The sequence below is a fragment of the Paenarthrobacter nitroguajacolicus genome (genome assembly GCF_029952445.1).
Lineage (GTDB): Bacteria > Actinomycetota > Actinomycetes > Actinomycetales > Micrococcaceae > Arthrobacter > Arthrobacter nitroguajacolicus_B.
Genome location: NZ_JAQPPK010000008.1, coordinates 110376 through 167651, shown reverse-complemented (window position 1 = coordinate 167651; position 57276 = coordinate 110376). Strand labels below are relative to the sequence as shown.

General features: G+C 63.5%; 52 protein-coding genes (2 of these 52 running past the window's edge). 20 read left to right on the top strand and 32 right to left on the bottom strand.

Features of this window, described 5'->3' with window-relative positions; all coding sequences use genetic code 11:
* From mmsA to PJL15_RS07850, 12 genes are all read right to left on the bottom strand, one after another.
* Positions 1 to 1148, bottom strand: the 5' portion of a protein-coding gene (gene mmsA / locus PJL15_RS07905; RefSeq protein ID WP_281450629.1) for a multiple monosaccharide ABC transporter ATP-binding protein. It extends 382 nt beyond the left edge of the window; 1148 of the gene's 1530 nt are visible here — the first part of the coding sequence; it begins with the start codon at positions 1146 to 1148; its stop codon lies beyond the left edge, outside the window.
* 156 nt (positions 1149 to 1304) lie between these two features.
* Positions 1305 to 2429, bottom strand: coding sequence for a multiple monosaccharide ABC transporter substrate-binding protein (gene chvE / locus PJL15_RS07900; RefSeq protein WP_281450628.1), 1125 nt, complete (start codon positions 2427 to 2429; stop codon positions 1305 to 1307).
* Positions 2430 to 2743: 314 nt separating this feature from the next.
* Positions 2744 to 3274, bottom strand: coding sequence for a gluconokinase (locus PJL15_RS07895; protein ID WP_281450627.1), 531 nt, complete (start codon positions 3272 to 3274; stop codon positions 2744 to 2746).
* Positions 3264 to 4493, bottom strand: coding sequence for a D-mannonate dehydratase ManD (gene manD, locus PJL15_RS07890; RefSeq protein ID WP_281450626.1), 1230 nt, complete (start codon positions 4491 to 4493; stop codon positions 3264 to 3266). The genes PJL15_RS07895 and manD overlap by 11 nt, the downstream gene beginning before the upstream one ends.
* Positions 4494 to 4529: 36 nt before the next feature.
* The gene (locus PJL15_RS07885) at positions 4530 to 5858 is read right to left on the bottom strand and encodes a mannitol dehydrogenase family protein (protein ID WP_432443805.1); all 1329 of its coding nucleotides are present in this window, start codon (positions 5856 to 5858) and stop codon (positions 4530 to 4532) included.
* On the bottom strand, positions 5855 to 7249 hold the full coding sequence (uxaC, locus tag PJL15_RS07880; RefSeq protein ID WP_281450625.1) for a glucuronate isomerase: 1395 nt from the start codon (positions 7247 to 7249) through the stop codon (positions 5855 to 5857). Before uxaC ends, PJL15_RS07885 begins: the two co-directional genes overlap by 4 nt.
* Before the next feature lie 4 nt (positions 7250 to 7253).
* Positions 7254 to 8186: a sugar phosphate isomerase/epimerase family protein gene (locus tag PJL15_RS07875; RefSeq protein WP_281450624.1), complete on the bottom strand. Its 933-nt coding sequence runs from the start codon at positions 8184 to 8186 to the stop codon at positions 7254 to 7256.
* Positions 8183 to 9379 (bottom strand): Gfo/Idh/MocA family protein, encoded by a 1197-nt coding sequence (locus PJL15_RS07870; protein WP_281450623.1) that lies wholly within the window; start codon positions 9377 to 9379, stop codon positions 8183 to 8185. Before PJL15_RS07870 ends, PJL15_RS07875 begins: the two co-directional genes overlap by 4 nt.
* A complete protein-coding gene (locus PJL15_RS07865) occupies positions 9376 to 10224 on the bottom strand; it encodes a sugar phosphate isomerase/epimerase family protein (RefSeq protein ID WP_281450622.1) in 849 nt (282 codons plus the stop codon). Before PJL15_RS07865 ends, PJL15_RS07870 begins: the two co-directional genes overlap by 4 nt.
* Positions 10225 to 10226: 2 nt before the next feature.
* A complete protein-coding gene (locus tag PJL15_RS07860; RefSeq protein ID WP_281450621.1) occupies positions 10227 to 11162 on the bottom strand; it encodes a carbohydrate ABC transporter permease in 936 nt (311 codons plus the stop codon).
* Positions 11159 to 12220: a carbohydrate ABC transporter permease gene (locus PJL15_RS07855; protein WP_281450620.1), complete on the bottom strand. Its 1062-nt coding sequence runs from the start codon at positions 12218 to 12220 to the stop codon at positions 11159 to 11161. Before PJL15_RS07855 ends, PJL15_RS07860 begins: the two co-directional genes overlap by 4 nt.
* A gap of 12 nt (positions 12221 to 12232) precedes the next feature.
* The gene (locus PJL15_RS07850) at positions 12233 to 13594 is read right to left on the bottom strand and encodes an ABC transporter substrate-binding protein (RefSeq protein WP_281450619.1); all 1362 of its coding nucleotides are present in this window, start codon (positions 13592 to 13594) and stop codon (positions 12233 to 12235) included.
* Positions 13595 to 13722: 128 nt separating this feature from the next.
* Between PJL15_RS07850 and PJL15_RS07845 the strand changes: the two genes are divergently transcribed.
* The 5 genes from PJL15_RS07845 to PJL15_RS07825 all read left to right on the top strand — a co-directional run bounded on the left by PJL15_RS07845 (position 13723) and on the right by PJL15_RS07825 (position 18063).
* A complete protein-coding gene (locus PJL15_RS07845) occupies positions 13723 to 14748 on the top strand; it encodes a LacI family DNA-binding transcriptional regulator (RefSeq protein ID WP_281450618.1) in 1026 nt (341 codons plus the stop codon).
* 58 nt (positions 14749 to 14806) lie between these two features.
* Positions 14807 to 15628: an ammonia-dependent NAD(+) synthetase gene (nadE, locus tag PJL15_RS07840; protein ID WP_281450617.1), complete on the top strand. Its 822-nt coding sequence runs from the start codon at positions 14807 to 14809 to the stop codon at positions 15626 to 15628.
* Between the two features lie 302 nt (positions 15629 to 15930).
* Positions 15931 to 16581 carry a PadR family transcriptional regulator gene (locus PJL15_RS07835; protein ID WP_281450616.1) on the top strand — a complete coding sequence of 217 codons (651 nt, stop codon included), beginning with the start codon at positions 15931 to 15933 and terminating at the stop codon, positions 16579 to 16581.
* 76 nt (positions 16582 to 16657) lie between these two features.
* Positions 16658 to 17416, top strand: a complete 759-nt coding sequence (locus tag PJL15_RS07830) for a MerR family transcriptional regulator (RefSeq protein ID WP_281450615.1) — start codon at positions 16658 to 16660, stop codon at positions 17414 to 17416.
* 44 nt (positions 17417 to 17460) lie between these two features.
* Positions 17461 to 18063: a TetR/AcrR family transcriptional regulator gene (locus PJL15_RS07825; protein ID WP_281450614.1), complete on the top strand. Its 603-nt coding sequence runs from the start codon at positions 17461 to 17463 to the stop codon at positions 18061 to 18063.
* A 31-nt stretch (positions 18064 to 18094) separates the two neighbouring features.
* Here PJL15_RS07825 and PJL15_RS07820 read toward each other — a convergent pair whose 3' ends face one another.
* The 4 genes from PJL15_RS07820 to PJL15_RS07805 form a co-directional block, all read right to left on the bottom strand.
* On the bottom strand, positions 18095 to 18322 hold the full coding sequence (locus PJL15_RS07820; protein WP_281450613.1) for a hypothetical protein: 228 nt from the start codon (positions 18320 to 18322) through the stop codon (positions 18095 to 18097).
* Complete coding sequence (locus PJL15_RS07815; protein WP_281450612.1) at positions 18319 to 18513, bottom strand: hypothetical protein; 195 nt, start codon at positions 18511 to 18513, stop codon at positions 18319 to 18321. Before PJL15_RS07815 ends, PJL15_RS07820 begins: the two co-directional genes overlap by 4 nt.
* Positions 18514 to 18639: 126 nt before the next feature.
* Positions 18640 to 19443, bottom strand: coding sequence for a hypothetical protein (locus PJL15_RS07810; RefSeq protein WP_281450611.1), 804 nt, complete (start codon positions 19441 to 19443; stop codon positions 18640 to 18642).
* Between the two features lie 116 nt (positions 19444 to 19559).
* Positions 19560 to 21161 (bottom strand): molybdopterin-dependent oxidoreductase, encoded by a 1602-nt coding sequence (locus tag PJL15_RS07805; protein WP_281450610.1) that lies wholly within the window; start codon positions 21159 to 21161, stop codon positions 19560 to 19562.
* A 125-nt stretch (positions 21162 to 21286) separates the two neighbouring features.
* Between PJL15_RS07805 and PJL15_RS07800 the strand changes: the two genes are divergently transcribed.
* The 3 genes from PJL15_RS07800 to PJL15_RS07790 all read left to right on the top strand — a co-directional run bounded on the left by PJL15_RS07800 (position 21287) and on the right by PJL15_RS07790 (position 26350).
* Positions 21287 to 22798, top strand: coding sequence for an aldehyde dehydrogenase family protein (locus PJL15_RS07800; protein WP_281450609.1), 1512 nt, complete (start codon positions 21287 to 21289; stop codon positions 22796 to 22798).
* Complete coding sequence (locus PJL15_RS07795) at positions 22799 to 24439, top strand: GMC family oxidoreductase (protein WP_281450608.1); 1641 nt, start codon at positions 22799 to 22801, stop codon at positions 24437 to 24439.
* 279 nt (positions 24440 to 24718) lie between these two features.
* Positions 24719 to 26350, top strand: a complete 1632-nt coding sequence (locus PJL15_RS07790) for an APC family permease (RefSeq protein WP_281450607.1) — start codon at positions 24719 to 24721, stop codon at positions 26348 to 26350.
* A gap of 78 nt (positions 26351 to 26428) precedes the next feature.
* Here the strand turns inward: PJL15_RS07790 and PJL15_RS07785 are convergent, their stop codons facing one another.
* A complete protein-coding gene (locus tag PJL15_RS07785; protein WP_281450606.1) occupies positions 26429 to 27646 on the bottom strand; it encodes an acyl-CoA dehydrogenase family protein in 1218 nt (405 codons plus the stop codon).
* 131 nt (positions 27647 to 27777) lie between these two features.
* Between PJL15_RS07785 and PJL15_RS07780 the strand changes: the two genes are divergently transcribed.
* Together PJL15_RS07780 and PJL15_RS07775 are read left to right on the top strand one after the other, a co-directional pair.
* A complete protein-coding gene (locus PJL15_RS07780; RefSeq protein WP_281450605.1) occupies positions 27778 to 29496 on the top strand; it encodes an AMP-binding protein in 1719 nt (572 codons plus the stop codon).
* Positions 29497 to 29533: 37 nt separating this feature from the next.
* Positions 29534 to 30043: a MarR family winged helix-turn-helix transcriptional regulator gene (locus tag PJL15_RS07775; RefSeq protein ID WP_281450604.1), complete on the top strand. Its 510-nt coding sequence runs from the start codon at positions 29534 to 29536 to the stop codon at positions 30041 to 30043.
* Between the two features lie 33 nt (positions 30044 to 30076).
* Here the strand turns inward: PJL15_RS07775 and PJL15_RS07770 are convergent, their stop codons facing one another.
* The gene (locus PJL15_RS07770) at positions 30077 to 31426 is read right to left on the bottom strand and encodes an HNH endonuclease (RefSeq protein ID WP_281450646.1); all 1350 of its coding nucleotides are present in this window, start codon (positions 31424 to 31426) and stop codon (positions 30077 to 30079) included.
* 116 nt (positions 31427 to 31542) lie between these two features.
* On the opposite strand from PJL15_RS07770, the gene PJL15_RS07765 reads away from it, so the two are divergent.
* Together PJL15_RS07765 and PJL15_RS07760 are read left to right on the top strand one after the other, a co-directional pair.
* Positions 31543 to 32208 (top strand): TenA family protein, encoded by a 666-nt coding sequence (locus PJL15_RS07765; RefSeq protein ID WP_281450603.1) that lies wholly within the window; start codon positions 31543 to 31545, stop codon positions 32206 to 32208.
* Positions 32209 to 32454: 246 nt separating this feature from the next.
* The gene (locus PJL15_RS07760) at positions 32455 to 33039 is read left to right on the top strand and encodes an RNA polymerase sigma factor (protein ID WP_281450602.1); all 585 of its coding nucleotides are present in this window, start codon (positions 32455 to 32457) and stop codon (positions 33037 to 33039) included.
* Between the two features lie 626 nt (positions 33040 to 33665).
* Here PJL15_RS07760 and PJL15_RS07755 read toward each other — a convergent pair.
* The 7 genes from PJL15_RS07755 to PJL15_RS07725 all read right to left on the bottom strand — a co-directional run bounded on the left by PJL15_RS07755 (position 33666) and on the right by PJL15_RS07725 (position 40552).
* A complete protein-coding gene (locus tag PJL15_RS07755) occupies positions 33666 to 34445 on the bottom strand; it encodes an enoyl-CoA hydratase (protein WP_281450601.1) in 780 nt (259 codons plus the stop codon).
* Positions 34446 to 34490: 45 nt separating this feature from the next.
* Positions 34491 to 35414 (bottom strand): 3-hydroxyisobutyrate dehydrogenase, encoded by a 924-nt coding sequence (gene mmsB / locus PJL15_RS07750; RefSeq protein ID WP_281450600.1) that lies wholly within the window; start codon positions 35412 to 35414, stop codon positions 34491 to 34493.
* Positions 35415 to 35425: 11 nt separating this feature from the next.
* A complete protein-coding gene (locus tag PJL15_RS07745; RefSeq protein WP_281450599.1) occupies positions 35426 to 36511 on the bottom strand; it encodes an enoyl-CoA hydratase/isomerase family protein in 1086 nt (361 codons plus the stop codon).
* Positions 36511 to 38010: a CoA-acylating methylmalonate-semialdehyde dehydrogenase gene (locus PJL15_RS07740; protein WP_281450598.1), complete on the bottom strand. Its 1500-nt coding sequence runs from the start codon at positions 38008 to 38010 to the stop codon at positions 36511 to 36513. The genes PJL15_RS07745 and PJL15_RS07740 overlap by 1 nt, the downstream gene beginning before the upstream one ends.
* A 121-nt stretch (positions 38011 to 38131) precedes the next feature.
* On the bottom strand, positions 38132 to 38704 hold the full coding sequence (locus PJL15_RS07735; RefSeq protein ID WP_281450597.1) for a hypothetical protein: 573 nt from the start codon (positions 38702 to 38704) through the stop codon (positions 38132 to 38134).
* A 14-nt stretch (positions 38705 to 38718) separates the two neighbouring features.
* Positions 38719 to 40110, bottom strand: a complete 1392-nt coding sequence (locus PJL15_RS07730; protein ID WP_281450596.1) for a cryptochrome/photolyase family protein — start codon at positions 40108 to 40110, stop codon at positions 38719 to 38721.
* 103 nt (positions 40111 to 40213) lie between these two features.
* Positions 40214 to 40552: a hypothetical protein gene (locus tag PJL15_RS07725; RefSeq protein ID WP_281450595.1), complete on the bottom strand. Its 339-nt coding sequence runs from the start codon at positions 40550 to 40552 to the stop codon at positions 40214 to 40216.
* Between the two features lie 284 nt (positions 40553 to 40836).
* Here PJL15_RS07725 and PJL15_RS07720 point away from each other — a divergent pair, with 284 nt between their 5' ends.
* Entirely contained in the window at positions 40837 to 42993 is a 2157-nt protein-coding gene (locus PJL15_RS07720) for an amylo-alpha-1,6-glucosidase (RefSeq protein WP_281450594.1), read from the top strand.
* A gap of 27 nt (positions 42994 to 43020) precedes the next feature.
* Here the strand turns inward: PJL15_RS07720 and hxlA are convergent, their stop codons facing one another.
* Both hxlA and hxlB read right to left on the bottom strand, forming a co-directional pair.
* Positions 43021 to 43644: a 3-hexulose-6-phosphate synthase gene (gene hxlA, locus PJL15_RS07715; RefSeq protein WP_281450593.1), complete on the bottom strand. Its 624-nt coding sequence runs from the start codon at positions 43642 to 43644 to the stop codon at positions 43021 to 43023.
* A 58-nt stretch (positions 43645 to 43702) separates the two neighbouring features.
* Positions 43703 to 44293, bottom strand: coding sequence for a 6-phospho-3-hexuloisomerase (hxlB, locus tag PJL15_RS07710; protein WP_281450592.1), 591 nt, complete (start codon positions 44291 to 44293; stop codon positions 43703 to 43705).
* Positions 44294 to 44441: 148 nt separating this feature from the next.
* Between hxlB and PJL15_RS07705 the strand changes: the two genes are divergently transcribed.
* Positions 44442 to 45743, top strand: a complete 1302-nt coding sequence (locus PJL15_RS07705; RefSeq protein WP_281450591.1) for a helix-turn-helix transcriptional regulator — start codon at positions 44442 to 44444, stop codon at positions 45741 to 45743.
* Between the two features lie 3 nt (positions 45744 to 45746).
* Here the strand turns inward: PJL15_RS07705 and PJL15_RS07700 are convergent, their stop codons facing one another.
* Positions 45747 to 47162 (bottom strand): ferredoxin reductase, encoded by a 1416-nt coding sequence (locus tag PJL15_RS07700; RefSeq protein ID WP_281450590.1) that lies wholly within the window; start codon positions 47160 to 47162, stop codon positions 45747 to 45749.
* Positions 47159 to 48463: an aromatic ring-hydroxylating oxygenase subunit alpha gene (locus PJL15_RS07695; RefSeq protein ID WP_281450589.1), complete on the bottom strand. Its 1305-nt coding sequence runs from the start codon at positions 48461 to 48463 to the stop codon at positions 47159 to 47161. Before PJL15_RS07695 ends, PJL15_RS07700 begins: the two co-directional genes overlap by 4 nt.
* A 170-nt stretch (positions 48464 to 48633) precedes the next feature.
* Between PJL15_RS07695 and PJL15_RS07690 the strand changes: the two genes are divergently transcribed.
* Positions 48634 to 49566, top strand: coding sequence for a LysR family transcriptional regulator (locus PJL15_RS07690; RefSeq protein ID WP_281450588.1), 933 nt, complete (start codon positions 48634 to 48636; stop codon positions 49564 to 49566).
* 22 nt (positions 49567 to 49588) lie between these two features.
* Here the strand turns inward: PJL15_RS07690 and PJL15_RS07685 are convergent, their stop codons facing one another.
* The 3 genes from PJL15_RS07685 to PJL15_RS07675 form a co-directional block, all read right to left on the bottom strand.
* Positions 49589 to 49831: a hypothetical protein gene (locus PJL15_RS07685; RefSeq protein ID WP_281450587.1), complete on the bottom strand. Its 243-nt coding sequence runs from the start codon at positions 49829 to 49831 to the stop codon at positions 49589 to 49591.
* Between the two features lie 2 nt (positions 49832 to 49833).
* On the bottom strand, positions 49834 to 50748 hold the full coding sequence (gene pdxS, locus PJL15_RS07680; RefSeq protein ID WP_281450586.1) for a pyridoxal 5'-phosphate synthase lyase subunit PdxS: 915 nt from the start codon (positions 50746 to 50748) through the stop codon (positions 49834 to 49836).
* A 161-nt stretch (positions 50749 to 50909) separates the two neighbouring features.
* A complete protein-coding gene (locus PJL15_RS07675) occupies positions 50910 to 51590 on the bottom strand; it encodes a GntR family transcriptional regulator (protein WP_281450585.1) in 681 nt (226 codons plus the stop codon).
* A gap of 132 nt (positions 51591 to 51722) precedes the next feature.
* On the opposite strand from PJL15_RS07675, the gene purU reads away from it, so the two are divergent.
* The 5 genes in view from purU to PJL15_RS07650 are tightly spaced (at most 49 nt apart) and all read left to right on the top strand, a layout consistent with a single transcriptional unit that may run on beyond the window.
* Positions 51723 to 52640, top strand: a complete 918-nt coding sequence (gene purU, locus PJL15_RS07670; RefSeq protein WP_281450584.1) for a formyltetrahydrofolate deformylase — start codon at positions 51723 to 51725, stop codon at positions 52638 to 52640.
* A gap of 49 nt (positions 52641 to 52689) precedes the next feature.
* A complete protein-coding gene (locus PJL15_RS07665) occupies positions 52690 to 55182 on the top strand; it encodes a GcvT family protein (protein WP_281450583.1) in 2493 nt (830 codons plus the stop codon).
* 10 nt (positions 55183 to 55192) lie between these two features.
* The gene (locus PJL15_RS07660) at positions 55193 to 55819 is read left to right on the top strand and encodes a cyclodeaminase/cyclohydrolase family protein (RefSeq protein WP_281450582.1); all 627 of its coding nucleotides are present in this window, start codon (positions 55193 to 55195) and stop codon (positions 55817 to 55819) included.
* Positions 55816 to 56703, top strand: a complete 888-nt coding sequence (locus PJL15_RS07655) for a bifunctional 5,10-methylenetetrahydrofolate dehydrogenase/5,10-methenyltetrahydrofolate cyclohydrolase (protein ID WP_281450581.1) — start codon at positions 55816 to 55818, stop codon at positions 56701 to 56703. The genes PJL15_RS07660 and PJL15_RS07655 overlap by 4 nt, the downstream gene beginning before the upstream one ends.
* 11 nt (positions 56704 to 56714) lie before the next feature.
* Positions 56715 to 57276: the start of an FdhF/YdeP family oxidoreductase gene (locus PJL15_RS07650; protein WP_281450580.1), read on the top strand. It continues 1757 nt past the right edge of the window; the window shows 562 of its 2319 coding nt (coding positions 1-562); the start codon lies at positions 56715 to 56717; its stop codon lies beyond the right edge, outside the window.

Genomic DNA, 57276 nt, shown 5'->3' with positions numbered 1-57276 from the left:
TTGTTGCCGTCCACCCAGCCGCGTTTGGCCAGCTTGTTAAGGGCGGCCATTGAGATGTTCCGCTGAATGTCCTCGATCAGGTTCAGGCCGTAGTGTTTCCGGTCCTCGGTTGCGTAGGCAATGCCGTGATCGATCGCATCGGAAACAGTGGAGGTGTTGATCTCCTGGCCGTACTTGTAGACCTTGCCGGAAACGGCACGGCCATAGGTCCGGCCGAAAACGCTCATGGCGAGCTCGGTGCGGCCGGCGCCCATGAGTCCGGCAAGGCCCACAACCTCGCCCTTGTGCACCTTCAGGTTGGCGTTGCTGACCACGGTCCGGGAGTGGTCCTGCGGGTGCTGGACCGTCCAGTCCTCGATGCGGAGGACTTCTTCGCCAATATTGGGGTTCCGGTCCGGATAGAGGCTTTCAAGGTCGCGTCCCACCATGCCGCGGATGATGCGTTCCTGGGTGATCTGCCCTTGGTCCAGGCGCAGCGTCTCGATCGACTTGCCATCGCGGATGATCGTGACGGCGTCGGCGACTTTGCGGATCTCGTTGAGCTTGTGGCTGATGATGATGCTGGTGACGCCCTGGCCCTTCAAGTGCAGGATGAGGTCCAGGAGGTGGTCTGAGTCTTCGTCGTTCAGGGCTGCCGTGGGCTCATCCAGGATGAGCAGCTTCACTTCTTTGGAGAGTGCCTTGGCAATCTCCACGAGTTGCTGCTTGCCCACGCTGATGTGCTGGATGGGCGTTACGGGATTCTCGCTGAGGCCCACCCGGGCCAGCAGCTTGGCGGCTTCCAGGTTGGTCTTGCGCCAGTCCACCCACCCGTTCCTGGCTTGCTCGTTGCCCAGGTAGATGTTTTCGGCGATAGACAGGTACGGGCTCAGGGCGAGCTCCTGGTGGATGATCACGATGCCACGCTTTTCGCTGTCCGTGATGTCCGAAAATTCGCAGGGTTCGTTCTCGAAGAGGATGTCGCCGTCGAAGGTGTTGTGGGCGTAAACACCGGACAACACCTTCATGAGGGTGGACTTCCCGGCTCCGTTCTCACCGCAAATGGCGTGAACCTCACCTCGGTTGACGTCCAGGGTGACGTCCTGAAGGGCTTTTACGCCGGGGAAGGTCTTGGTGATTCCTCGCATTTGAAGAATGGGTACGTTCATCGTCAATTCCCGCTGACTGGTTGAAACTGTGCCGGGCCGAGGACTCGGCAGGCTCTGGGGATGCTGTGGCCCCGCCGCGCTGCGCACTGCAACGCTGCGCACTGCAACACTGTGCACTGCAAACACATTGCAGCGGGGCCACAGCCTGGGACGTGGCTACTTGACGTCGGATTCCTTGTAGTAGCCCGAGTCGATGAGTTCCTTCTTGTAGTTGTCCTTGGTGATGATGACGGACTTCAGGAGGTAGGCCGGGACAACCTTGACCTTGTTGTTGTAGGTCTTGGTGTCGTTGGTTTCAGGCTCGTTGCCCTTCAGCACGGCATCTACCATTTTCACGGCCTGGGCGCCCAGCTGGCGGGTGTCCTTGAAGATGGTGGAGTACTGCTCGCCGGCGATGATGGACTTTACGGAGCCCTTCTCTGCATCCTGGCCGGTTACTACGGGGAGCTTGCCGGTGGAGTAGCCGCCGGTGCTGGTCAGCGCGGAGATGATGCCGATGGACAGGCCGTCATAAGGGGACAGCACGCCGTCGAGCTTGGTGCCGGAGCTGTAAGCGGAGGTGAGGATGTCTTCCATGCGCTTCTGGGCTACGGGTGCCTGCCAGCGGAGGATGGCTGCCTGCTCGAACTTGGTCTGGCCGCTGGGGACCTTCAGGGTGCCTGCGTCAAGGTACGGCTTGAGGGTATCCATGGCGCCGGTCCAGAAGAAGTTGGCGTTGTTGTCGTCCGGGCTGCCGGCGAACAATTCGACGTTGAACGGACCCTTGCCATCTACCTTCTTGCCGCTCGCGTCAACGAGGCCAAGGCCGGTCAACAGCGAGGTGGCCTGCTGGACGCCCACGGTGTAGTTGTCGAATGTGGTGTAGTAGTCCACATTCGGCGTTCCGTTGATCAGGCGGTCGTAAGCGATGACCTTGACGTTCTGTTCCTTGGCCTTGGCCAGGACGTCGGTCAACGTGGTGCCGTCGATTGCGGCGATGATGAGTGCTTTGGCACCCTTGGTCAGCATGTTCTCAATCTGGGAAACCTGCGTGGGAATGTCGTCGTTGGCGAACTGCAGGTCCGTCTTGTAGCCCAGGTCCTTGAGGGATTTCTCAACGTTGGCACCGTCGGCGATCCAGCGCTCGGACGTCTGGGTCGGCATGGAAATGCCTACCAGCGAATCACTCGGGTTGGCGCTGCTGGAAGACTCCGCCGCGCCTCCACGGCTGCCGCAGCCTGTGGCCCCGACGGTCAAGGTAAGGACAACCGCTACGGCGCCCAGGAGTTTTTTCAATCTCACGATGCTCTCCTTCAGCGGCAACAATGCCGCGAACTCTGATGCAGCCGGAGCATCTGCGCGTCCGGCACGGTGAAGCTGGATCCGGCCTGCGTGCTGGGGGCTGCACAAGCCAGTGAAAACGTATTGCGAATGCCATTGTGAACGCTAACAACCTGAGCGGTCAAGTGCAGTGGATCACAAATTGGTTGCGACTGAACACCACTTCCCCGAGTCTTGCTTTACAACGTTGTTAGCGTTCACAATAACCCGGGCCTCTCCCCGGAACGCAGAAAAGCCCGGCACCGCCGTGGTGGCAGCGCCGGGCTATCGGGGCCTCAGGCTTGGAGCAGGGCTTCCCCGAGGGCAGTTTCAACCTGGTCCACGATGTCCTCCACTGACGTGCTGATGTCCACCGCAATCCCCGCCTCATCCTGCTGCAACGGTTCCAGTGTGGCCAGTTGGGAGTCCAGCAACGAAGCCGGCATGAAGTGTCCGGGCCGCGCCTTCATGCGGGCGTCCAGCAGTTCGCGCGTCCCCTGCAGGTGCACGAACACCACGGACGGGTCGCCGTTGCGGATGATGTCCCGGTAGGAGCGCTTGAGCGCGCTGCACGCGATCACCAAGGAAGCGTCCGACGCCGGAAATCGCCTGCCGATCTCGGCCAGCCAAGGTGCCCGGTCGTCGTCGTTCAGGGGAGTACCCGCAGCCATCTTGTCGATGTTCGACTGCGGGTGCAGCGAATCGCCGTCGAGAAATTCCGCGCCGAGCCGCCCGGCGAGGGCGGCGCCAACAGTGCTCTTGCCGCACCCCGCCACGCCCATCACCACAATGTGGCGGATAGCAGCCATGCCCGCTTTACCAGTCATGGACGGTACCATCCACGAGGCGGTTGTACGGCAAGTAGGCCTGCTGGTACGGGAACGCCGCTGCTGCTTCCTCGTTGAATTCGACGCCGATGCCCGGGTTGTCGCCCGGGTGCAGGTAGCCGTCCTTGAACGTCATGGACTGCTGGAAGACCTCGTTGGTCTTGTCCGAGTGCTGCATGTATTCCTGGATGCCGTAGTTATGGATGGCCAGGCCGACGTGCAGCTGGGCTGCGAAGCCCACCGGGGAAATATCCGTGGGTCCGTGGAAGCCGGATTTGATCTGGTACTGCGCGGCGAAGTCCATGACCTTCTTCAGCGGACTGATACCCCCAAAGTGCGTGGACGCTGCACGGACGTAGTCGATCAGTTGTTCCTTGATGAGGGTCTGGAAGTCGAACACCGTGTTGAAGATTTCGCCGATGGCCAGCGGCGTGGTGGTGTGCTGCCGGACCAGGCGCAGGCCCTCCTGGTTCTCGGCCGGGGTGCAGTCCTCCAACCAGAAGAGATCGTAGGGTTCCAGGGCCTTGCCGAGCTTGGCGGCCTGGATGGGGGTCATGCGGTGGTGGCCGTCGTGAAGCAGCGGGATTTCGGGGCCAAATTCATTGCGCACAGCCTCGAAAACGGTGGGCAGGTGCCGGAGGTAGGCGCGGGTGTCCCAGTCCTCTTCGAGGGGGAAGGTGCCGCGGCCGGCAGGCTCGTAGTCGTACCGCTCGCCCGAGGCCTGGGCCTGGGCGGCAACCCCGTACACGGCCTTGATGCCGGGAATCGCCGTCTGGATGCGGATGGACTTGTAGCCCAGTTCCAGGTGCTCACGAACGGAGTCAAAGAGGGACGGAATGTCAGCACCCGAAGCGTGGCCATAGGCACGCAGGCCGTTCCGCGAAGCGCCACCCAACAACTGGTAGACCGGCAGCCCGGCCACCTTGCCCTTGATGTCCCATAAAGCCATGTCGACGGCGGCAATGGCAGCCATGGTGACCGGGCCCCGACGCCAGTACGAGGAACGGTAGAGGAACTGCCAGGTGTCCTCGATCCGGTGCGGATCCTTGCCGATGAGCAGTTGGGCCACATGCTCCTTGAGATAGGCAGCCACAGCTAGTTCGCGGCCGTTGAGCGTCGCGTCGCCGATGCCCGTCACACCGTCCTCCGTGGTGATGCGCAGGGTGACGAAGTTGCGGGACGGGCTGGTCACGAAGACCTCAGCGGCAATGATTTTCATGGTGTGGCTTCCTTCCAAGGGTCTACTTCCAAGGTTTTAGGCGTGGGTGCGTGCAGCGGCAATAGCTTCTTGCTGCCGGTGAATAAGGGAGAGCAGGGCACTGTCCCCGGCAAGCCCCGGGCTGATGAGCGCCAACAGCGCAGCGGTGCGTTGTTCGCCGTCGTGCGTTTTTGCGGTCCGGATGTCGTCGGCCAGCGGGTCCTGGAACCCATCGGTGGCGCACACGTAGGCGAGCCAGGCTGCGATCATGCGGGCAGCGCCTTCTCCGGAACGGCCTTGGGCGCGTTCGGCGGCCAGTACGGGCAGCGCGCGCATGCGTAGCTTGGTGGTTCCGTCCATGGCTATCTGGGTCAAGTGATGGGCAATCCGCGAATTGCCGAACCGTTCCAGCAAGGCCTGCCGGTAGCCGGGAATGTCCAGGCCTTCGCCGGGCAGATGGCGGGAAGCCTCGTCCCAAAAGGCCTCCACGGCGGCCCGGCAGACGTCGTCGGACAGTGCTTCTGCCACAGTCGAGTGGCCGCGGACCAGACCGGCGTAGGCGAGGATGGAGTGGGCTCCGTTGAGGAGCCAGAGTTTGCGGTTCTCGTAGGGCTCGATGTCGTCCACGAAGATGGCGCCGGCATCCTCCCAACGGGGACGCCCGCCCGGAAAATCACCGCTCAGGATCCAGTTGCTGAACGGTTCGGCCACCACCGCGGACTCGTCCCGGTACCCGCACTGTTCGCTCACCTCCGCAAGGTCATCGGGCGTGGTCCGCGGCGTAATCCGGTCCACGGAGGTGCTCACGAAACTCACCTTGGCGCGGATCCACTCGCCGAGCGCCGGATCAGCTGCGTCCGCAATTGTCTCCACCGCCGTCCGGGCCACCGTTCCGTTCCCGGCAAGATTGTCGCAACTCACGACGGCGATGGGCCCGGCGTCGGCGTTCTTGCGGGCTGCGAGCGCGGTGACCAGACGGGCAAGAGGCGTTCCATCTCCGGTCGCTGCGTACGCGGCTTCCGTGATGGTCAGCGTGACCACCGCCGTCCCCGGGGCGGCCACGAGCTCAGCGAGCCGCTGAACGTCGGCCCCGTCCACGGCCTCCACAACGCTGCCGATGACCTCGAAGCTGTCTCCCGCGCCCGACCGCTCCACCACTGTGAACACGCCGTCCTGTTCCGCCAGGATCTCCGCGGCGCCGGGGCTGCGTCCCGTAAAGGCGGCGATTCCCCATTCGGCTGCGTCCCCGGCGTGGTGGGTGTACCAGGCCTGGTGCGAGCGGTGGAACGCCCCCAGGCCCAAGTGCACCATCCGGACCGGGGGCGCGGCCTGCCCCGGGAACGCGATGGCCCGGGTGAGCCGGGGGGGCAGCTGCTGGGCACTCACAGTTTGAAGACCCTTCGCGGGGAAGAATCGACGACGTCGACAATCAGCTCGTGCGCGCGGTCCTCGCTGATGCGGTGCTCGGCAACGAGCCGGGCCAGGAACGAGGCTTCTATCCGGCGCGAGGCATCATGGCGTGCCGGGATGGAGCAAAAGGCGCGGGTGTCGTCGATGAATCCGGAAGAGCGGGAGAAACCAGCCGTCTCTGTGACGGCCGAGCGGAATCGGAGCATGGCGTCCGGTGCGTCCAGGAACCACCACGGGGCCCCGATGTAGACCGAGGGGTAGAACCCGGCAAGTGGCGCGAGTTCCCGGGAGAAGACGGTCTCGTCCAGGGTGAAGAGCACCAGGTGGAAGTCCTTGGCCGTGCCGAAATCCTGCAGCAACGGCCGGACTGCCTCGGTGTAGTTCGTAGCCACCGGAATGTCGTGTCCGGTGTCCGCGCCGTAGGCTTCGAACGTTGGCTGGTGGTGGTTCCGGTACGAGCCCGGGTGGATGGTCATTACCAGCCCATCTTCCACGGACATCCTGGCCATCTGGTACATCATGTGGGCTTCGAATGCGTCGCGGTCCTGGGCGTTCGCTTGTCCGGAGCGGGCCTTGTTGAACAGTGCCTCGGCCTCTGCCTCGTCCAGTTTCAGGGTTGCAGGGGTCCTCACACCGTGGTCTGCCGATACTGCCCCGTGGTCCACGAAGTACCGGCGGCGATTCTCCAGGGCGGTGAGATAACCGCGGTAGCCGGTGCCGCCGTCGGACGCTTCTGCGATGAGCCGTTCCACGTTGGCTTGCCACGCCGGATGCGCAATGTTGATGTACGCGTCCGGGCGGAAGGTGGGCAGCACGCGGCCGTGGAACGACGGGTCAGCGGCCAAAACACGGTGGCTGTCCAGGCTGTCCAAAGGATCGTCCGTGGTGGCCAGGACCTCGATGTTGAAGTCCTTGAAGAGCTCGCGGGGGCGGAAACCAGGCTCCGCGAGCTTGGCTGAAATGGCATCGAAGCTGGCGTCCGCGTTCTCCGGGGACAGTTCCCCCTGCCACCCGAACACCGACTCGAACTGGGTCCGGAGCCAGTAACCGGACGCCGTGCCGTCGAACAAGGGCCACGCCTCGCAGAAGGATCGCCAGATGCTGCGCGCTCCCGCCTGGGGCTGGAGGTTCTCCAGCGGAACGCCGGACGCGTGGATCAGCCGGGTGACGTAATGGTCCGGTGTCACCAGCAACGCCGCGGGATCCGGGAACGGCGTGTTCTGTTCGATCACTGCCGCATCCACATGGCCGTGCGGAGAAATGATGGGCAGGTCCTGGACCCGCTCCAGCAGGGAGCGTGCGATGCTTCGCGTCCCCGGATCCGCAGGCAACAGGCGGTCCGGGTGGGTGGCGAGGGACTGGGACATGGAGTCAGCCTTTCGGGATGGAACCGGCGGAGAGGTCGGCACCGGCAGGAACTGACAGTCCCGCAAGCACTGCCACCCGCCGCAAGTACTGAAGGTTTCCGGCGGTGCGTCCGGCCAGGGGAACGTCCGTGGAGAAGTCCTCCACGGTGACCCAATCGTCGTAGCCCACCTGTGCCAGGGCTTTGAAGTACGCCAGGACGCTCCCCTGCCCTTCAGCCAGGGGCGCCCACTCGTTGACCCACACTGCGGCTCCGGACTCGTCGCGCTCCGTGGCCTGAACCCAGCGCGCGTTCTTCACATGGATGTGTGACAGGTACGGCCCCAGCAATTCAAGGGCCGGCAACGGAGATTCCCAGCCTTCGATCAGCAGGTTTCCCAGGTCATGGATGACCCCGACGTGCCGGGGATCAAGGCCTTCCAAAAGGCGGCGGGCCGATGAAGCAGACGCCGTCACCGTCCCGTGGTGCAGCTCCACAAGTGCTTTGACTCCGTGGTGGGCGGCGCGTGCGGCTACCCACTCGTAGTGTTCGCGGGTAGCGGCAAACAACTCCGGGTAGGACAGGCCGCTCGGCTCGCCGCCTCCCATGGTGGAGTTGCCCAGCGGCAGGACGTTGACCCTGACTTGGCGGGCACCCAAGGCGGCCGTGGCGGCGAGGACGCGCTCGACGTCGTCGTGGTTGTCGCAGCGGGCGTAACCGCCAAGGCCGGAGTATTCCAGGCCTGCCTCCGCGGTGATCCTGGCGATCTCCGGCAGTGAATCCTCAAGACCGGTCATGGGCCAAGTGGCCTTGTTTCCCGCCCAGAAACCGGGCTCCGGCGAATCGGCCTGGTCAGTGACCCGCCATTCGACGCCGTCCCAACCCTGTGCTGCAAGTTCGGTGGCGGCTTCCTGCGGCGTCCATTCCGGCGTCGAGGCCGTGAAGACCGAGAATTTCATGCGGAGACCTCCTCGAAGTGGCCGTTGCCGGTTCGCACCTCAACGTCGTTGTATTTGCCCGCAACCACGTCGGCAATGAGGACGGGGCGGCCGAGCGTGGCGGAAACGTACAGCGCCCGCACGGTGGCCAGCGCCCGCACGGCGTCCTCGATGGTGACCCCTGCACGCCGGCCGTTCCGGATGGCGTCCACGACGTCGCGGTACTGGCGGATGTGCCCGGCAGGATAGAGAGTGGGGTCCAGATTCGATTGCGGTGCCGGATCAGCGAACCTGGCCAGTTCCTCCTCGGCCGTGTTGCTGGCACCGGGCATCCCCATCGGCCCGCTTTGCGTCTCTTCCTCCGAGGCCGCAGCGTGGAAGAACTGGAGGTTGTCGCTGTCGATCACGGCTGATCCCTGGCTGCCCATGACCTGCAGCCTGACGCTGAGTCCCGGATAGGCGGCCGTGGTGGCGTGGAGTACGGCGAGGGCCCCGGATTCGAACGTGACAGTAGCTACTGCGGTGTCCTCCACTTCAACGCCCGTGTGCGCCAGAAGGGCCGTTTTGGCGCTGATTTCCACAGGTGTGCCCAGGAACCACAGCAGGAGATCCACGGTGTGGACGCCCTGGTTCATCACTGCACCGCCGCCGTCCATGGCCCACGTGCCACGCCAGGCCCCGGAGTCGTAATAGCCCTGGCTGCGGTACCAGCTCACGGACGCGATGGCGGATGTCAACCGGCCAAAGCGGCCGGCGCGGCGGGCTTCGTCCACCACAATGGACGCGGGATCGAAGCGGTGCTGGCTGATGACACTTGCCACCAGGCCCTTCTCTTCTGCTGCTTTGGCTGCGGAGAGGATCTCGTCGGTGCGGTTGAGGTTCACGTCCAGAGGCTTTTCGATCACCACGTGCTTGCCCGCGTTCAGTACCGCCAGCGCCTGCTCGATGTGCAGGCCGCTGGGGGTAGCAATGATGACAAGATCGACGTCGGCACCGGCGAACGCTTCTTCCAGGCTCCGGAAGGTGGCTGGCCGGGCGGCGCCTTGGTCTTCGATGTGCTGGGCCAGGGCATCTGCCGCTTCGGTGATCTCATCCACCAGTGCCGTCACCTGCAGGTCGGCGATCTCGGCAACGGATGCCGCGTGGGTGCGCCCAATGGTGCCGCAACCGGCAATGGCGACGTTGATGATGGGGTTGGAGGCTTCGGTGCTCACTTGGTTTCCACTCCTGCTTCGTTGACGACTTTGGCAAAGGCACGGGCTGCCATCCCGAAAGCGGTCGGCCCGGAAAAGCCGCCCAGGCCATGGGCTCCGGCCAGATGCGGTTCGAGGCTTGCGAATCCTTCGAAGCCGTCGGCTTTCAACGCCTCTACCGTGCGGAGCAGATCGCCGTCGCCTTCTCCGGCAGGAACCACGACGGCGTCGGCGAACCGTGCGTCCTTGACCTGCAGGTACTCGAGGTGGGGACGGAGTTTGGCGTAGCCTTCGTCGAAGGGCTTCACGCCCACCTGGACGAAGTTGGCCGGATCCCACGCGACTTTCAGGGCCGGTGAATTCACGGACTCGATGATGTCCAGCACGCGGTCCGGGGTGTCCCCGAAGATGTCTTTCTCGTTCTCGTGGAGGAGGACCACTCCGGACTCTTCTGCGACGTCGGCCAAGGCCCGCATCCGCTCGATGACATCGTCCCGGATGCTCTCCACAGCCACACCTTCGCCGTAGTAGAAGGAGAAGATGCGGATGTAGCGCGAGCCGAGGACCTGGGCTGCGTTGGCTGCCCGGCGGAGGCGCTCAACCTCGTGTTCCACCGGCAGTGTGACATCCACTTTGCCGATAGGCGAAGCGATGGCCGAAACCCCCATGCCGGCGGCGTCCAGGAGCTTCTTGAGTTCGGCCAACTGTTCGGACGTAAGGTCCACGATGTTGGTTCCCCATGCACTGCGGACTTCTATGTGGTTGGCGCCAAGGGCCTGGAGCACCGCGATCTGGAGAACAGGATCGTCGTCGATTTCGTCTCCGAAGCCCGAAAGCGTCCACTGTACTGTTGCTTGACCGGTCATTGCTACTTAACTCCTCCGGCGGTCAGGCCGCCCACTAGGTAACGTTGGAAAATCAGGTAGAGAATCACCACGGGTGCCGCACAAACAAGCGAGGCCGCCATCATTTGGCCGTACAGGGGAATGGCTCCACCCTCCTGGGAAGCTCCGAAGATCTGGAGTGCTACGGCTGCGGTCTGGCTTTCGGGCCGGGTCATCACCGAGGCAAACAGGACGTCGTTCCAGCCCAGCAGGAACGCGAAGATTCCCGAGACCACGATTCCGGGCCAGCTGAGCGGCAGGATGATCCGGACCAGGACGCCCAGGTTGCTGGCGCCGTCGATCCTTGCAGCCTCTTCCAATTCACGCGGAAGGCCGCGGAGATAGGTGACCATCACCCAGGTGGAGAAGGGCATTGCGAACGTCAGGTAGGTAATGAAGAGGCCCCACTGCGTGCCGATCACCTGGATGCCGAGGTAGCTGGCCGCCGAGGAGAAGAGCACGAACACCGGAAGGACCATCAGGGTACCCGGCACTGACTGCAGGGCAAGGAGGCCCCGGAGGATCGTGAGTCGGCCGCGGAATTGGTAGCGGACCAGGACGTAGGCAATGGAAATCGACATCGCGGCTGAAACCACCGCTGTTGCCCCTGCTACCAGGACGCTGTTGGTGAGGCCCTTCGCCAGGCCCACGCTGGACCAGATCTTGGTGTAGTTCTCCAAGGAGAAGCTGGATGGCCAGAATTCGCCGTTGGCAACCCCGATGTCGGAGTTCACTGAGGCCAGGAAGATGTACGCCACCGGGATCAGCACGATCGCGCTGAGCACGGTGAGGATGATCGCCAGCATCGGGCCCGGCAAGAGACGGGTTACTTCGTGCTGCCGCTTGGACCCTGGCCGGAACGTGGTTCCCGTCTTGTCCCCGCTGGACGTGCCGCGGACCGAGGTGGTTGATGCGCTCACTTCTTGCCTCCCGGCGTCTCGGCGTCGTCCAGCTTGACGGCGCGCAGGTAGATGAACAGTGGGATGGCGATCAACACCAGGGACACAAACGCCATGGCGGCGCTGAGGCCGAAGCGGAAGCTCTGGAAGCTGGTGACGTAGGTGAGGATCGGAAGCACTTCGACGTCGGACGGTGCCGGAACGCCGAAGAGCACGAACGGTAGCGTGAAGTTGTTGATGTGGTGCAGCATCCCGATCAGGAAAGCCAGCGACAGCGGACCCTTGAGGTACGGGAAGATGACGTACCGCAGCTTGTTCCACCACAGCGCGCCGTCCAAAGCCGAAGCTTCATGGACTTCGTGGTCCACGGATTGCAGACCGGAAAGTGCCAGCAGGTAGATGAACGGCCAGGAAGCCCAGATCTGGACCAAAATCAGCGTCCAGTATGTTTGCGGTCCGTTGAGCCACAACCCACCGTCCACGCCGAACACACCCAGGGCCGAGTTGACGACGCCGTCGGGCTGGAACATGGTCCGCCATACGGTCGCCACCACGAAGGATGGAAGAACGTACGGGATCAGGAAAATCGAGCGGACCAGCGCGCGGCCTTTGAAGGCATTCTGCGTAGCGACGGCAGCGGCGATGCCCAACGGCAGGGTGATCACCATGGCGATCAGCGAATAGCTGACGCTCAGCCACACCGAGTGGAGCAGCGGCGAATCGGTCAGGGCCTCCACAAAGTTTTCGACACCTATGAACGGTGCACTGACCCACTTGCGCAGCGAATACTGGTCGAGATTGAGCGCCGACATGTAGATCCCCAGGAACAGCGGGACCACGATGATGATGAACATCAGGATGCCGCCGGGGATCAGCATCCACAGTGGACGGTTCCGCTCACTCAGGCCCTTGCGGCGGACAGGTTTCCGGCCACCGCCCGTCGGCTGGAGGGTTCCTGTGCCCGCGGTCGGTGAGGCACCGGCGTCGAGCGCTGGTTCTGTCGGCCCGGACCGGGCCAGCTGCCCGTGGGCAGCCGGACCGGACACGGATTTCATTTCCCTGAAGGAATCAGTCGACATGGGAGACCCTGCCTAGGACTTCGCAGCCCGGTCGAGGGAAGCCTGGCCCTTGGACTGTGCGTCCTTCAGCCGGGATTCCAGGGCGCTCTCGTCAACGGTTCCCTTGGCCAGGTCCGGAATGGACTGGACGGTGACGTTCAGGAGGCCCAGCTGGATGTCGCCCCAGGCACCGGTGAACGGAGTTGCCTTCGACTTGCCGGCAGCATCGGCGATGGGTTGCAGCTTCGGGTCGGTCAGGGAGGCGAGCGCCTCGGCGTTTGCGGGAAGCTCGCCGAAGATCTTCTGGTAGTTCAGCTGCTCGTCCTTGGACGTAATCAGCTCGACGTAGGCGAACGCCAGGTCCTTCTGCTGGGAGTAGTCGGCAACCACTACGTTGTCGCCCGAAAGGATGCTCGCGGCCTTGTCGCCGTCGCCCTTGGGGGAAGATTCGCCTGGAGCCGTGGTGGGCATGAGGGAGTAGGCGTACTTACCGGCAATGGCTGACTTGTCCAAGGTGGGAATGGAGCTGGACGTGGTCATCATCAGGTATCCGGCCTTGCCGGACGCGAACGCTGCCACCGCGTTGCTGTTGCTCCAGCCGATCGCTGCCGGATCCACCACCTTGTCCTTGGTGAGCCAGCCGAAGTAGGTTTCGTAGGCCTTCTTGACAGTTGGGTCATCCATCTTCAGCTTGTCGCCGTCCACCAGCGGGTTGCCTGCCTGCACTGACATGGCCCAGATGAACTTCCAGGGATCGAAGTTGTCCTTATAGCCCGTTGCCAGGCCATAGGTTCCCGCGCCGGCGTTGGTCATCTTCTTGGCCTGCTCGGCGAGTTCGTCCCACGTAGTGGCCGGCTTCTCGATGCCTGCGGCGGCCAGGAGGTCCTTGTTGTACGCCATAACGAATGGGCGGCTGACAAACGGGATGCCGGCCTGGTGCTCGGAGTCAGGACCCGAGATGCCCAAGGCGGCCGGGTTGAAGCGGTCCTTCCCGCCTACCTTCTTCCAATCGTCGTCGGAAAGTGTCACGAAGGCTTTTGTGGCGTAGGCCGTGGGAGTGAAGGTGGTGCCCAGGGTATAGACGTCGGGGCCTTGGCCGGAAACAACGGAAGTTTGGATGCGGGTCAGTTCATCGTTGGCTGAGGCGAAGGTCTCGAACTTCACCTCCGCGCCGGTCTTTGCTTTGAACTTGGCGGCGATGTCGCTCTGCCACTTCTTCTGCTCCTCCGGATATTGGTTGTTGACGCCGGTCAGGACATTCAGTGTCTTGCCTGCTCCGTCGACGGCACCCCCGGAGCTGGCCGATGTGTTGCTGCTGCTCCCCCCACACGCTGTCAGTGCCAGGGCAGCAGTCAGAGCGACGGCGGCAAGCTTGGCTGATGGTGCAAACCTCATTGTTTCCTCCTTGGTTACACAGCCCGTTAGTGCTCTACGTCACAGGGGCTTCGGCATCGAGTCTATGAGGCTGGCAAGGGTGCGGCAAGCGGTTGCCAAAAGTTGCCATGAGATGGTGCAATCTTCTTATGGCTGAGACAAACGCACGGGGATCCGCACCCACCATCCGGGATGTCGCCGCGTTGGCGGGGGTGGCAACATCCACCGTCTCCAGGGCACTTTCCAACCCCGACCGCGTTAACAGGGCTACACGCGAACGCATCGAAAAGGTGGCGGCCGAGCTCAACTATGTGCCGAGCTCGCAAGCCCGCGGACTCAGCTCGGGCCGCACAAATGCCATCGCACTGCTCGTCCCCGACGTCACCAACCCGTTCTATTTCGACATCATCCGGGGCACCCAGAACCAGCTCAAAGCAGCCGGCTACACGCAGCTGCTGGTTGACACTGAAGAGTCCGCGGAAATGGAGGCCGATACCCTGCAAAAGATGCAGCGGACGGCCGACGGATTCATCCTTGCCGCATCCCGCCTCACCGACACCCAGATTCTCGAGGCCGCGGCGTCGCAGGCAATCGTCACCATCAACCGGTCCTCAGCCAACGCCCCCACCGTGGTCATCGATACCCCTGGCGCTGTGGTCCAGGCGCTCGAACATCTGGCGTCTTTGGGACACACCAGGATCTGTTACGTTGGCGGCCCGGCGTCGTCCTGGTCAAACGCCAAACGCTGGAAGACTTTTGAAGAGGAAAGCCGGGATCGCGGACTGACAACCTCCCGGGTGGGCCCCTTCACTCCCAAAACAACGTCCGGAGCAGCAGCCGCCGACGCCGCAGCCCGGACCGGAGCAACTGCCTGCATCGTCTTCAACGACCTCCTGGCCATTGGCATGCTGCAGCGCCTGCGCGAGCGAGGCATCCGGGTCCCGGAAGACATGAGCATCGTGGGTTGCGACGACATCTTCGGCGCCGACTTCTGCAACCCGCCCCTGACCACCATGGCCTCCCCGATCGAGCAGGCCGGACGGGTGGCGGTCTCGATGCTCCTGGCCCAGCTGGACCCACTAAACGCCGGATCCAGCCGCCGCCTCGCGGTCATGCCCACCCATCTGACCGTGCGCGGCTCAACAGGCCCGGCACCGGTTCAGCATCCCGAATAACTGAATCGCCACGCAATATGGTTGAGCCTTAATGTCCGGGCTGACTACTGTGGAACACATGCGCGAACTCCAAGCAAAGATCATTGAGGAAATGGGCGTACAGCCCCGGATCGATCCTGCGGAGGAGATCCGCAAGCGGGTCGCCTTCCTGAAGGATTACTTGAAGGCGACAGGGACCAAGGGCTTCGTGCTGGGAATTTCCGGCGGCCTCGACTCCACACTCGCGGGCCGTTTGGCCCAGTTGGCGGTTGAGGAACTGGAAGCCGACGGCGTGGACGCGAACTTTGTGGCGGTCCGGCTCCCCTACGGTGTCCAGCACGACGAAGAGGACGCCCAGGCAGCCCTGGACTTCATCCGGGCCAAAACCGAGTGGACCTTCAACATCTCCCGCGCCGTTGACGGCTTCGAGGACGAATTCCTCAAGACCACCGGTGCCGAAATTTCGGACTTCCACAAGGGCAACACCAAGGCCCGCGCCCGCATGATCGCGCAGTACGCCTTGGCCGGCGAACACAACTACCTGGTGATCGGCACGGACCACGGCGCCGAGTCCGTCACCGGCTTCTTCACGAAATACGGCGACGGCGGTGCGGACATCCTGCCGCTGTTCGGCTTGGACAAGCGCCAGAACCGGCAAGTCCTGGCAGAGCTGGGCGCGCCCGAGCGCCTGTGGAAGAAGGTTCCCACAGCAGATCTCCTGGACGACAAGCCCGGCCGCACCGATGAGGACGAGCTCGGCATCACCTACGACCAGATCGACGACTACCTTGAGGGCCGCGAGGTGCCCGAAGGAGTTGCCGAGACCATCGAACAGAAGTTCCTGCGCACACGCCACAAGCGCACGGTCCCGGTGACGATCTTCGATACGTGGTGGAAGTAGGCGCACCTCCTTCAACCAACGCGGGGTCACTTACGGCCCATGTTCAGGTGAAACATGGGCCACAAGTGACCCCGCGTTGTTTTAACGACGGCGGGTGCGGACTTAGCGATAAGTCCGCACCCGCCGTCGTTCTTTTAACCCTCACTCACGTCCCACCCCCTTCCCCCCCAACCCTCACTCACGTCCCACCCCCTTCCACCAAACGCTCGCTCACAAACCCTTGACGTTTAGATATTCACCGATATATCGTAAAGTATCGCCGATACTCCTTCGGTGATATCTATCGAAAGGACGATGCTGTTATGAAAAGCATCCACAATCACGAAGAACACCCCTTCCCGGAACCCGGCGAAGGACCCCACGCTCACGGCCGCTTCAACCGAGGCAAGAGCCGGCGTGGTCCCGGCGGGCACGGCGGCGGCTTTGGCCCTGGCCGCGGCCCAGGCTTTGGTCCCGGGTTCGGCCCCGGCGGTTTTGGCCCTGGCGGATTCGGTCCCCGAGGTTTTGGTCCGGGCGGTCCACGCCGCAACCGCGGCGACGTCCGCGCGGCCATCCTCTCGCTGCTCGCCGAAGCTCCGTCCAACGGCTATGGACTGATCAAGACCATCGCGGAGAAAACCTCCGGCGCATGGCGACCCAGCCCCGGCTCCGTCTACCCCACCCTGCAGCAGTTGGTCGATGAAGAACTCATCACCGCCGTGGGCGAGGGACGCCGGACTGAGTTCACCCTGACCGACGACGGCCGCGCTTACGTGGCCGAACACGAGGAAGAACTCACCAACGCCTGGAACACCGAGGCCGACGGCAACATGCAGGAATTCCACCAAAGCATCGGCAAACTGATGGGCGTAGTCCACCAGTTCCGCGGTGCGGCAACCGACGAACAACGCCGGGCCGCCATCGAGAAGCTCGACGAAACCCGTCGCGCCCTCTACCTGATCCTGGCCGACTAGTGGCTGGCTGGTTCCCCTTGACCTTGACGTAACGTCAACCTCTACTGTCGAAGAACAAGCAGGAAACGGAGGAGAGATGGACTGGTCAATCCAGGAAATCGCAAGGATCGCGGGAACTACCAGCCGCACGCTGCGTCACTACGACGACATCGGGCTGCTGAAGCCAAGCCGGACCGGTCATAACGGCTACCGCTACTATGACGGTCCGGCCTTGGTTCAGCTCCAGCGCATCCTCCTGCTCCGGGAGCTCGGGCTCGGCCTGCCGGCCATAGCCGAAGTTCTTTATCGCGAAACGGACACCGTCAAAGCACTGAACAGCCATTTGGAGTGGCTTGCACAGGAGCACGACCGGCTGGCCCGGCAAATGGCCTCCGTTCGCCAAACAATCGACACAATGCAAGGGGATGGAAAGTACATGGCACAGGACATGTTCGATGGCTTCGACCACACGCAGTACAAGGACGAGGTTGTGGAACGCTGGGGCAAGGACGCCTACGCCGCCGGCGATTCCTGGTGGCGCAACATGAGCGCCGACGAAAAGCAGCAGTGGAAGGACCGCGTCAGCAAGCTGGGTGCAGATTGGATGGCCGCCGCCGGATCCGGCGTCGCGCCGGACAGCGCCGAAGCGCAGGACCTCGCCAGACGTCACGTCGAGTGGCTGCGCGGCATTCCGGGAACCCCGACGGCGGTACCTGGCGGGGACGTGAAAGGTTACGTCACGGGTCTGGGCGAAATGTACGTGGCAGATCCACGGTTCGCCGCGAACTACGGCGGGGAATCAGGGGCCACTTTTGTGCGGGACGCCCTGAGGATCTACGCGGAAGGAAACCTCTAAGCGGCCAAGATGCGCTGGCCTTGGTTTGGCAATAGTCTGGCCGAATGGGTACAAGCACCGCTAAAACCGGCGAACAGGCTGATAGGCAGACACGCATCCTCGAAGCGGCCCTGGAACTGCTCTCCCGGCACGGTATCTCGGGTATCAACATGCGCGCGGTGGCCCGTGAAGCCGGTGTGGCCTTGGGGCTCGTGAATTACTACTACGAAGACAAACCCAGCCTTATCCGCGCGGTGCTGCACCGGATCGAGGAGCACGACCTTCTCTTGGTGGAGCCGTCCCCAAGCGGAGGCCCCGAGGAGCAACTGCGGGAGTCCCTCCGGCGCGTTGCCGACCCGGATCTCCTGACCACGCCGTATCTGTCGCTCCGCCTGCACTTATGGGCCCTCGCCCAGGCGGATGAGGAATTCGCACAAATCAACGCCGCAGCCTTTGACAGGTACCTGCAGGGGCTGGCGGCGCTGATCGGAAGTGCAGTTCCCGGGCTCTCCCCCGATGAATGCAAGCACCGGGCCGCGGACGTCGTGGTGGTGCAAAACGGCATGTGGCTCACCACCCTGCTTGGCATTGACAAGGCAGCCATCGCGAGGGGAATTGCCCGAACGGAACAGATCGCCTTTGCCCCGCCCCGGGACGATCACCGGTGACGGGGCAAAGCGGCAGCCCTGAATAAAGGGGTCAGGGACGAATGGGTCTCCGGGGCACTCGAACCCTTCCTCGCGTGCCAGCCTGCTTTTGCATCCGCGGCAACAGGACCTGCGTCCCCATCCCTTTGAATGCTTGCACGCCGAAAATGACGACGAACAACGCGGTCACGAGGACTGCAGCCGAGGCGGCGAGGATTACCACGCCGATGAGGTGAACGAACAGCACCGCGAAGATCACTGCGGAATGGGTGTCGATCATGGGGTGCCTGTGCTTGTTGGCGCCGCAGGTCCGGAACCAACAAGCTGTTCCCTCAGCCGGACGGGTATGCCGTAGGTGGCGAATTGATCGTCCATGGCCTCTTGCACCGTGGCGTATCTCCCGTCCCGGACGTAAAAAGCGAGGAATTCCCAGTTGTGGACGCTGGTCCACAACTGTGCAAAGTCGGTCAAGAAACGACCATCATTTTGGAGTCGGGCCAGGCTGTAGCTGACGTTGCCGCCATCCAGCCCGGCAGCTCTGACGCCTTCGTCTGAGATGGCGTACGCGAGCCAGCCTTCGGCGCAGCCGAGGACGGTTTAGTACTGCTGCTGCTCGGTGGGGATGGGCTTGATCGCCCGGACTGTGTCGTTGCGTTGGATATCGATGTTGGCCGGGGTGCATTCGCCCGCGGCGGGACCGCCGGGTGCTGGGACTGCCGGTCCGGCACCAACGAGTTGTTCCCGCAGCCGGACGGGTATGCCGTTGGCCGCGAACTCATGGTCCATGGCTTCCTGGGCGGTGGCGAATTCTCCATTTCGGACCGCAAACCCTTGGAATTCCCAGTTATAGACGCTGGTCCACCGCTGGGCGTAATCAGTGAGGTATCTGCCGTTGCTTTGGAGCGTGGCTATGTTGTACCAGGCGTTGCCACCGTCGAGTCCGATGGTTCTGACGCCTTCATCCGAGATGGAAAAGGCGAGCCAGCCCTCCGCACAGCCGAGGACGGTGTAATACTGCTGCTCGTTGACCGGGATGGGATTAATCGCCCGGACCTGGTCATGCCGCTGAATGTCGATATTGCCTGGAGTGCACTCGCCCGCTTCAGCGTCAGCGGACGCTGTGGGTTGCGGGGCAGGAGTTGCCGGGGCAGGAACCGCCGCGGGGCCATCTGCCGCGGGCACGGGGACGATGGCCAAGGCTGGCTCTTCGAACAACACCGGGCCGCCTGCCGGGTCAGCCGTGCCGGGCTCTGATGACGGCAGCAGCGGGTCAATTAATGCTGCCTTGGTAGTTGAAGTACTGGCCTGCGGAACTGCCGGTGTGCAGGCGATGAGTGTAAGCGCCAGCGCGAGCGATCCAAGCGTGGCAGTCTTGGCAAAGCAGGATCGGTGGTACTTCATGGTCTGGGTCCTTCCCCCGTGGAGCTACTGAGCAGAATGGGCTGCTCATACATGTTGTTTCCACGCGGGGACCAATAGTTACATCGACTGGAAAAATCTTCTACGCCGCTACTCCCCTACTCCACCGTCACCATCACCGACGGCCAACCCGAGGCTCCATCCGGCACGGGATCGGCACGCTTCTCGGTCTGGACTTCGCCGGTGCCGTCTGTGGCCCGGGCCTTGACGTAGTGGATGCCGGGCGTCGCGTCCCATTCATAGGACCACTGGCGCCAGGTGATCGTGGATGCTTCGTCGGAAAGCGTTGCTTCCGCCCATTCGCCGTCGTCGATTTGGACTTCAACTTTGGTGATGCCGCGCGTCTGGGCCCAGGCGGTGCCGCCAACGGCGACCTTCCCCGGGGGGAACTTAGCAAAGGACTTGGGTACGTCAACACGCGCCATGGTCTTGATGGGGCCACGCTCGGACCAGCCGCGTTCAGTCCAGTAGGCCTTGGCGTCCGCGAACCGGGTGACCTCCAGCTCCACAACCCATTTGGTGGCGGAGACAAAGCCGTAGAGCCCGGGAACAACCATCCGCACAGGGTAGCCGTGCTCCACCGGAAGCGGCTCGCCGTTCATGCCGATCGCCAGCATGGCATCGCGGTCGTCCTGGAGGACCTCCAGCGGGGTGGAGGCACTGAAGCCATCGATGGATTTTGAGAGCACCATGTCCGCACCCTCCTTCGGCTTTGCCTTGGCCAGGACTTCCCGGATGGGCAGGCCCAGCCACTTGGCGTTGCCGGCCAGCTTTCCGCCCACCGGGTTGGACACGCAGGTGAGGGTGACGTGTGATTCGATCAGATCCGCGTCCAGCAAGTCCTGGAAGTTCAGGGTGACCTCCTGTTCAACCATTCCATGCACTCGCAGTTCCCAATCGTTGACGTTGATTTCCGGGACGCTCAAAGCTGTGTCAATACGGTAGAAATCGCTGTTCGGCGTCAGCCAAGGGAACACTCCCTCCACCGGGGACTGGACACCCGCCGGCACAGGAGCCGCCGCCTTAGCCGGTGAGGGCAGGCGAAGGGCGTCGCGGGCTTGGGCTACGTTGCTCCGGGCGGCACTGAGCAACCGCCCGCCGGTCGCCGCGATGCCGGCGGCAACGGCGGTGATCCCGGCCGCGGCAAAGAAACGACGGCGGCTGGTACCGACGCTCGCGGCGACGGCGCTCCCAAGGTGGTCACCGGCGTCGGCCGCTCGATCGGCGGGCGCCTCAGGCCATGGCTTCAGCCCCCACAACGGAACCATCAGGCGGCGCAGGACCAGGAGGCCGGCAATGGTTCCCACGATGGAGGGGATGGCATTAAGGGGTCCAACGCCGGCGCGGGTCAGGACGCAAGCAACAATGACTGCACCCATGAACAGCACGCCCAGCACGCCCAGGGCCCATTTGCGGTAGGCCACGATTCCCAGGACGCAGGCAAGCACGGCGATCGTCAAGCCCATCCCGACAAACAAGGCCGCTTTGTCGTTGGTGCCGAATGTGGCGATCGCGAAGTCTTTCAGCGGCGGCGGGGTGAAGTCGATAAACGTGGAACCCAGGGCAAACAGTGGAGTTGCCCTTGCGGTGAAGAATGCGCCGATCAACTCCGCAATGGCGAGCACGACGCCTGCCGACACCACACCTGCCAGCGCTGCCATGGTGCGGGTACCTCTTGTCCGGGATCCAAGCTTTTCCATGCCACTGATTCGTAGCCGCCGGTGACGCGGATGGGTGGAGCCGCAACGCCGCACATAACCGAGACTTGAACATCTGTTCATAATTTTCCTTGAACAGATGTTCAAGATGAACTACTCTGCTTCGTATGACCCAAGCCACATTTTCCGACTCCGCTGCCACGCTTTTCATCAACGGCTCCTGGGAGCCGTCCGCGTCCGGCAAAGTCCGCCACATCCACAACCCCGCCGACGGCGAGCTGGTCGCCACGGTGTCCGAGGCCGGCCCTGACGACGCAGAACGCGCCATCGCCGCAGCCCGCGCAGCCTTCGATTCCGGCGTATGGTCCTCCGTGCCGGCGCCTGAGCGCGGCGCGTTCCTGCTCAAGGTTGCCGCCGAGTTGCGTGAACGCCGCGAGAAGTTCGCCCGCGCCGAATCCCTGGACACCGGCAAGCGCATTGTCGAAAGCCGGATCGACATCGACGACATCGCTGCCTGCTTCGAATACTTCGGCAGGCTCTCCGGCCAGCAACCGGGCCGCGTCGTCGACGCCGGAAACCCCGACGTCGTCAGCCGCATTGTCTACGAACCCGTAGGCGTCTGCGGCCTCATCACGCCATGGAACTACCCCCTGCTGCAGGCAGCCTGGAAGATCGCCCCCGCGCTGGCCGCAGGCTGCTCCTTCGTCCTCAAACCCGCCGAACTGACACCATCCACCGCCATCCTCGCCATGCAGCTGCTGAAGGATCTGGGCCTGCCCGACGGCGTCGCGAACCTTCTTACCGGACCCGGCCGCAAGGTGGGCGCACCGCTGACGGAACATCCCGACGTCGACCTCGTCTCTTTCACCGGCGGCCTGGAAACCGGCAAGAGCATCGCGGCAGCCGCCTCCGCCACCGTCAAGAAGGTGGCGCTGGAACTGGGCGGCAAGAACCCCAACGTCATCTTCGCGGATGCCGACTTCGATGCCGCCGTCGACAACGCCCTCAACGGCGCGTTCCTCCACTCCGGCCAGGTCTGCTCGGCGGGCGCCCGCCTTGTGGTGGAGGAGTCCATCGCGGAGCGCTTCGTTGACGAACTGGTCCGCCGCGCCGAGGCCATCCGCCTGGGCGGCCCCTTCGACGAGGACGCCGAGACCGGCCCGCTCATCTCCGCAGAGCACCGCGCCAAGGTCCACGAGTACGTCCAGCGCGGCATCGCCGAAGGCGCCCGGCTGCGGACCGGCGGTTCGGCACCTGAAGGCGAAAAGTACGACGCCGGCTTCTACTACCGACCGACCATCCTGGACCGCGTCAGCCGGGGAATGTCCGTGGTGACCGACGAGGCGTTTGGCCCCGTGGTGACCGTGGAAACGTTCAGCACCGAGGACGAGGCCGTGGCCATTGCCAACGACACCATCTACGGCTTGGCCGGAGCTGTCTGGACCCAGGACGCAGGCAAGGCACAGCGCGTAGCGGGCCGGCTCCGCCACGGCACCATCTGGATCAACGACTACCACCCCTACCTCCCGCAGGCTGAGTGGGGCGGATTCGGCGCATCGGGAGTAGGCCGGGAGCTAGGCCCCAGCGGACTGGCTGAGTACCAGGAGGCCAAGCACATCTACCAGAACACCAACCCCCAGGTCACTGGCTGGTTCGCTGACCACGGCAAGGAGAACTAGATGCACTTCGACAACATTGAGGACCTCGGCGAGCGCGCCTTCGACTACGTCGTCATTGGCGGCGGGTCAGCGGGCGCAGCCGTTGCCGCCCGGTTGAGCGAGGATCCGGATGTCACGGTCGCGCTCGTTGAAGCGGGCCCGGACGACCGCAACCTGCCCGAAATCCTGCAGTTGGACCGCTGGATGGAACTCCTGGAATCGGGCTATGACTGGGACTACCCGATCGAACCACAGGAAAACGGCAACTCCTTCATGCGCCACGCCCGCGCCAAGGTCATGGGCGGCTGCTCCAGCCACAACTCCTGCATCGCCTTTTGGGCTCCCCGCGAGGACCTGGACGAGTGGGAATCAAAGTATGGCGCAGCAGGATGGAACGCCGACGCCGCCTGGCCGCTGTACAAGCGGCTGGAGACCAACGAGGACGCCGGACCGGACGCTCCCCACCACGGAGACTCGGGTCCCGTGCACCTCATGAACGTGCCGCCGGCCGACCCCGCTGGCGTCGCACTGCTGGACGCCTGCGAACAGTCAGGCATTCCGCGGGCGAAGTTCAACACCGGCAAAACCGTGGTCAATGGCGCGAACTTCTTCCAGATCAACCGCCGCGCCGACGGAACCCGTTCCTCCAGCTCGGTGTCCTACATCCACCCCATCGTCGATCGCCCCAACTTCACGCTCCTGACCGGACTGAGGGCCCGCCAACTGGTGTTCGACGCCGACAAGCGTTGCACCGGCGTCGACGTCGTCGATTCGGCCTTCGGCCGCACCCACCGCCTGTCCGTCCGCCACGAGGTCATCCTCTCCACGGGCGCCATCGATTCGCCAAAGCTGCTCATGCTTTCGGGCATCGGCCCGGCAGCGCACCTCGCGGAGCATGGCATCGAGGCACTGGTGGACTCCCCCGGCGTCGGCGAGAACCTGCAGGACCACCCTGAGGGCGTCGTACAGTTCGAAGCCAAGCAGCCCATGGTGGACAGCTCAACACAGTGGTGGGAGATCGGCATCTTCTCGCCCACCGAGGACGGCCTGGACCGCCCGGACTTGATGATGCACTACGGCTCGGTCCCCTTCGACATGAACACGCTCCGGCACGGTTACCCCACCACCGAGAACGGTTTCAGCCTGACTCCCAACGTCACGCACGCACGCTCGCGCGGCACCGTACGCCTGCGCAGCCGGGACTTCCGCGATAAGCCCATGGTGGACCCGCGCTACTTCACGGATCCGGAGGGCCACGACATGCGCGTCATGGTGGCCGGTATCCGTAAGGCCCGCGAGATCGCCGCCCAACCTGCCATGGCGGAGTGGACGGGCCGGGAACTCTCCCCCGGAATCGAGGCCCAGACGGACGAAGAACTGCGGGATTACATCCGCAAAACGCACAACACCGTCTACCACCCGGTGGGCACAGTCCGGATGGGAGCTTGCGACGACGAGATGTCACCTCTGGACCCCGAACTGCGGGTCAAGGGCGTCACGGGGCTCCGGGTCGCAGACGCGTCCGTCATGCCGGAGCACGTCACTGTTAACCCGAACATCACTGTCATGATGATCGGTGAGCGTTGCGCCGACCTCATACGCGCCAGCCGTACGGAAGAAACCACGACGGCGGAGGCGGACTTCAGCTTGTCGCTTGCCTGAGCCGTAACACCGCAAACTTTTGAACATTTGTTCATGCAATCCCTTGAACGCCTGTTCAAACTAAACTAGCCTGCTTTATATGACCCACGCCACACCTACAGGGTGATGGCCTGGCGGACCTGGCCCGGGCGCCGACTACATCGAGCGCCTGGCCAGCCACGCAACATCAACGGGGGAAACAGCCGGAGGCACACAGTGGTGCCCGGCCTTTTGATTCGACTGCGTCCAATGGCGGCCGCAAGTCATCACCATTCGTGCATGTCTGAGTTAGGAGTTCGAATGTTAGAACCCAGCAAATCAGGACCCAGCAAGAGCGATGCAAGCGGCATGGACGAGTTTGGCTATGCCCAGACCCTCGACCGCAGCATCGGTAAGTTTGCCAGCTTCGCAGCCGGCGTCAGCTACATCTCCATCCTCACGGGTGTTTTCCAACTGTTCTATTTCGGTTTTTCCACGGCCGGCCCCGCCTATGCATGGTCCTGGCCCATCGTCTTCGTGGGCCAACTGATGGTCGCCCTGTGTTTCGCGGAATTGGCCGGACGCTATCCCGTTGCCGGTTCGGTCTACAACTGGGCCAAGAGGCTCTCGAGTGGAACGTGGGCCTGGCTGGCCGGATGGCTGCTGCTGCTCTCCTCCATCATGGCCCTGGGCTCCGTGGCCCTGGCACTGCAAATCACCTTGCCGCAGATCTGGAGCGGCTTCCAGCTTGTTGGCGACGGAACAGGTCCTTACGATTTCGCCGTCAACGGCGTCATCCTTGCCAGCATCATGATCGGCATCTCCACACTCATCAACGCTTTCGGCGTGAAGCTCATGACCATGATCAACAGTGTGGGCGTGTTCGTCGAATTGGTTGCGGCCGTCCTGCTGATCGTGGCACTCATCTGGCACGCAGTGCGCGGGCCTGAAGTCCTCCTGGACACCGCCGGCTTCGGCGAAGGGCAACCGCTGGGCTTCTTTGGTGTGTTCCTCATTGCCGCCATGGCTTCGGGTTACGTTATGTACGGATTCGACACCGCAAGCTCCCTCGGTGAAGAAACCAAGGATCCCAAGCGCACTGCCCCCAAGGCGATCCTTCGCGCCGTCACGGCATCCTTCCTGCTGGGCGGACTGCTGCTCCTGGGAGGAATCCTGGCGGCACCGGACCTTTCCGACCCCAAGATCGGAGCGGCCGATGGCGGACTGCAGTACATCGTGCTCTCGGTGCTGGGCGGCCCCTTCGGCAAAGCCTTCCTGGTCTGCATCGTGGTCGCCGTGGTGGTTTGCACCCTGGCGGTCCACGCCGCAGCCATCCGGATGATGTTTGCCATGGCCCGGGACAACAACCTTCCCTTCAGCCGCCAACTCAGCAAAGTGCATCCCACGCGCAAGACCCCCACAGTGGCTGCCATTGTCATTGGTGTGGTGGCAGTGATTCCGCTGATCGTCAACATCTCGCAGCCCGCGATCTTCACCATTCTCTCCAGCATCAGCATCGTCCTGATCTACCTCTCCTACCTTCTGGTCACGGTTCCGATGCTGCGGCGCCGGTTCCTCAAGAAGTGGCCGCTGAAGGACGATGGCTCAGAGCCCGGGTTCAGCCTCGGGAAGTGGGGGTTGCCCGTCAACATCCTGGCCGTCCTCTGGGGCGGAGCCATGACACTGAACCTGGTGTGGCCGCGACCGGAGATCTACAACTCAGTCCCGCCGTTCGAGTGGTACCTCCAATGGGGCGGCGTGATGTTCGTTGCCGCGGTGGTGGTGGGCGGCGCTCTCCTCTACCGCCTCCGCATCAGGCACAAGACAGGAGTCCTGGCCGAACACGCCGCACCGGCGCCTGCGACCGCGCCAACGGACCCCGCGCCTGCCGACCCCGCACCGGTGGAACCGGCACCCGCCGCCTCCACCTTGTCAGCGGCACAAACCTCCTAGCACGCAAGCACACCATGGGCATCCCTTCGCCAACATTCCGTTGGCGAAGGGATGCCCATTTCAGTCTGAAACCAGCGCCTACACGAACGCCGATTTTCCCGTCACGGCGCGGGCCACGATCATCGAATTGATCTCGTAGCTGCCCTCGTAGGTGTAAAGGATTTCGGCGTCGCCGAACAGCTTGCCCATTTCATAATCCGTGGTGATTCCGTTCCCACCCAGAAGCGACCTGCCCATTGCCACCGACGAACGGGCCAAGCGGGTAGTAGTGGCCTTGCACATGGCAGCCTGCACCATCTCAAGCTTCCCTGCCTGCTGGATCCGGGCCAGTTCCACCATCATTGACAGGGAAGCGTTCGCGTTGCCCAGGATGTCGGCGAGTTGCTGTTGCACCAGCTGGAACCGGGCGAGTTCCTTGCCGAACTGCCGGCGTTCCAAGGCGTAGGAACGGGCAATGTCAAAGGCAGCCAGTTGGATGCCCGCAGCCTGCCAGCCCACCCATGCGCGCGAATCCCGGAGGAGATCGTTGGCCCGGGAGAACTCGGTGGCGCCGGGCAGGAGATTCGACGCCGGGATCCGGACCTCGTCCAGGACAATATCGGCATTCTGCATGATGCGCAGGCCGATCTTGTTGGAGATCTTCGTGGCGGAGTACCCGGGGCGGTCGGATTCCACAATGAATCCCTTGATGTGGCCGTCGGAGAGGTCGCGGGCCCACACCAGGGCGAAGTCGGCAATCGTTGCGGCCCCGATCCAGCGCTTGGCACCGGTAATGACCCATTCGCCGCCGTCGCGCCGCGCCGTCGTCGAAAGTCCTCCGGCGATGTCCGAACCGTGGTCCGGTTCGGTCAAGGCAAACGCTCCCAGCTGCGTGAAGGCCTCCAGGCCGGGGAGCCACATGCGCTTCTGCTCAGGGGAGCCGAGCTCGTGGATCATGCCTACGATGAGTTCGTTATGGATGCCCACCAGGGCCGAGAGTGACACGTCGGCGCGCGCCACCTCGGTGTACATGAGCCCCTTGAACAACTGGGAGGAGCCGTCCGTTTGCAGGCCGCCAAGCCCGAACTTGGCCATTTCCGCGAGCAGTTCGCATGGAAACTCCTCGCGGTTCCAGTAATCGATGCTGGCCGCGCGGATCCGTGACTGCAGGAATTCCCTGACCTGCAAGTACCGCTCGCGTTCCCCGCTGGGGAGCAGATCGACCACGTGCATAAGGTCCGCCTCCGGGTAGGGAGGGAGGACGCGTTCTGAAGCTGGACCGCTGGTAACGGTGCCGGCAGCTTTCTGTTCGAGCATTAGACCCCTTCGTCATGTCCCGGTAGGCTCTTCCAAACCCTTGGATGTCCTAGTATATTGCAAGGTGATGTGGATCACTAGGCGGGGCCCTGGCGACGGCGCCAAGGCAACCCGAAAGCGAAAGGCGGACTATGACAGTCACAGAAGACTTCCGTGCGGCCCGCGACCGGCTGCTGGAACTGCGCGAGGACTACGCAACGGCCCATGCTGAATTCCAGTGGCCGCGTTTCGAGGAGTTCAATTTCGCCTTGGATTGGTTCGACCAACTGGCAGCAGACCCCCGACGAGGTGGCAAACCAGCCCTGGTGATCGTGGAACAGGACGGCCGCGCCACGCGTCGGACGTACAAGGAACTATCGGACCGATCGTCGCAGCTGGCCAACTGGCTCCGCGGCGAAGGCGTCCGGCGCGGCGACCACATGATCATCATGCTCGGTAACCAGGTGGAGCTTTGGGAACTCATGCTGGCCGGGATCAAGCTGGGCATCGTCATGATCCCCACCACCACGCTTATGGGAGCCCGGGATCTTCAGGACCGCGTCGAACGCGGCGGCGCAGCCTGGGTGGCGGTCGGCAGCGCCAACATTGGCAAGTTTGCCGCCGTCGAGGGCAACTACCAGCTCATCGAGGTGGGCGCGGAACGCACCAACGCGGACGCCAAACAGTACGCGGATTCGTACGACGCCGGCACGGACTTCACGCCCGACGCGCCCACCAAGGCGGACGAAACCCTGCTGCTGTACTTCACGTCCGGCACCACGTCCCGGGCCAAGCTGGTTGAGCACACGCACACGTCCTACCCCGTGGGCCATCTGTCCACCATGTACTGGATCGGCCTGGAACCGGGAGACGTGCACCTGAACGTGGCCTCGCCGGGATGGGCCAAGCACGCGTGGTCCAACGTCTTTACGCCCTGGATCGCCGAGGCCACAGTCTTCATCTACAACTACGACCGTTTCGATGCTGCAGCGCTCATGGCACAGATGGGCCGCGAAGGCGTGACAAGCTTTTGCGCGCCGCCCACCGTGTGGCGGATGCTCATCCAAGCAGACCTGACACAGCTGGCCAATCCGCCAAGGAAGGTGGTCTCCGCCGGCGAACCCCTGAACGCCGAGGTCATTGGACAGGTTGAGCATGCGTGGGGCGTGACCATCCGTGACGGTTTCGGCCAGACCGAGTCCACAGTCCAGATCGCCAACACGCCCGCACAGCAGGTAAAGATCGGTTCGATGGGGCGCCCGCTTCCCGGGTACGACGTCGTTCTGGTGGACCCGCTCACCGGCGAAGAAGCCGACGACGGCGAACTCTGCCTGCGCTTGGATCCGCGGCCCGTGGGGCTCATGAAAAGCTACTTCGGGGACGAAGCGAAAACGGCGGAAGCCTTCCGCGACGGCTACTACCACACCGGCGACATGGCCAGCCGTGACACCGACGGCGTGATCACCTACGTCGGCCGGGACGATGACGTCTTCAAGTCCTCCGACTACAGGCTTTCACCCTTCGAGCTCGAAAGCGTGCTGATCGAGCATCCCGCAGTGGCGGAGGCCGCCGTCGTTCCTTCGCCTGATGCAGTGAAGTTGTCGGTTCCCAAAGCGTTCGTGGTGCTGGCCGCCGGATACGAACCCGGTCCTGCCGTGGCGGAGGACATCCTGCGGTATTGCCGCGAGCACCTGGCCCCCTTCAAGCGGATCCGTAGGCTTGAATTCGGCGAGCTGCCCAAGACGATTTCGGGCAAGATCCGGCGGGTTGAACTGCGCGGATCTGAAGTTCAGCGGCACGGTGACGGCCCCCTGCCCGCAGGTTTGGGCGTGGAATATACCGAAGAAGAGTTCCCGAATCTGAAAGACTAAGCACCCGAGCAGCCGGCACCACACCATTAGGAGGCCCATGGGCACCCCACTCCCCCGAGATCCCATCGCCGATGCCCAACGCAATTGGGAACGGCATGGTTGGGGCGATGTCGCTGCGCCCATGGCCGCCATTACCGCGATCATGCGGACGCAGCAGATCCTGCTCGCGCGCATCGAAACCGTGCTCAAGCCCTTCGGATTGACGTTTGCGCGTTACGAACTCCTGGCCCTGCTGAGTTTCGCCCGCAGCGGCGCGCTGCCCATGAACAAAGCCAGCGCGCTCCTGCAGGTGCATCCCACGTCGGTAACCAACGCCGTCGACCGCCTGGAAAAGGCCGCTCTGGTGGCCCGTTCCCCGCACCCCACCGACGGCCGCACCACCCTGATCGAGCTCACCGCAGAGGGACGCACCATCGCAAAGAAGGCGACGGCGGCACTCAACTCCGAGGTTTTCGGCAAGTCGGGTTTCGGGGACGACGACGTCGACCACCTCATCCGCGTGCTGGGCGCCTTCCGCAGGGATGCAGGGGACTTCACGGAGGAATAACGCCCACGTCAACGCCGAGGGGCGAGGAGGGCCCTACGTTCTGGAGGGTCGGTGTCCAGGTAGTGGCGGGGCCTTTGACTGGTAGCTGTGCCCTGTGGGGGTACTGATTTCGAGCGTATGCACATCGGCGTGGATGGCTCTGGCGGACCAGCCGGGGCTTTCCTTGGTGTGATTGCAGGCTTCGCACAGTCCTGCACCGTTGGCGAGGTTGGTCTCCCCTCCGGAACGCCAAGGCACGATGTGGTCGATATGCCGGATGGGCGCATCGCAATACGGCGTCCGGCAGGTATCGTCGCGGGTTTCGATGAACCGCCGAAGCCGACCAGTAAAGAGCCGCACCTTGGAATCGGTGGCAAGCAGCTCTCCCGTGGCCGGCGCGGTGTAGAGCCTGCGAAGCCAAACAGTGAGCTCGTTGTCCTGGTTCTGATCAGGTTGATCCTGCTCAGCTTGCCCCTCGGCGACCATTGATCTGGCCCACTCGGCAGGCACGATTCCGTAGCCGTTGAGGCGTGCTGGTTCGCTGTCTCCTTGGAAGAGGGTCCGGTCGGTCATGACGAGGTCCAGATTGATCCCTGAGATTCCGCCCGGGGTGCCAGTGACGCGCTCAACGAGGGTGTCGGCCATGAGCTGGCCGCGTGTCGGGACGACGCCGGCAGATACGGCATCCCCACCAGCCAGATCCCCGCGGCAGCGGGCCGAATCGGCAGCCCTGGTGAGGGCAGCGTAGACCGCCACTCCTTGGGCGACGGGAAGGAGCGCGGTCAGGTACGTCATGGTGTCCGGCGCCGGACGCAGGCTCACGGTCCGTTCGGCCGCAGCACGGCTGGCACGCCCGACCACCGACCGCGGATCCCGTCGATACGCCGCCGCCTTCGCCGCTGCAATGATCGCCCGGTCGCCCTTACCCGCAAAGGTCCCGGTATCGGGCGCGAGTTCCTCATCCACCGCACGCCGGTCCTCAACAGACAGACAAGCAGTCTCCTTCACCAGCAGCGTGGCCCGCCACTCATTCAGCAGCCCGGACTGCAGCGCTGCCAGAGTCCGCGGCATCTCCATAACCAGGGCCTTCGCGAAACCCAGCAACCGGGAACCACGGTTCGGTGACTCACGGCGAGCCAACGCAACCTGGGCACCCACACCCTTGCCACGCTCCGATGCAGGGACACCGGCTTCGGCTTGTTCGGCGCGCTGGGCGAGATCGAAAGCCGCGGCAACCCGCGCCTGCAAACCGCAGATGGCGGACTTCATCTCCTCCAAAACACGCAGCTGCTCGATCAGGTCCGCACTGACAGTGCTGGCCGGAAACGCGCCGGCTTGAACCGCGTCTGGAGCATAGGGAACCTGCCCAGGCGCCACTGCTGCGCCCGAACCACTCTCCGACATTCGCTCCATGTCCCAACTCTGCCAGGAGGCACCGACAATATAAGGTCTGTGGTGGCGGGCCGCCTTTGGGACCACACTGCTAGGCGCCGAATGCCGACAACTCAGGAGGAAACAGCGTGGGCTTTGCCAATGAACTCAGGAACCAGTACGCCGAGGACTGGAACGCCGCCGTCAACCATCCGTTCGTGGACCAGTTGCTGGACGGGTCCCTGTCCGATGGGCGCCTGCGCCGCTACCTCATCCAGGATTACCAGTTCTGCGACGCCTTCACGGCACTCCTCGGGCAGGCCGTGGCATCGGCGCCGTCGTTGCCTTCCCGCTTGGTGTTTGCCGGAGTTCTCGGGGGCTTCGCTTCCGATGAGAATACGTATTTCCAGGATTGCTTTAACGAACTCGGCGTTCCCGAAGCAGATCGAAGCGCACCGGCTCTGGAGCCAGTCACCCAGGATTTCGACAACCTGATGCGCAGTGCCCTCGCCAGCCGCTCCTACCCGGATGTCCTGGCTGTACTGCTGGTTGCTGAATGGCTTTACGGCGACTGGGCAGCCCGGGCCGGGGATCCTGCCTCGTGGCCGGCCGCGCCCAAACACTCGGAATGGATCCGCCTCCACAACAATCCCGAGTACAACGCCTGGGTGGCCTGGCTACGGGACGAGTTCGACGCCGTCGAGCCCGCATCCCCGGACGTCCGCAATCGCGTCAGCGAAACGTTCCGCGAAGCTGTGCGGCTGGAGAGGGCATTCTTTGATGCCGCCCTGGACCCGTCAGCCCTTCCGGCCTAGGGCAGACGAGCCCGCACCGCTCCCCCAGCGAGGACCGGATTCGAGACGCGTTCGGCCTCCATGACCGGGACGGCTAAGGGAACACCTCCCGGTCGTGCACGAGCGACCGCATCCATGCGACGACTGATCCGTGTCTTCATCGCGACGGCATCTTGGCACGGCCCCCGCGCTCTGAAATTACTTTGAGACGATTTCCTGCGTGGGGCGCGTATATAGGTGAAGTCTCGTTCAGAAGGGAGGTAAAAGTTGATTGCAGCGGATGATACGACCAAAGCTCTAAGCGATGAGTGGCTCACGTATCAGGTTGGCAAGAAGGACGAAGATGCTTTCGATACGTTATATCGACGCTATGCCCGCCTCGTAGCCTGGCAAGCCCGAAGTCTTCTTCGATCGGGGCCGGCAGCGGAAGATGCCACTCAATCGACATTTGTCATTCTGTGGAAAAAGGCCAGCCGTATCACCTTGGAAGGCGAGTCACTTCTGCCGTGGCTACTGGGAGTCTGCAGGATCGAATGCCGTTCAATCCTTGCAAAAAATCAGGTGCTAGCCCAACCCTCGACCGACAACGGCTTTGAGGGGAGTTCCCCAGATCCGGGACCTGAGGAACTGGTCATCCAAGGCGAGATAGTTCGCCAAATTGAAATGCACGTGAGTCAGATGTCCGAGCTCGATCAAGCGATTTACCGGCTCTGCCTTCTCAACGAACTCAGTTATGAAAGTGCTGCCAAGGAACTGGGAATCACACACGGGGCTGTGCGCAACAGGCTTTCCCGCCTCAAGTCAAAGCACCGCAGGCATGACCCGAACCGTGAAACAGGGGCATCACAATGAACAAAGAAACGTCGCATTGGCCGACGGACGCTGACCTGGAAAGAATTCACCTCGCTACCCGGGGCAGCATCAGTCGGCACCAGCGGAGGCAGGTCCGCGTGCGGACCGCGACCATAGGAGCAGGTGCTATCTTGGCTCTCGGCGCGACTGCAGGAGCCGTCTTCGTGAAAGCAAGCAGTGACGCCGTGGCAAACTCCACGTACTGCTACAGCGCCGACTCAAAAAACGCGGATCATGTACAGGCCGTGAACACAGATCCTCTCTCGACCACAACCGCTATAGAAGTTTGCTCCTTGGCGTGGACGAACGGATCTCTGACATGGGGTGAACGGCACCAACCTAAGCCTGGTTCCCGTAACCCCGTGCCCGAACTGCGGGCATGCTTGCGACCGGACAACGTGATCGGTGTTTTCCCCTCCAGAGCTGGCGACACCCTCGAAGGGTTTTGTGACCGGCTCGATCTTCGCCCTGCGCCCTAAAGGCATCTGGGTGCCGGTCTCTACCTTGGCAGGATGATCGGCACCCAGATTTTAGAAGCATTGGAGTTGCCCCAATGAAAAGGGCGTACGATTTCCCTTCCCCTGAACTTCCACCTGGCGACTGGTCCAAGGCCCTTTCCGGCCGGGCTACCTGTGCTTGAACTCCGGCTGGCGCTTCTCGCTAAACGCGGCCATGCCTTCCTTCTGGTCCTCCGTGGCAAAGAGTGAGTGGAAGATCCTGCGTTCAAAAAGCACACCCTGCGCCAGGCCTGTTTCGAAGGCTGCGTTGACAGCTTCCTTGGCCATCATCGCCACGGGCTTTGACTTGGAGGCAATGACCTCGGCGGCTTTGACGGCTTCGTCAACCACCTCGGCGGCAGGAACCACCCGGGACACCAGGCCGGAACGCTCGGCCTCTTCGGCGTCCATGTATCGTCCGGTCAGAACCATATCCATGGCTTTCGCCTTCCCCACGGCGCGGGTCAGCCGCTGGGAACCGCCCATGCCGGGGATCACGCCCAGGTTGATTTCGGGCTGGCCGAACCTGGCGTTGTCTCCGGCGATGATGAAGTCCGCCATCATTGCCAGTTCGCAGCCACCACCCAGGGCAAAGCCGGACACCGCGGCGATCACGGGGATCCGCAGCCGGGTGAGGTCTTCCCAGTGCCGGAACCAGTCCGCCGCGTACATCTCCATGTAGCTGTTGGAGGACATTTCCTTGATATCGGCACCGGCCGCGAACGCCTTGGCGGAACCGGTGATGACTACCGCACCAACTTCGGGATCGGTGTCCATGGCCGTCACGGCATCAACGAGCTCGTTCATCAGGGCAGTGTTCAGCGCGTTCAGCGCCGACGGCCGATCCAGGGTCACCAGGCCAACCCTGCCCCGCCGTTCCACCACAATGTTCTGGTACTGCTCCGTCATGCTCTCCCTCTCCGCCAGGCTCGTCATCAGTTCAGTTCCAATCTTTCATACGGACTTGTCGCGAATCTCCGTGATGATGCCGGAGAAGTCCCTTCCAGCACCCTCCCCGGCAGCAAAAGCGTCGTAGATCCGGGAAGCCAGCGGCCCCATCTCCGCGGCAACACCTGTGCTTTCCAGAGCGTTCACGGCCAGGCGCAGGTCCTTGGCCATCAGTGCGCCGGCAAAACCTGGCTGGTAGTCACGGTTGGCCGGGCTTGTGGGGACCGGCCCGGGAACGGGACAGTTGGTGGTCAATGCCCAGCACTGGCCCGATGCATTGGAGGCGACGTCGAAAAGCGCCTGATGCGTGAGGCCCAGCTTCTCACCGAGCACGAAGGCTTCGGCGACAGCGATCATGGACACACCCAGGATCATGTTGTTGCAGACTTTCGCGGCCTGCCCGGCACCGTGATCACCGCAGTGGACAATCCGCTTTCCCATCAGCTCAAGGATCGGCTTCACAGTTTCGAAGTCCTCCGGCAGGGCACCCACCATGAAGGTCAGCGTGCCCGCTTCAGCTCCCACCACGCCGCCGGAAACCGGTGCGTCCACAGACCGGTGACCGGCTTCCAGAGCGATCACGGCAGCCTGGCGTGCCTCGTCCACGTTGATGGTGGAGCAGTCAAGGAACAGGGTGTCCGGCTTGGCAACCGACAGCAGCCCAGGCCCGTCAACACCCCGGTAAGCATCCAGGACGTGCTTGCCACTGGGCAGCATGGTCAACACCACGGCGGCCTCGGCTGCAGCCTCGTGCGCCGAGGATGCCATGGGAATTCCGTGCGCCTCCGCGGCCTCGACGGCGGCAGGAACGGGGTCGTACCCGATCACTTGGTGGCCGGCCTTGATGAGGTTGGCCGCCATGGGCCCACCCATGTGGCCCAGGCCGAGGAAAGCGATGAGTCCCGTGGCTGGTGCTGCGTTCTCTGTCATTTCCGTCTCCTTCAACTCGACTGGACTGGACTTGATTGGACCGGGTTTGCTGAAAGGCCCAGCTCGCGGTCACCAAGCGGCGCGAAGTAGCCCTCGACGTCGGACTTGTGGACATCGGCGAGCGTCGCCGGCTTCCATTGCGGGTTGCGGTCCTTGTCCACCACCTGCGCCCGGATGCCCTCGCGGAAATCGGGCCCTGACAGGCACCGCAGGCCCACGCGGTATTCCTGGTCCAATGCCTCCTCCAGGGTCAGTCCGCGGACGCGACGCAACGATTCCAGGGCAACCTTCACCGAGGTGGGCGACTTCGCCCCGATCGTATCGGCCGCAGCCGCAGCTTCGCCTCCCGCGTCGCGCAGGCTCCGCACGATCTCCTCAGCGTCGTCCTGCGCGTAGGCAGCATCGATCCAGTCCCGCTGTACAGCCAGTGCAGAGTCGGGTGCGGTTTGGGCAAAGCGCTCGACGGCGGCCTCCGCCGTCGAGTTTTCCAGCGCCTCTGCAAGCGCCGGGAGGTTTTCGGACGGCACGAAGTGGTCCGCAAGCCCCAGGAACAGGGCGTCCGCCCCGGTCAGGTGCGCGCCAGTAAGCGCGGCGTGGGTTCCCGTTTCGCCGGGTGCGCGGGAAAGCAACAGCGTGCCACCGACGTCGGGCACGAAACCGATGGTGGTCTCGGGCATCCCGGTCCGTGTCCGTTCGGTGACCACCCGGACTGAACCGTGCGCCGAGACGCCCACGCCGCCACCCAGCACAAGCCCGTCCATGAACGCGACGTAGGGCTTGGGATAGTGGGAGATGAGAGCGTTGAGGCGATACTCGTCGGCCCAGAACTCTGCCGTGGCACTTCCGCCGTGCAGCATGTCCTCGTAGATCGCCACGATGTCTCCGCCGGCACACAGCCCGCGGTCGCCAGCGCCTCGCACCAAAACGGTGGCAACGGCGTCGTCGTCGGCCCAGTCCGTCAGCTGTTGGAGCATGGCCTTCACCATGCCTGCGTTGAGCGCGTTGACGGCCTTGGGCCGGTTGAGCGTCACGATGCCCAGGTGGCCGCGGCGCTCAAAAAGTACGTCTTCCTGCTGCGTTTCCTCAGCGGCCCCCATCAGCTGCCTGCCGGCATCACGAAGCTGGCGCCCTGGCGGATGCCGGAGGGCCACCGCGAGGTGACGGTCTTGGTCTTGGTGTAGAAGCGGAAGGCATCGGCGCCGTGCTGGTTCAGGTCGCCGAAGCCGGACGCCTTCCAACCGCCGAAGGTGTAGTACGCGATCGGCACGGGAATCGGGACGTTGATGCCCACCATGCCCACCTCCACGCGGCTGGCGAAGTCGCGGGCGGAGTCGCCGTCGCGCGTGAAAATCGCGACGCCGTTACCAAACTCATGCTCGCTGCAGAGCCTTAGCGCTTCGTCGTAGTCAGCTGCGCGCAGAACGCTGAGGACTGGCCCGAAGATCTCTTCCTTATAGATCTTCATGTCCTTGGTGACGTTGTCGAAGAGGGTGGGGCCCACCCAGAAGCCGCCGTCGTAACCATCTACGGTGAGGCCTCGGCCGTCGGTGACCAGGGTGGCGCCCTCGTCCACGCCGGACTGGATGTAGCCCTCGATCCGTTCCTTCGCGGAAGCAGCCACCACGGGCCCGAAATCGGAGTCCTTGTCCAGGCTGTGGCCAACCTTGAGTTCCTTGACCCTCTCGGTCAGCTTGGCCACCAAGGCATCGGCTGTTTCCTGGCCTACAGGCACGGCGACCGAGATAGCCATGCAGCGTTCGCCTGCGGAACCGTATCCGGCACCAATCAATGCGTCGGCAGCCATGTCGAGGTCGGCGTCGGGCATGATCACCATGTGGTTCTTGGCCCCGCCGAAGCACTGTGCCCGCTTGCCGTGAGCGGCGGCCGTGGCGTAGATGTACTGGGCAATGGGCGTGGACCCAACGAAACCGATCGCCTTGACCCGCGGGTCCTCAAGGAGCGCATCCACGGCTTCCTTGTCACCGTTGATCACATTGAAGACGCCGTTCGGCACCCCCGCTTCGCTGTACAGCTCGGCAAGCCGCAACGGCACGGAAGGGTCGCGCTCGGAGGGCTTGAGGATGAACGCGTTTCCGGCTGCGAGCGCCGGGCCGGATTTCCACAGCGGGATCATGGCGGGGAAGTTGAAGGGCGTAATACCGGCCACCACGCCGAGCGGCTGGCGGAGCGAATGGACGTCGATCCCCTGCCCGGCGTTATCCGAGAATTCACCCTTGAGCAGGTGCGGTGCGCCGGCCGAGAACTCCACTACCTCAATGCCGCGCTGGATGTCGCCCTTGGCGTCCGCGAGGGTCTTGCCGTGCTCGGAGGACAGCAGCTTGGCGAGCTCGTCCATGTTCTCGTTGACCAGGTCCACGAACTTGAGCAGGATACGTCCCCGGCGTTGCGGGTTCATGGCCGCCCATTCGAGCTGCCCCTTCTCGGCATTGGCGACGGCGTTGCGGACCTCGTCCGCGCTGGCCAGCGGGAGCCGGGCCTGGACTTCGCCCGTGCAGGGATCGTAGACGTCGCTGAAGCGACCGGACGTACCCTCAATCCTCTGGCCGTCTACGTAGTGGGAAAGCTCGCGCACCATGGTGGAATGCTCCTTTGCATCGTGAATGACTGCCGTGCCGCCGGGTTCCGGGACCTTGGCGGGAACATGAACCAACTGTGATCCAGGTCATCTCTGAATCCGAATATACTCGGACTTCCTACTAATTTCCAGAGGGGTGTTTTTCCGGGCCGACGGCGTCACCCACCACGTCCGTCCGGGCTGGCCAATGCCCGGTTGCCCGATGGAAATCGATGGCCATCATCAAAGGGGTTACGTCGTAGGTCTGGATATTCAGGCTCAGTTTTGCGCCGTGGACGGACTTGACCGTCAGGATTGGCTGCCCCCTCATCACCCGAACCCTGTATTCGGCGATCCCACTGTAGGGAACTACATGTTCTTTGCCCAGCACGGTCCGGAAGGCCACCTCATGGGCGCGCGGAGCCACGTAAAAGTTGCGGTACATCAGCACGAAGGCAATGCCGCCCAGGAAAATGGCCACCGCGGTGATCTTGGCACCCACGGGAGAAGGAGCGTAGGAGAACGAGACCAAGCTCATCAGCAACCCGAAAATCAGGAATAGCCAGCCGATGAAAGGCACCACTTTGGGCAGGCGCACCTGCTCCGGGTACTGCTTGGACCGGTTGGGGTGCTTCCGGGCCCACCAAGCAATCGCAGCGATGAACATGACAGCAAAAGCCGTGATGAGGACCCTGAGAATGGATTCTGTTGACATGGACCCCAGCCTACTTAGTGGACTTCCCTCATCCCCTTGTACGCTTCCAGCGCTTCGGCCCGGGTGGTCTTGAGGTCCACGATCTCCTCGGGGTAATCGGGAGTGCCGAACTCAGGGATCCAGTGGGCGATGTACTTCCCCTGGGGATCGAACTTCACGCGCTGGGCTTCCGGGTTGAAGATCCTGAAGAACGGCGAAGCGTCCGCCCCGGAACCGGCCACCCACTGCCAGTTTGCGGGGTTGGAGGCGGGATCTGCGTCCACCAGGGTGTCCCAGAACCACTGCTCACCGAGCTGCCAATGGATGCCGAGGTTTTTCACCAGGAAGCTTGCCGCGACCATGCGGACTCGGTTGTGCATCCAGCCTGAGTGCCACAGTTGGCGCTGGCCCGCGTCCACCATCGGAAATCCGGTGTTGCCCATCTGCCAGGCACGTAATTCCTCCGGCGCAGTTTCGTGGCCCGGGTGTTGGCCATTGCTGCCCGCGCTGCCGGGCCATGCCCACGGAAAACGGTCAAATTCCGGCCGGAGATTGGCGGTGGCCAGGTTCGGATTGTGGAAGTACTGGTGCCAGCAGAACTCCCGCCATCCCAGTTCCGAGGCAAAAATGCCGGCACTTTCAGACCGCTTGGAACCCAGGGCATGCCACACCTCGAATGGGCTGAGCTCTCCCCAGCGAAGATACGGCGAGAGCCGGCTGCTTCCCTCGGTATCCGGACGATTCCTTCCCTCGCTGTAATTGGAAAGGCCACCCGCTACGAAGCTGGCCAGCACCTTGTGGCCTGCAGCGGAACCGGGCGTCCAACTTTCCGCCAGCCCTCCGGACCAGTCCGGCTTGCTGGGCACCAGGTGCCATGATTCCAACTGGTCATGGGCGGGCAACGCACCGGTGAACCCGTGGCCTTTTTCCGGAACAGCCAGCGGCTCACGGAAATCCTGTGCAGACACCGTTCGCCAGAAGGGCGTGAACACCTTGTACTGGCCACCGGTCTTGGTGGTGACCTCCCAGGGTTCATGCAGCAGGGAGGCCTGGAAGCTGGCCACGTGCAATCCGGCTTCTCCCGCCCAGGACTTGATCCCGGCGTCGACCGTCCGCTCAGCTGCGCCATACCGCCGGTTCCAGTACAACGCGCCCGCTCCGAGCGCCGTCGTGGTTTTCCGGAGAACCGACGCGGCATCACCGCGCCGCAAAAGCAGCGGAATCCCCAGCGCAGCGAGATCTTCGCCCAGCGCGGTCAGGGAGTGGTGCAGCCACCAGCGGGCGGCACCGCCGTGGGGGCGGATTCCAGGCGATTCTTCGTCAAGGACGTAGAGGGCGACCGCGGAGCCGTCATCGACGGCGGCACGCAAAGCCGGGTTGTCGGCGACCCTCAGGTCGTCCCGGAACCACACAATGGACGGCTTCACGAATTTCCCTTTCAGACGACAGGCGAAACAGGAACGGCGGAAAAAGCAAACAGCCCATGCCCCTGATAAATCCTAGGGGCATGGGCTGTCTGAAACGGTGGAATTATGCGATGGACGGAACAGCTTCCTCAACGACCTCAGCCATTGAATTGCCCGCCTGGGCGTCGTTCCAGAGGGGAACACTGTTGACCACGTAGTCCCTTGCGGCCGGTCCCACCATGCTCATGCCAGGGTAGATCCGCTGGCCATTGGCTTTGATGGTTTTCAAGCCCTCACGTTCGAGGGCGGTTTTGAAGGCAGAGTCGGGAATGGGGATTTTTCGTCCAAGAACGCACCAGCTGATGTACAGGCCGTAGAAAGTGTCAAAATCCAAGCCGTTCTCTGTGTCGTCCTCAAACACCACACAGTCGCGTATAAAGCTGCCTATTTGGGTGTCGGTCATTACGGGGCCTCCGGCGTCGGAAGAAAAAGCGGGCCGCCGGGCTGCATCAGCGAATGTCCTGTTCCCTCACTATAGACCCCTTCTGGTTTCCCGGAAGAGGAAAGGAGGTTAACTCTCGACGACGGGCGCCGGTTTTCCCAGCGAAAGTGGCACAAAAGAGAGCTGCCCCGAGGGTCCTGGATCTGGTGCCCGCGAGTCCACCGGCGTAGCGTCGTCTTCATCCCCCGAAGCGGCCGGAAAGGCGCGGGCCGCAGCAGCTCAAGCGGATCGATAAGGAGCCCCACGTGGCTGGATGGAACGCCGACACAGCAGCCGGTCCCCTCGGCGCTGGAACCGTGACCCTGGTGGAAGGCTCGTCTTTCTGCATCTCCTCCGCCAACGGAGACATCCATCCCGAACTGCCGCACGGGGTCTTCCATCTGGACACCCGGATCCTCTCCAAATGGGAGCTCACAGTCAACGGACAAGTCATCGAATCGCTGGCAGCAGAGACCCGGGAACCCTACCGGGCCCTGTTCGTCGGGCGGGTTCCACGCCCGGATGGGCACGCGGACAGTCCCTTGCTTGTGGAAAGGCTGCGGGAGGTGGGCAACGGAATCCGCGAAGAAATAACCGTACGGAATTACTCAAACCAAGCAGCACAATGCCGCATCCTGCTCTCCGCGGAATCGGATTTCGCAGACCTTTTCGAGGTCAAGGAAGCCCGGATCACGCGCTTTTGGACCGAAACCCACCTGCCTGACGGCGACTCCCTTGAAATCCGCGGAAAATGGGAGGACATCCGGAAAAGCGTGGTGATCCGCGCCGATGGTGCGGGCGCTGGAGCCAGGGCACTGGGTTTTACGGCAAAAATTCCTGCCTACGGGAGCTGGAGCACCCGTGCCAGCGTGGTGCCCAAGCAGCAGAGCACCGGTGCCACCTTCACGCATCAGGACCAGGGCGGACTCTCGCCCAGCGATCAGCGCCGGCAGGAGTGGGTTGACCGGATCCCTGTCGTGCAGCTCAGCAACCGGTCCATTGAAAACACCCTCCGCCGCAGTTACGAGGACCTTGGCGCGCTCCGCATCCAGGATCCGGACCACCCCGAGAGGGTGGTGGTGGCGGCCGGTGCGCCGTGGTTCATGACGCTGTTCGGCAGGGATTCCCTGTGGGCCTCCGAAATGGCCCTGCCGGTGGATCCCTCCCTGGCCTTGGGCACCTTGCGCACGCTGGCCGACCGCCAAGGCACGGTGGTGGACGAGGCCACCGAGGAGGAACCCGGGAAGATCCTGCACGAGGTCCGGCTGGGCGTGTCCGGGGGCCTGGCTTTGGGCGGCAAATCCGCGTACTACGGAAGCGTGGACGCCACACCCCTGTTCGTGGTGGTCCTGGGCTCGGTCAGCCGCTGGGGCTTCGCCAAGGACGCCATCTCAGCCCTCCTCCCCCACGCAGACCGCGCCCTGGAATGGATCCAAACCTACGGAGACCGCGACGGCGACGGCTTCGTCGAGTACGGGCGGCCCAACGAACACGGGCTCATCAACCAGGGCTGGAAGGACTCCTGGGATGGCATCAACTTCGCGGACGGCACCCTCGCCGAACCTCCCCTGGCGCTCTGCGAGGTCCAGGCCTACGTGCACGGCGCCTATGTGGCGCGGGCCTGGATGGCTTACGACGACGGCGACCTCACGTTGGCCGAAAGCCTGCGGGAACGCGCGGAAGAGTTGAAAAGACGGTTCAACGAGCAGTTCTGGATGCCCGACAAGGGCTACTACGCCGTGGCCCTGGACCGCGATAAACGGCCCGTGGACGCCTGTGCTTCCAACATGGGCCACTGCCTGTGGTTCGGGCTGATCGATGAGGACAAGGCCCCTGCGGTGGTCGAACGCCTGATGTCCCCCGAGATGTTCAGCGGGTGGGGTGTACGGACGCTTGCCAAGAACATGGGCGCCTACAATCCTGCCAGCTACCACAACGGTTCGGTGTGGCCCCACGATAATGCCCTGATTGTTTCCGGGCTGCTCCGCTACGGCTTCGTGGAAGAAGCCCAACGGATTGCCATGGCGATGCTGGAAGCCGCGGAAATCTCCGGCGACCGGCTCCCGGAGCTGTTCTGCGGATTCGACCGCTCACAGTTCCGGGAACCGGTGCCCTATCCCACGGCGTGTTCACCCCAGGCGTGGGCCGCCACTACGCCGATCCACCTGGTCATGAGCCTGATGCGCTATGACACCCACATTTCCCTGGGCGGCATCTGGCTGGACCCCGTGCTGCCACCATCCTTCGGGGACCTGCACCTCCACAACGCCCCCATGGGCAGCGCCCGGATCACGATCGACGCGTCCGGAACGGAAGCCACGGTGAAAGGCATTCCCGAAGGCTTGACTGTCCATCACGGACAACGGCCGTGGATGTCGGAGCTTGTGGAGCGGGCCCATCACCGGACTCCGGAGGGCAGTTAGCAGGAGACCGCTTGGCGGAAACCGGAGTTACTGGATGGCTGCCTTGAGTTCCTTCGCGGCCACTTCCGGATCAGCCGCGCCGTAAATGGCGCTGCCGGCCACGGCTACGTCGGCACCGGCGAGTTGCACGGCCGCGATGGTGGAGGCGTTGACGCCGCCGGCCACTGAGAACGGCACGCGGGCTTCTTCTCCGGCGTTGAGGAGGCCACGCAGGTCGTAACCCGGCTGGGCCTGCTCATCCAGGCCCGCGTGGAACTCGATGAACTTGGCTCCCAGGGACCTGGCTTCCTTGGCACGGGAGACCTTGTCTGCAACGCCGATCAGATCCACCACGATGCCCTTGTTGTGGGACTGTGCTGCCCTGACGGCACCGGCGATGGTGGAGTCGTCGGCCGTTCCCAGCACGGATACCAAATCGGCGCCTGCCTTGAAGGCGATGTCAGCTTCGAGTTCACCGGCATCCATGGTCTTCATGTCGGCGAACACGATCTTGGTGGGGTGGGCTTCCTTGATGGCGGTTACGGCTGAGAGGCCCTCGGCCTTGATCAGGGGGGTGCCCAGCTCGATGATGTCCACGTGCTCGGCTACTTTGCCGGCAAGTTCCAGGGCGTCTTCGATGGTGAGGAGATCAAGTGCAACCTGCAGTTTCATGGTGTTCTACTTTCTTGTCGGGATTGCTTGAGGATTGCTTGGGAGTTGGGAAAAGCGCCTATTCGAGGTTCGCGTGACGCAGCCAGAGCTTTTCGGCGGGCTCGGCAGTGGCTTCCCACAAGGTGTGGAAGACCGACTCGGTCACCACGAACAAGGCTTGTTCAAAGAGGCTGCCGGAGTATTGCCGGGAGAGGCCGGAGCCGTGGTCGGTCTTTTGTGCTGCCGGAATGACCACAAGTGTGTCTGCGAGCCCTGCAACTTGCGATGAAGGGTCGGTGGTGATGGCAGCAACCCGGGCTCCCGCCGCGAGGGCGGTTTGAGCTGCTTTGACCACTCCGGATGTGGTGCCAGAGCCGGACGCCACCACCAGCAAGTCGCCGTCGGTGATGGCCGGTGTGGTGGTGTCGCCGGCCACGTGGACCGTCAAGCCCAAATGCATCAGGCGCATCGCAGCCATGCGGAGCACCAGTCCGCTCCGGCCGGCACCAGCCAGAAAGACGCGTTCGGCTGCACCAACCGAGTGGGCGAAGCGGGAAAGCTGTCCGTAGTCCAAGCCGGAGACGACGCCGGTCAGCTCGCCGAGGATCAGGGCGGCGTTGCCGGCTACGCCGTCAATGGTGGTCGTCGCTGTTTCTTCGATGACGTTCACGTACGCTCCTTTTCGGGTAGGGATTGGGTCATTCGGGTCAATACGACAATTCTTCCGGTTAGTCCGTAGTGGCAGAACGCCAAGAACGGGCAGTCTTTACCACCCTTTCGGGTAGGTAACGCTTGCCTCCCTCGTTTAGGCTTGGAACATGTCGCAGCTTTCCACCCTCCCTTGGCAACTCCTCGACGCCATCGAGGACATCAGCCAGGCACCACTGTCGGGAATCGCTGAGAGCTTGTGGAACGCGCTCCCGCCGTTCGTTGCCTCCAGCGCCCTGGTGATCTTCACCGAAGACTGCACCGGCCGGCCACAGAAAAAGGCGGGTGCGGAACACATTGTCAGCCGGGTCTCCATTCCCGAGCTCGATGCCATCCGCGCTGCCATGAACGGGGGCGCAACAACGGACTCGCCAGCATCCAGCGACCAAGCCGAGCCGTGGCTGACCCGGGCCGCGATCGCAGGAGAGGACCGGGACATCCTGGCTCTTGGCTACCCGCCCAGCAATGCCTTGCTGGTCCTCACTGATCCGGTGGCTCCGGAGGACAGCGAAGCAATGCGCGTTCTTTCCTATCTCTGGCGGCTCACAGCGGCCCGCATCCAGGAGAAGGTCAGTGACGCGCCGCCGTCGTATCTTTTGGAGTCCCGGGCCGCGTCAGCGGAACGGATCCGCGTGACGGCAGAGCTGGTGGACCAGCACTCCACCACCTTGGAAACCGTGCTGGCAGCGCTGCGGTCCACGTCCATGGACGATCATGCAGCCCGAACGTTCGTGACGGACCTGACCGTCAAGGCTTTGATCGGCCTCAGGACCCTGAACGACCGCACCAGCGACCTTGTGGAAGAACCTGTCAGCACGGCCTTCGAGAGGCTCCGTGAAGACCTCCGGCCCTTGATGCACTTCAGCAACATCGACATACAGTTCATCGAGCCACCCGCCAATGGCCGCGCGCTGCCCGGAGAAGTGGCCCACGCTGCCAGGGCAGTGGTGCGGGGATTGGTCCTGGCGATCGCCGAGCAACCTGAGGTGCACCGCGTCCGGGCCCAATGGGACTGCGACGGGGAGAACCTGCTGATCAACGTCAGGGATGACGGACGTGGCGAACTCTCGCCCGACGCCCCCAACATGGAACGGCTCCACCAGAAAGTGCAGGCCCTGGACGGCAGAATGAGCGTGGATGTCATGCAGGGATGGGGTGCAGACATCTCGGTGACGCTGCCCCTGGATCCGCCGTCGGCGCCTGCGGGCGATGTCGCGGCCTGGGGCCTGGTTGCGAGGGAACTGGAAGTCCTTCAGTTCCTGGCCGCGGGGCAACGCAACCGTGCCATCGCAGCGGAACTGAACATCAGTGAGAACACCGTGAAATTCCATCTCCGCAACCTGTTCCGGAAGCTGGATGTCCGATCCCGCACTGAGGCCATTGCGCTGGCCCACAGTGCGGGACTCCGGTAGCTGCTAAGCGTCGATCACCATGTCGGTTCGGGCCGTCGAGCAGCAGGGCAGGAACTTGCCGGCATCGATTTCCCGTGCGCGGATTCCGCCTTGGTGGTTCATGTCCACTTCACCGGAAAGCTTGACCACCTTGCAGGAGCCGCACATGCCCTCCTTGCAGTTGGCGCCGATCCTGACGCCCGCGCGCTGGGCCACACCGAGGATGTGTTCGTCGGGGTCGATCCGGACGTTGACGCCGGTTCGCAGGAAGGACAGGGTGAGGCTTCCCGTTCCAACGGTCTCAAAGCTCGAGGCATCGGGAGTTGAAGCCTCCGCGCCTGCTGTTGGGCCGCCGTCGGACGCTTCCGAACCCGACGCGTCCGGTTCGGAAGTTTCCAGCGGAAGTCCCGTGGCCTCCAACGTCCCGTCAGCGTCATAGCCTGGCTCGTAGAGCCCGAACGCCGCGGGCTGGCTCTCGTAGTAGTCCTCGGCGGAATCGGCGATTTCTTCCGCGATCTCCTCCGCAATGTCCGCGGCGAGTGCCAGTTCCGCCTGGTATTCGAGGAGCGTCTGGCGGTCACCGGTGAAGAACTCCATGTAGATGGAGGTATCGTCGACGCCCACCTTCTTCAGGAGTTCGGTGGCCGTGTTCAGGTAACCCTCGGGGCCGCACGCGTAGACCTGCCTGCCGTTGGCGTCGGGGGCGACCTCTTCGAGCATGGCCGCCGTCAGCCTTCCACTGAGGCCTTCCCAGCCCTCGGGTTTGCTGCGGTCACCCAAGGAATAGAAGACCTTGACGCGCGAGTCCACGGAGGCGATGTAGGCCAGCTCCCGGTGGAAGGCAAAGCCCCCCGCCTCTGCTCCGTGGTACAGCACCACAACATCGGCATGGCCCGGCAGGGAGTGGATGGTGCGCACCATCGACATGATGGGAGTGATGCCGGCGCCGGCCGCGAGCAGGAGATACCTTGCGCGCCGGTCGGCGTCAGGCAGGTGGAACGCACCCACCGGTCCAAGCATTTCCAGCACAGTCCCGGGCTTGACGTTCTCGTGGACCCACGGCGAAACGAGGCCGCCTGCATCGCGTTTGACGCTGATGCTGAAGGTCCACGGCTCGGTGGGCGAGCTGGACAGTGAGTAGCTGCGGTCCACCGGGTCCTGGTCTTCGCCGTTCACCGGGAAGGCGATGTTGACGTACTGCCCCGCGCGGAAGGCAAGGGGGGCGCCGTCGGACCGCCGGAAGACGAACGTCATGAGGCCGCCCGCTTCCGGAACGGTTTCCACGCATTCGGCCATGAACTCCTGCGGATGCCAGGGACCCAGTGCACGGGCAGCGCGGGCGGGTGCCTCGCTGCTGCCCATGACCCGGTTCCACGGCATCTCAAGACCCCGGATCCGCTGGGGCTCCTGGATGGCCGTTTCGGTGAGGAGTTCAATCATGCCAAGTGCTCCTGGACGCGCTGTACGTACCAGTTGATGAAGGCCTCCACCTGGTACTCGCTCTTCATGTACGGGCCGGGTTCGTAGGCAGGGCTGCCAGCACCGGTCTGGCACAGCTCAACGAACGCCTTGTCCTGCAGGTTTGTCTGCTTCCAGGTGTATGTGAGTTTGTCGAGATCGTAATCGACACCTTCCACGGCGTCGTCGGCCACCAGCCAGGTGGTGCGGACCAGTGACTGGTGTTCGTTGATGGGGAAGACGCCGAAAGTGATGACGTGGTCTCCAAGGAAGTGGAACCAGCTGTTCGGCTGCAAGTGCATGGAGCAACGGCCGAGGCGGAAGTCCCGGAGGTCGCCCAGGAGCTTCTTGGAGAGCCTGCGTCCGTCGGCTGAGAAGGATTCGCCCTCCCCGTCCAGGGATTCGCGGGAGATACGGATACCGGCAATCCGGGTATCGAGTTCCTCAACTACCTCATAGGGCAGTCCGTAGCGGCGGCAACGCTCCTCGAGGGAGGACTGTGCTTCCTTGTTACGGTCCCACACCTCTTCGAGGTGGGCCGGGATCAGTCCCTCGGTCAGGCCCCACGTGGGGAACAGCGAGCATGCGAGCTCCGGGTGGCCATCGCAGTGGTAGCACTCACGGTTGTTCTCCATGACGAGCTTCCAGTTGCCCTCTTCGATGATGTTCTGCTGGTAGGCAATCTTCGTCTTGGACAGATCGTGGGGTGCCAGGTAGGGCTCGAAGATCTTGGAAGTCTCATCAAAATCGGTGGGCGGTTCCTCGGCGATGCAGACGAAAATGAGTCCGGCAACCTCGCGGCTGTGGGCACGCTTGAGGGCGAAGCAGTTCTTGTCGAACTTGGCCTCACCCGGTGCCGAAGCGTGGATCAGGTTGCCCTCGGGCGAGTAGGTCCAGGAGTGGTAGCCGCACACGAGGTTGCCGGTGGAACCGGTGGACTCAGTGAGGACCCGGGCACCGCGGTGGCGGCACACGTTGTGCAGCACGTTGACGCCGCCGTCGTCGTTGCGCAACACGATCAGGGAGTAGGGGCCGTAGTCCACCGTGATGTAGTCGCCCGGCTCGGGCAGCTCGGCGACGCTACCGGCATAGATCCAGTGCTGGCCGAAAATGGCTTCCATGTCCAGCTTGAAGATCGTGGGGTCGGTGTAGAAGGGAGCGTCGAGGGAGTATCCGGTGCGCCGGAACTCAAACAGCCCGCTGATTTCCGCCAGCTGCTCAGCAGGCAGAGTCGAGGCGAGTTTTCCGCGTGAATTGAGGGGCACGTTCACTTGAGCAGTCATGGGTTTCCTCCCGGGAGGCTGGGTAAGTATGCGATTCATTGGGGTCCGCGGATGCATCATCGCAGGCGGGGTTATCGAAGTCTTCGTAGTTAGAGATTAGGGACGATTGAACTGCAACAAAAGCGCAATATTTAGGAGATAACCCTGCGCAATAGGTGCATGATGGTTCCATGATCGATCAGAGGCTCATAACGCTCCGGGTGTTCGCCAGATGCGGCACCGTGGGGGCGACGGCCGAACTCACTGGTTATTCCCCCTCCGCCGTCTCCGCACAGCTGCGCGAACTCCAGCGGGTACTGGGAATGCAGCTGCTGACAAAGGACGGCCGGGGCGTCCGGCTGACGGCCACGGGACGCTTCCTCGTGGCCGGTTCGGACAAGCTGATCGCCGAATGGGAAAGCCTGCGGGCTGCGGCCATGGAGGCCGGCGACCAGGTGCAATCGCATTTTGGCCTCGGTGGATTTTCGACGGCGGCCGCACAGTTGCTCGCGCCGCTCGCCGCCACGCTGCGGTCCACCCGGCCCCTCTTGGAGGTTCAGGTCCTGGAAGCAAATCCCTCCCGCTGCTTCGACCTGCTGGTGGCGGAACGCATCGACCTTGCCGTCATTGTTGCCATGCAGTCCGACACGTACGGAGAAGACGATCCCCGCTTCGAACAGACCGTCCTGCTCGACGACCCCCTGGACGTCATCATTCCCGCCGACCATCGACTGGCCACGCGGGAGACTGTGACGCTTGAAGAACTGGCCTCCGAACCCTGGATCACCGAAGCGGCGGGGTCCACCTACCACTCCCTGTTCACGGCGGCCTTCACTGCAGTGGGGGTGACGCCACGGATCGCGCACGAGGCCGTGGAGTGGGAGACCCAGATCGCGTTCGTTGGAGCCGGGTTGGGCGTGGGCTTGCTGCCGCGGTTGGCGCCGCTGCACAGCACCGAGAACGTGGTGCGGTTGCGTATCACCGGCAAAGGGAAGCCGGCACGCCGCATAGTGGCAGCCGTACGCAGGGGCAGCATCGCATCGCCCCTGATCCAGGAGTCGCTTGGCATCCTGCAGGTCAGTGCCAAGCGGATCCTTGCAACCCGCCCCGAGGACGAGGCCTGAAGTCGGCAGGTTTGCAGGTCCGCTAGGCCCACACCTCATACCCGGTGGACTGGTCAAAAAGCTTGCGCCGATCGGCCCCGTCCGCTGCAATCCAGAGGACGGAGTCATCAGGGGCCGCCTGCTCCACAATGCCGGTCACGACCCGATCGCCCTTGAGCCACACTTCCACCACATGTCCTGTCAGTTGGGCCCAGTCCTTGCGCAAGGCCCGCCCCTCCAGCGTCCTGGCCGGCTTGGCCTGCCCTGGCTTTGTCTGTCCAAGCATGGCTACCACCCCCGTTCTGCGAGGCGGTGGGGCTGCGGGATTTCGTCGACGTTGATGCCGACCATGGCTTCGCCCAGGCCGCGGGAGACCTTGGCGATAACGTCGGGATCGTCGTAGTAGGCACTAGCGGTCACGACGGCGGCGGCGCGCTCTGCGGGGTTGCCGGATTTGAAGATACCCGAACCGACGAACACGCCATCGGCGCCGAGCTGCATCATCATCGCAGCATCAGCCGGGGTTGCGATGCCACCGGCGGTGAACAGTACCACCGGGAGCTTGCCCGTGGCAGCGATTTCCTTGACGAGTTCGTACGGGGCCTGCAGTTCCTTGGCCGCTACGTACAGCTCGTCCTCGGGAAGGGCGGCGAGCTTGGCGATCTCGGCGCGGATCTTGCGCATGTGGCCGGTCGCGTTGGAAACATCGCCGGTGCCGGCCTCGCCCTTGGAACGGATCATGGCCGCGCCCTCGTTGATGCGGCGCAGCGCCTCACCCAGGTTGGTGGCACCACAGACGAAGGGAACGGTGAAGTTCCACTTGTCGATGTGGTTGACGTAGTCGGCCGGGGTCAGGACCTTGGACTCGTCGATGTAGTCCACACCGAGGGACTGCAGGACCTGCGCTTCGACGAAGTGGCCGATGCGGGCCTGGGCCATCACCGGGATGGACACAGCGGCGATGATCGACTCGATCATGTCGGGATCGGACATGCGGGACACGCCACCCTGGGCGCGGATGTCGGCCGGGACACGCTCGAGGGCCATGACGGCGACAGCACCGGCGTCCTCGGCGATGCGGGCCTGCTCGACGTTAACGACGTCCATGATGACGCCGCCCTTGAGCATCTCAGCCATGCCCCGCTTGACGCGGCTGCTGCCCGTGAGCGGAATGTGTTCGAAAAGAGGGTGTGGTCTGGTCACGGGATACTCCGGGTACTTGGGGGCTGTGATTCCATCACCAGCGCCCGGACTCAAAGCCGGCAATTGCCACTGATGCCTGATATCCGGGTGATATATTAGTGAGAAGACCAGTATGCAAGCGACCAGTCGACGCGTCAACCACCCAAAGCCGGCGGAAAGCCTCAGGCTGCGAAGAGTGCCTGGCGGACAGCCCGCTCGAACCCGTCGACGTGGACGCGTGCCAGCTCGGCAGCTTCCTCTTCCTTGCCGTCTATGACTGCCCGCAGCAGGTCCAAGTGCTCACGGATGTGGTGCTCGAGATCCGGCAGGCGATCCAGCACCATGCACCAGATCCGCGTTGCGAGGTTGTCGTAGCGGATCAGCACGTCCTCAAGGTGAGGATTCGCGGCCGCCGCATAGATGCCTTGGTGAACGCTGGCATCAAGGCGCAAGGTCTCAACCACCGACGCAGCGCTGACATCGAATTGCTCAACAGCCCGCATGACGTCCCGCAGGTGATCCTTGGCGGCAGCCGAGGCGACCCGCGCCGCACGAGCGGCCGCAAGGGGCTCCAATTGGGCGCGGATTTCCGAGATAAAGGCCAGGTCTGTCACTTCCACCCGCGTGGCGAATGTCCCGCGGCGTGGATAAGTAATGACCAGGCGATCCAGCTCCAGGCGCTTCAAGGCTTCGCGGACAGGGGTGCGTCCGATCTCCAACTCCTTGGCGAGCTGGTCATCGTTGAGGATGTCCCCCGGTTTTATTTCGAGCATCAGCAAGCGGTCGCGCAACCGCTCATACGCCACATCAGCCAGTGATTTCCTGGTGGCATCGCCAATGCTTGAGAGAGTTCCAGTAGCCACCGCGCCAACTCCTTCTTCAAAACCGGGAAACCTATTGACCTGCTCCGGACACCAGTATACGCTGATTTCCAATCCTAATATATCAGTTCGTACTTCAGGAATATATCTAGGCAAACAACCTAAGGAGGACACATGACCCTCGTGGCTTCAGACTCACACCTCAGCACACTTCCGGCAGAACGCGGCCAGCTCAAGGACGAGCAGGCACAGAAGTTCGTACTCACATTGTCGTGCGTCGAACAGCCGGGCATCGTGCAGGCAGTCACCACTTTCCTCTTCGACCGCGGCTTCAACATCGAAGAACACCAGCAATTCGATGACAGCCTGCGCCAGACCCTGCACCTGCGCACCGCCTTCTCCGGCGGTCAAAGCTACGCGCCGGAGCAGCTTGAGGATGAATTCCGCTCCATCGCGGAACGCTTCGACATGAAGTTCAGCTTCCACGACCAAACCAAGCAACGGGTCCTGGTGATGGTCTCCAAGTTTGGCCACTGCCTCAACGACCTCATCTTCCGCTGGCGCGGAGGCAGCCTCGGCGGCGAGCTCGTGGCAGTCGTCTCCAACCACGAGACCCACCGTGCCATGGCCGAAGCTGCCGGCCTGCCCTTCATCCACATCCCCGTAACGCCGGACACCAAGGCCGAGGCGGAGCAGAGGCTCCTGGACCTGGTTGACGAATACAAGGCAGACCTGGTGGTCCTGGCCCGTTACATGCAGGTTCTTTCGAACGACCTCTGCCGCAAGCTGGAAGGACGTGCGATCAACATCCACCATTCCTTCCTCCCCGGCTTCAAGGGTGCCCGCCCGTACCACCAGGCCTATGACCGCGGAGTGAAGCAGGTAGGTGCAACAGCCCACTACGTCACCGCGGACCTGGACGAGGGCCCGATCATCGAGCAGGAAGTCATCCGCGTGGACCACAGCTATGGTCCCAATGCCCTCTCCACCGTGGGCCAGGATGCCGAAGCTTTGGCGCTTTCCCGTGCCGTCCGCTGGCACTGCGAACACCGCGTCCTCCTGGACCAGACCAGCACGGTCGTTTTCCGCTAGCCAGCCCGCCCAGCACTCCCCCACACGAACTTCTGCAGGAGAATCTTTCATGGCAACCACGCCCCGCATTGTCATCATCGGAGCCGGGATCGTCGGCACCAACCTCGCCGACGAACTGGTCACCCGTGGCTGGAACAACATCACCGTCCTGGACCAGGGACCCTTGAACATGCCCGGTGGTTCCACCTCGCATGCCCCTGGACTGGTTTTCCAGACCAACCCCTCCAAGTCCATGGCACTGTTCGCCAAGTACACGGTGGAAAAGCTCCTGTCCCTGACGGAGGACGGCCAAAGCTGCTTCAACCAGGTGGGTGGCCTTGAAGTTGCCACCACGGAGACCCGCCTGGCGGACCTCAAGCGCAAGCTTGGCTATGCCCAGTCGTGGGGCATCGATGGCAAGATCCTCTCCCGCGAAGAGTGCAAGGAGCTGTACCCGCTCATCAACGAGGAAGACATCCTCGGTGGCCTCCACGTCCCCACGGACGGCCTGGCCCTGGCGGCCCGCGCAGTCCAGTTGCTCATCAAGCGCACCGAAGCCGCCGGCGTGAAGTACATCGGCAACACCGAGGTGACCGGGATCGAGCAGTCCAACCGCCGCGTGACCGGCGTCGAAACCGCCGACGGCGTGATCCCTGCTGACATCGTGGTGTCCTGCGCCGGTTTCTGGGGTGCCAAGGTGGGCGAGCTGATCGGGATGTCCGTGCCGCTCCTGCCGCTGGCCCACCAGTACGTCAAGACCACGCCGGTCCCTGCGCAGAAGGGCAAGAACGAGCTCCCCAACGGCGCCCAGCTGCCCATCCTGCGCCACCAGGACCAGGACCTCTACTACCGCGAGCACGGCGAGCGCTACGGCATCGGCTCCTACGCCCACCGCCCCATGCCCGTGGACCTGGACGAACTGGGCAGCTACGAGCCCAGCAGCATCAGCGAACACAACATGCCTTCGCGCCTGGACTTCACCCTGGAAGACTTCCTGCCTGCCTGGGAAGCAACCAAGCAGATCCTGCCGGCACTGCGCGAAAGCGAAATCGAGGACGGCTTCAACGGCATCTTCTCCTTCACCCCGGACGGCGGCTCCCTGGTGGGCGAGTCCAAGGAAGTGGACGGCTTCTTCGTTGCCGAGGCCGTGTGGGTCACCCACTCTGCCGGTATCGCCCGCGCCGTTGCCGAGCTCCTGGTGGACGGAAAGTCGCAGATTGACCTCGGCGACTGCGATATCCACCGCTTTGAAGAGGTCCAGCTGACCCCCGAGTACGTCAGCGAGACCTCCCAGCAGAACTTCGTGGAGATCTACGATGTGATGCACCCGCTCCAGCCCAAGCTTTCTCCGCGCAACCTTCGCGTCAGCCCCTTCCACGCCCGCCACAAGCAGCTGGGCGGCTACTTCCTGGAAGGCGCCGGTTGGGAACGCCCCTACTGGTTCGAGGCCAATGCCGAACTGCTGAAGGAAATGCCGGACGAGTGGCAGCCGCCGGCCCGTGACGCCTGGTCCGGGATGTTCAGCTCCCCTATCGCTGCGGCCGAGGCGTGGAAGACCCGTACGGCAGTTGCCATGTACGACATGACACCGCTCAAGCGCCTGGAAGTTTCCGGCCCGGGAGCCCTGAAGCTCCTGCAGGAACTGACCACCGGTGACTTGTCCAAGAAGCCGGGCGCCGTGACCTACACCCTCCTCCTGGATGAAGCCGGCGGTATCCGAAGCGACATCACGGTTGCCCGCCTGGATGAGGAAACCTTCCAGCTGGGTGCCAACGGCAACATCGACACCGCCTACTTCGAGCGCGCAGCCCGCCACCAGACGGCCAACGGAAGCGCCAGCGATTGGGTCCAGGTCCGCGATACCACCGGCGGCACCTGCTGCATCGGCCTCTGGGGACCCCTCGCCCGCGACCTCATCAGCACGGTCAGCAGCGATGACTTCACCAATGACGGCTTGAAGTACTTCCGCGCCAAGAAGGTCACCATCGGCGGCGTCACGGTCACCGCCATGCGTTTGTCCTACGTCGGTGAACTCGGCTGGGAGCTTTACACCAGTGCAGACAACGGCCAGCGCCTCTGGGACGCACTGTGGAAGGCCGGCCAGCCGTTCGGCGTCATCGCCGCAGGCCGTGCCGCTTTCAGCTCGCTCCGACTGGAAAAGGGCTACCGCTCTTGGGGCTCGGACATGACCACCGAGCACGATCCCTACGAGTCGGGCCTCGGCTTCGCAGTGAAGATGACCAAGGAGAACTTCGTCGGCAAGGCCGCTTTGGAAGGCCGCACCGAGGAAGGTTCCGCCCGCCGCCTGCGCTGCTTGACGGTCGACGACGGCAGGAGCCTCGTTCTCGGCAAGGAACCGGTGTTCTACAAGGACCAGGCGGTGGGTTACGTCACGAGCGCCGCTTACGGTTACTCGGTCCGCAAGCCGATTGCCTACGCCTACCTGCCCGCCGCTGTCTCGCTGGGCGACTCCGTGGAAATCGAGTACTTCGGCCGCCGCATCCAGGCGACCGTCACCGAGGATCCGCTGTACGACCCCACCATGAGCCGGCTCCGGGGCTAGTACAAGACCCATGATCAGCTCAGAAACCATCAACGACTACCTCGCCAGGCTTGCCTCCCGCCAGCCCACACCGGGCGGCGGGGCGGCGGCGGCACTCCACGCGGCACAAGGAGCCGCGTTGATTGCCATGGTGGCCAGGTACACCACCGGGGCAAAGTTCGAACAGCACGCTGAACTCGTTGCCCGGATCACCAGCGCCGCCGACCATTTGGTGGTGGAGGCCCTGCGCCTTGCCGACGCCGATGAGCACGCCTTCCAGGCAGTCATCGACTCCTACAAACTCCCGTCGGACACGGACCAGCTGAAGAGCGCACGCAAGGCCGCCATCCAGGATGCCTTGATGCAGGCTGCCCAAACCCCCGCGCAACTCATCGGGGTTGCCGGTGCGGTGGTGGACCTCGCCACCGACCTCGTGGAGGCGGCGAATCCGAACGTCATCAGCGATGTGGCCGCAGCAGCAGATGCCGCCCGTGCTGCTGCCACCACAGCCCGCGTCAACATCGATATCAACGTGGTTGCCATCAAGGACCCCGCCGCCCGCGCCGAACTGGCCGGGCAGACCGACGGACTTGAAGACAAGGTGGTCCTCGCCGCCGATTCCCTGGTGAAGCGCGTCCGCGAAAGGATCTTCTCGTGAACACCCAAGTGCTTTCCGGAAAGCCACTGGCCGCCCTCATCCAGCAAAGGGCCCAGGACGAGGCCCGCGTCCTGGAGAACAGCGGGCGCCACCCTGTCCTGGCAGTGGTTGTGGCCACGGACGACGAATCAACGCTCTGGTACGTCCGTTCGATCGAACGTGCGGCTGAACGCCTGGGAATCGGTTGTCGGATAGTGGATCTTGGATCCGAGGCCACCGAACAGGTGCTGGCAAGCGTCCTGAGGGACCTCAGCGCCGAACCATCGGTCAACGGCATCATCCTGCAAACACCGCTGCCCGTGGGCGTGAAGGCTGACTCCCTGGTGGGCCTCATCGCTCCGGAAAAAGACATCGACGGCGCCAATCCCCTCAGCTTGGGCCGCCTGGCTGTCGGCCAGCACGCCTTCGCTCCAGCAACCGCGCAGGCCGTGGTGGAACTCCTGGACCACTTCGACGTGCCCGTCGCGGGCAGGAACGTGACCGTCGTCGGGCGTTCCGCGGTGGTGGGCAAGCCGCTTGCGCTGCTGCTCCTGGAACGGGACGCCACCGTTACCATCTGCCATTCCAAGTCGGGGCCACTGGAGCGCCATACGCAACCGGCCGACGTCGTGGTTGTGGCCGCCGGCCGGACCGGACTGCTCAAAGGCAGCCACCTCTCGCCGGAGACCGTAGTGGTCGACGTCGGAACGAACGTCCTGCCCGACGGCTCACTGGTGGGGGACGTTGACGAAGCCAGCGTCACCGGTGTCGCAGCCGGGTTGACGCCGGTTCCCGGCGGCGTCGGCTCCGTCACCACCGCACTGTTGCTTCTGCACACCGTTGAGGCCGCGAGGCAGCAGGAACCTGCCCAACTGGCCGCCGCCGCGTCCGCCGCCCGGATCTGAAGGGAACCCGCATGGCTACGAAAGCTCCCGACGGAAACATCGACGAGTCGAAGCTGACCGTCACCAAACCGAAAACCAAAGCCGTGGGCATTCCGGCCGTCGCCAACGCCCTGAAGATTTCGCTGGAACAAATGGGTCCGGTCCGCAGCGTCCAGACCCTGCTCGCCGTGAACCAGCTGGACGGCTTCGACTGCATGGGCTGCGCTTGGCCCGAGCACGAAAAGCGCAACGCCGCGGAGTTCTGCGAGAACGGCGCCAAAGCGGTGGCCGAGGAAGCCACCCGCCGACGCGTCACGCCGGAATTCTTCGCCAAGTACTCCGTGGCTGAGCTCAAGACCCGTGACGATTACTGGCTGGGCCAACAGGGCCGGCTGACCCATCCCATGGTCCTTGAGGAAGGAGCCAGCCACTACACCCCGATTGAGTGGGACGACGCCTACGAACTCATGGCCCGGGAACTCCGGAACCTGGAGAACCCGGACCAAGCCGTGTTCTACACCTCGGGCCGGACCTCCAACGAAGCCGCCTTCGTGTACCAGCTCCTTGTCCGCGGCCTCGGCACGAACAACCTGC

Excerpts from the sequence above, each read along its gene's own strand:
- PJL15_RS07895 (WP_281450627.1), bottom strand. The coding sequence starts at position 3,274 with ATGACTGGTAAAGCGGGCATGGCTGCTATCCGCCACATTGTGGTGATG.
- manD (WP_281450626.1), bottom strand. The coding sequence starts at position 4,493 with ATGAAAATCATTGCCGCTGAGGTCTTCGTGACCAGCCCGTCCCGCAAC.
- uxaC (WP_281450625.1), bottom strand. The coding sequence starts at position 7,249 with ATGTCCCAGTCCCTCGCCACCCACCCGGACCGCCTGTTGCCTGCGGAT.
- PJL15_RS07875 (WP_281450624.1), bottom strand. The coding sequence starts at position 8,186 with ATGAAATTCTCGGTCTTCACGGCCTCGACGCCGGAATGGACGCCGCAG.
- PJL15_RS07865 (WP_281450622.1), bottom strand. The coding sequence starts at position 10,224 with ATGACCGGTCAAGCAACAGTACAGTGGACGCTTTCGGGCTTCGGAGAC.
- PJL15_RS07855 (WP_281450620.1), bottom strand. The coding sequence starts at position 12,220 with ATGTCGACTGATTCCTTCAGGGAAATGAAATCCGTGTCCGGTCCGGCT.
- PJL15_RS07850 (WP_281450619.1), bottom strand. The coding sequence starts at position 13,594 with ATGAGGTTTGCACCATCAGCCAAGCTTGCCGCCGTCGCTCTGACTGCT.
- PJL15_RS07845 (WP_281450618.1), top strand. The coding sequence starts at position 13,723 with ATGGCTGAGACAAACGCACGGGGATCCGCACCCACCATCCGGGATGTC.
- nadE (WP_281450617.1), top strand. The coding sequence starts at position 14,807 with ATGCGCGAACTCCAAGCAAAGATCATTGAGGAAATGGGCGTACAGCCC.
- PJL15_RS07835 (WP_281450616.1), top strand. The coding sequence starts at position 15,931 with ATGAAAAGCATCCACAATCACGAAGAACACCCCTTCCCGGAACCCGGC.
- PJL15_RS07830 (WP_281450615.1), top strand. The coding sequence starts at position 16,658 with ATGGACTGGTCAATCCAGGAAATCGCAAGGATCGCGGGAACTACCAGC.
- PJL15_RS07825 (WP_281450614.1), top strand. The coding sequence starts at position 17,461 with ATGGGTACAAGCACCGCTAAAACCGGCGAACAGGCTGATAGGCAGACA.
- PJL15_RS07820 (WP_281450613.1), bottom strand. The coding sequence starts at position 18,322 with ATGATCGACACCCATTCCGCAGTGATCTTCGCGGTGCTGTTCGTTCAC.
- PJL15_RS07810 (WP_281450611.1), bottom strand. The coding sequence starts at position 19,443 with ATGAAGTACCACCGATCCTGCTTTGCCAAGACTGCCACGCTTGGATCG.
- PJL15_RS07805 (WP_281450610.1), bottom strand. The coding sequence starts at position 21,161 with ATGGAAAAGCTTGGATCCCGGACAAGAGGTACCCGCACCATGGCAGCG.
- PJL15_RS07800 (WP_281450609.1), top strand. The coding sequence starts at position 21,287 with ATGACCCAAGCCACATTTTCCGACTCCGCTGCCACGCTTTTCATCAAC.
- PJL15_RS07795 (WP_281450608.1), top strand. The coding sequence starts at position 22,799 with ATGCACTTCGACAACATTGAGGACCTCGGCGAGCGCGCCTTCGACTAC.
- PJL15_RS07790 (WP_281450607.1), top strand. The coding sequence starts at position 24,719 with ATGTTAGAACCCAGCAAATCAGGACCCAGCAAGAGCGATGCAAGCGGC.
- PJL15_RS07785 (WP_281450606.1), bottom strand. The coding sequence starts at position 27,646 with ATGCTCGAACAGAAAGCTGCCGGCACCGTTACCAGCGGTCCAGCTTCA.
- PJL15_RS07780 (WP_281450605.1), top strand. The coding sequence starts at position 27,778 with ATGACAGTCACAGAAGACTTCCGTGCGGCCCGCGACCGGCTGCTGGAA.
- PJL15_RS07775 (WP_281450604.1), top strand. The coding sequence starts at position 29,534 with ATGGGCACCCCACTCCCCCGAGATCCCATCGCCGATGCCCAACGCAAT.
- PJL15_RS07770 (WP_281450646.1), bottom strand. The coding sequence starts at position 31,426 with ATGTCGGAGAGTGGTTCGGGCGCAGCAGTGGCGCCTGGGCAGGTTCCC.
- PJL15_RS07755 (WP_281450601.1), bottom strand. The coding sequence starts at position 34,445 with ATGACGGAGCAGTACCAGAACATTGTGGTGGAACGGCGGGGCAGGGTT.
- mmsB (WP_281450600.1), bottom strand. The coding sequence starts at position 35,414 with ATGACAGAGAACGCAGCACCAGCCACGGGACTCATCGCTTTCCTCGGC.
- PJL15_RS07745 (WP_281450599.1), bottom strand. The coding sequence starts at position 36,511 with ATGGGGGCCGCTGAGGAAACGCAGCAGGAAGACGTACTTTTTGAGCGC.
- PJL15_RS07740 (WP_281450598.1), bottom strand. The coding sequence starts at position 38,010 with ATGGTGCGCGAGCTTTCCCACTACGTAGACGGCCAGAGGATTGAGGGT.
- PJL15_RS07735 (WP_281450597.1), bottom strand. The coding sequence starts at position 38,704 with ATGTCAACAGAATCCATTCTCAGGGTCCTCATCACGGCTTTTGCTGTC.
- PJL15_RS07725 (WP_281450595.1), bottom strand. The coding sequence starts at position 40,552 with ATGACCGACACCCAAATAGGCAGCTTTATACGCGACTGTGTGGTGTTT.
- hxlA (WP_281450593.1), bottom strand. The coding sequence starts at position 43,644 with ATGAAACTGCAGGTTGCACTTGATCTCCTCACCATCGAAGACGCCCTG.
- PJL15_RS07705 (WP_281450591.1), top strand. The coding sequence starts at position 44,442 with ATGTCGCAGCTTTCCACCCTCCCTTGGCAACTCCTCGACGCCATCGAG.
- PJL15_RS07700 (WP_281450590.1), bottom strand. The coding sequence starts at position 47,162 with ATGATTGAACTCCTCACCGAAACGGCCATCCAGGAGCCCCAGCGGATC.
- PJL15_RS07695 (WP_281450589.1), bottom strand. The coding sequence starts at position 48,463 with ATGACTGCTCAAGTGAACGTGCCCCTCAATTCACGCGGAAAACTCGCC.
- PJL15_RS07690 (WP_281450588.1), top strand. The coding sequence starts at position 48,634 with ATGATCGATCAGAGGCTCATAACGCTCCGGGTGTTCGCCAGATGCGGC.
- PJL15_RS07685 (WP_281450587.1), bottom strand. The coding sequence starts at position 49,831 with ATGCTTGGACAGACAAAGCCAGGGCAGGCCAAGCCGGCCAGGACGCTG.
- purU (WP_281450584.1), top strand. The coding sequence starts at position 51,723 with ATGACCCTCGTGGCTTCAGACTCACACCTCAGCACACTTCCGGCAGAA.
- PJL15_RS07665 (WP_281450583.1), top strand. The coding sequence starts at position 52,690 with ATGGCAACCACGCCCCGCATTGTCATCATCGGAGCCGGGATCGTCGGC.
- PJL15_RS07660 (WP_281450582.1), top strand. The coding sequence starts at position 55,193 with ATGATCAGCTCAGAAACCATCAACGACTACCTCGCCAGGCTTGCCTCC.